This is a genomic window from Streptomyces sp. NPDC107517 (assembly GCF_055582645.1).
The window spans coordinates 115,344-173,014 of sequence record NZ_JBVJPM010000014.1; the positions used below are offsets into that span (position 1 = coordinate 115,344).

Annotated in this window: 45 protein-coding genes (2 of these 45 cut by a window edge); 27 read left to right on the forward strand and 18 right to left on the reverse strand. The window is 70.4% G+C overall.

The genetic code is table 11. The annotated features are described in order from the left end of the window. Positions 1 to 752: the 5' portion of an ABC transporter permease gene (locus tag ACZ67T_RS29005; protein WP_469987947.1), read on the reverse strand. It extends 235 nt beyond the left edge of the window; 752 of the gene's 987 nt are visible here — the first part of the coding sequence; it begins with the start codon at positions 750 to 752; its stop codon lies beyond the left edge, outside the window. A gap of 174 nt (positions 753 to 926) precedes the next feature. On the opposite strand from ACZ67T_RS29005, the gene ACZ67T_RS29010 reads away from it, so the two are divergent. From ACZ67T_RS29010 to ACZ67T_RS29030, 5 genes are all read left to right on the forward strand, one after another. Beyond that, entirely contained in the window at positions 927 to 1,925 is a 999-nt protein-coding gene (locus tag ACZ67T_RS29010; RefSeq protein ID WP_469988048.1) for an acetylxylan esterase, read from the forward strand. A 132-nt stretch (positions 1,926 to 2,057) separates the two neighbouring features. Beyond that, a complete protein-coding gene (locus ACZ67T_RS29015) occupies positions 2,058 to 3,116 on the forward strand; it encodes a LacI family DNA-binding transcriptional regulator (RefSeq protein ID WP_469987948.1) in 1,059 nt (352 codons plus the stop codon). 125 nt (positions 3,117 to 3,241) lie between these two features. Beyond that, positions 3,242 to 3,457: a hypothetical protein gene (locus ACZ67T_RS29020; RefSeq protein ID WP_469987949.1), complete on the forward strand. Its 216-nt coding sequence runs from the start codon at positions 3,242 to 3,244 to the stop codon at positions 3,455 to 3,457. A 517-nt stretch (positions 3,458 to 3,974) separates the two neighbouring features. Then, positions 3,975 to 4,469 (forward strand): fibronectin type III-like domain-contianing protein, encoded by a 495-nt coding sequence (locus tag ACZ67T_RS29025; protein WP_469987950.1) that lies wholly within the window; start codon positions 3,975 to 3,977, stop codon positions 4,467 to 4,469. 77 nt (positions 4,470 to 4,546) lie between these two features. Further along, positions 4,547 to 5,623: an endo-1,4-beta-xylanase gene (locus tag ACZ67T_RS29030; RefSeq protein ID WP_469987951.1), complete on the forward strand. Its 1,077-nt coding sequence runs from the start codon at positions 4,547 to 4,549 to the stop codon at positions 5,621 to 5,623. Between the two features lie 64 nt (positions 5,624 to 5,687). Here the strand turns inward: ACZ67T_RS29030 and ACZ67T_RS29035 are convergent, their stop codons facing one another. Next, positions 5,688 to 7,547, reverse strand: coding sequence for an alpha-L-fucosidase (locus ACZ67T_RS29035; RefSeq protein ID WP_469987952.1), 1,860 nt, complete (start codon positions 7,545 to 7,547; stop codon positions 5,688 to 5,690). An 89-nt stretch (positions 7,548 to 7,636) separates the two neighbouring features. Continuing rightward, positions 7,637 to 9,397 carry a glycoside hydrolase family 36 protein gene (locus tag ACZ67T_RS29040; RefSeq protein WP_469987953.1) on the reverse strand — a complete coding sequence of 587 codons (1,761 nt, stop codon included), beginning with the start codon at positions 9,395 to 9,397 and terminating at the stop codon, positions 7,637 to 7,639. Positions 9,398 to 9,671: 274 nt separating this feature from the next. Between ACZ67T_RS29040 and ACZ67T_RS29045 the strand changes: the two genes are divergently transcribed. Then, the gene (locus ACZ67T_RS29045; RefSeq protein WP_469987954.1) at positions 9,672 to 10,691 is read left to right on the forward strand and encodes a LacI family DNA-binding transcriptional regulator; all 1,020 of its coding nucleotides are present in this window, start codon (positions 9,672 to 9,674) and stop codon (positions 10,689 to 10,691) included. Positions 10,692 to 10,787: 96 nt separating this feature from the next. Here the strand turns inward: ACZ67T_RS29045 and ACZ67T_RS29050 are convergent, their stop codons facing one another. Further along, the gene (locus ACZ67T_RS29050) at positions 10,788 to 11,609 is read right to left on the reverse strand and encodes an IclR family transcriptional regulator (RefSeq protein WP_469987955.1); all 822 of its coding nucleotides are present in this window, start codon (positions 11,607 to 11,609) and stop codon (positions 10,788 to 10,790) included. A 143-nt stretch (positions 11,610 to 11,752) separates the two neighbouring features. On the opposite strand from ACZ67T_RS29050, the gene ACZ67T_RS29055 reads away from it, so the two are divergent. The 6 genes from ACZ67T_RS29055 to ACZ67T_RS29080 all read left to right on the forward strand — a co-directional run bounded on the left by ACZ67T_RS29055 (position 11,753) and on the right by ACZ67T_RS29080 (position 22,071). Continuing rightward, the gene (locus ACZ67T_RS29055) at positions 11,753 to 12,700 is read left to right on the forward strand and encodes a 5-dehydro-4-deoxyglucarate dehydratase (RefSeq protein WP_469987956.1); all 948 of its coding nucleotides are present in this window, start codon (positions 11,753 to 11,755) and stop codon (positions 12,698 to 12,700) included. Then, the gene (locus ACZ67T_RS29060) at positions 12,697 to 13,989 is read left to right on the forward strand and encodes a glucarate dehydratase family protein (RefSeq protein WP_469987957.1); all 1,293 of its coding nucleotides are present in this window, start codon (positions 12,697 to 12,699) and stop codon (positions 13,987 to 13,989) included. Before ACZ67T_RS29055 ends, ACZ67T_RS29060 begins: the two co-directional genes overlap by 4 nt. Positions 13,990 to 14,133: 144 nt before the next feature. Then, the gene (locus ACZ67T_RS29065) at positions 14,134 to 15,531 is read left to right on the forward strand and encodes an MFS transporter (protein WP_469987958.1); all 1,398 of its coding nucleotides are present in this window, start codon (positions 14,134 to 14,136) and stop codon (positions 15,529 to 15,531) included. 459 nt (positions 15,532 to 15,990) lie between these two features. Further along, on the forward strand, positions 15,991 to 18,831 hold the full coding sequence (locus ACZ67T_RS29070; protein ID WP_469987959.1) for a family 20 glycosylhydrolase: 2,841 nt from the start codon (positions 15,991 to 15,993) through the stop codon (positions 18,829 to 18,831). A gap of 17 nt (positions 18,832 to 18,848) precedes the next feature. Next, positions 18,849 to 21,113: a right-handed parallel beta-helix repeat-containing protein gene (locus tag ACZ67T_RS29075; RefSeq protein ID WP_469987960.1), complete on the forward strand. Its 2,265-nt coding sequence runs from the start codon at positions 18,849 to 18,851 to the stop codon at positions 21,111 to 21,113. An 82-nt stretch (positions 21,114 to 21,195) separates the two neighbouring features. After that, positions 21,196 to 22,071 carry a glycoside hydrolase family 16 protein gene (locus ACZ67T_RS29080; protein ID WP_469987961.1) on the forward strand — a complete coding sequence of 292 codons (876 nt, stop codon included), beginning with the start codon at positions 21,196 to 21,198 and terminating at the stop codon, positions 22,069 to 22,071. 128 nt (positions 22,072 to 22,199) lie between these two features. On the opposite strand, the gene ACZ67T_RS29085 is transcribed toward ACZ67T_RS29080, so the two are convergent. Continuing rightward, positions 22,200 to 24,467 carry a SpoIIE family protein phosphatase gene (locus tag ACZ67T_RS29085; protein WP_469987962.1) on the reverse strand — a complete coding sequence of 756 codons (2,268 nt, stop codon included), beginning with the start codon at positions 24,465 to 24,467 and terminating at the stop codon, positions 22,200 to 22,202. Positions 24,468 to 24,475: 8 nt separating this feature from the next. Beyond that, entirely contained in the window at positions 24,476 to 24,640 is a 165-nt protein-coding gene (locus ACZ67T_RS29090; protein WP_469987963.1) for a hypothetical protein, read from the reverse strand. Positions 24,641 to 24,979: 339 nt separating this feature from the next. Between ACZ67T_RS29090 and ACZ67T_RS29095 the strand changes: the two genes are divergently transcribed. Then, complete coding sequence (locus tag ACZ67T_RS29095; RefSeq protein ID WP_469987964.1) at positions 24,980 to 26,125, forward strand: LysR family transcriptional regulator; 1,146 nt, start codon at positions 24,980 to 24,982, stop codon at positions 26,123 to 26,125. A gap of 43 nt (positions 26,126 to 26,168) precedes the next feature. Here ACZ67T_RS29095 and ACZ67T_RS29100 read toward each other — a convergent pair whose 3' ends face one another. From ACZ67T_RS29100 to ACZ67T_RS29110, 3 genes are all read right to left on the reverse strand, one after another. Beyond that, positions 26,169 to 26,867 (reverse strand): hypothetical protein, encoded by a 699-nt coding sequence (locus ACZ67T_RS29100; protein WP_469987965.1) that lies wholly within the window; start codon positions 26,865 to 26,867, stop codon positions 26,169 to 26,171. Between the two features lie 444 nt (positions 26,868 to 27,311). Next, positions 27,312 to 28,949 (reverse strand): glycosyl hydrolase family protein, encoded by a 1,638-nt coding sequence (locus tag ACZ67T_RS29105; RefSeq protein WP_469987966.1) that lies wholly within the window; start codon positions 28,947 to 28,949, stop codon positions 27,312 to 27,314. A 143-nt stretch (positions 28,950 to 29,092) separates the two neighbouring features. Continuing rightward, positions 29,093 to 30,091 carry a LacI family DNA-binding transcriptional regulator gene (locus ACZ67T_RS29110; protein ID WP_469987967.1) on the reverse strand — a complete coding sequence of 333 codons (999 nt, stop codon included), beginning with the start codon at positions 30,089 to 30,091 and terminating at the stop codon, positions 29,093 to 29,095. Positions 30,092 to 30,217: 126 nt separating this feature from the next. Here ACZ67T_RS29110 and ACZ67T_RS29115 point away from each other — a divergent pair, with 126 nt between their 5' ends. From ACZ67T_RS29115 to ACZ67T_RS29135, 5 genes are all read left to right on the forward strand, one after another. Next, positions 30,218 to 31,147, forward strand: a complete 930-nt coding sequence (locus ACZ67T_RS29115) for a 5-dehydro-4-deoxyglucarate dehydratase (protein WP_469987968.1) — start codon at positions 30,218 to 30,220, stop codon at positions 31,145 to 31,147. Then, the gene (locus tag ACZ67T_RS29120; RefSeq protein ID WP_469987969.1) at positions 31,144 to 32,412 is read left to right on the forward strand and encodes a glucarate dehydratase family protein; all 1,269 of its coding nucleotides are present in this window, start codon (positions 31,144 to 31,146) and stop codon (positions 32,410 to 32,412) included. The genes ACZ67T_RS29115 and ACZ67T_RS29120 overlap by 4 nt, the downstream gene beginning before the upstream one ends. Positions 32,413 to 32,439: 27 nt before the next feature. Continuing rightward, positions 32,440 to 33,960, forward strand: coding sequence for a sodium:solute symporter family protein (locus tag ACZ67T_RS29125; protein WP_469987970.1), 1,521 nt, complete (start codon positions 32,440 to 32,442; stop codon positions 33,958 to 33,960). Between the two features lie 140 nt (positions 33,961 to 34,100). Continuing rightward, on the forward strand, positions 34,101 to 35,750 hold the full coding sequence (locus ACZ67T_RS29130) for a hypothetical protein (RefSeq protein ID WP_469987971.1): 1,650 nt from the start codon (positions 34,101 to 34,103) through the stop codon (positions 35,748 to 35,750). Positions 35,751 to 36,026: 276 nt separating this feature from the next. After that, positions 36,027 to 37,400 (forward strand): RNA-guided endonuclease InsQ/TnpB family protein, encoded by a 1,374-nt coding sequence (locus ACZ67T_RS29135; protein ID WP_469987972.1) that lies wholly within the window; start codon positions 36,027 to 36,029, stop codon positions 37,398 to 37,400. A 4-nt stretch (positions 37,401 to 37,404) separates the two neighbouring features. On the opposite strand, the gene ACZ67T_RS29140 is transcribed toward ACZ67T_RS29135, so the two are convergent. From ACZ67T_RS29140 to ACZ67T_RS29165, 6 genes are all read right to left on the reverse strand, one after another. After that, a complete protein-coding gene (locus ACZ67T_RS29140; protein WP_469987973.1) occupies positions 37,405 to 38,388 on the reverse strand; it encodes a LacI family DNA-binding transcriptional regulator in 984 nt (327 codons plus the stop codon). 147 nt (positions 38,389 to 38,535) lie between these two features. Continuing rightward, a complete protein-coding gene (locus ACZ67T_RS29145) occupies positions 38,536 to 39,468 on the reverse strand; it encodes an ROK family protein (protein ID WP_469987974.1) in 933 nt (310 codons plus the stop codon). Further along, on the reverse strand, positions 39,462 to 40,718 hold the full coding sequence (locus ACZ67T_RS29150; protein ID WP_469987975.1) for an AGE family epimerase/isomerase: 1,257 nt from the start codon (positions 40,716 to 40,718) through the stop codon (positions 39,462 to 39,464). The genes ACZ67T_RS29145 and ACZ67T_RS29150 overlap by 7 nt, the downstream gene beginning before the upstream one ends. Positions 40,719 to 40,761: 43 nt before the next feature. Continuing rightward, positions 40,762 to 42,162 carry a sugar porter family MFS transporter gene (locus ACZ67T_RS29155; protein ID WP_469987976.1) on the reverse strand — a complete coding sequence of 467 codons (1,401 nt, stop codon included), beginning with the start codon at positions 42,160 to 42,162 and terminating at the stop codon, positions 40,762 to 40,764. Between the two features lie 168 nt (positions 42,163 to 42,330). Continuing rightward, positions 42,331 to 44,049, reverse strand: a complete 1,719-nt coding sequence (locus ACZ67T_RS29160) for a class I mannose-6-phosphate isomerase (protein WP_469987977.1) — start codon at positions 44,047 to 44,049, stop codon at positions 42,331 to 42,333. 314 nt (positions 44,050 to 44,363) lie between these two features. Continuing rightward, positions 44,364 to 45,635 (reverse strand): MFS transporter, encoded by a 1,272-nt coding sequence (locus tag ACZ67T_RS29165; RefSeq protein WP_469987978.1) that lies wholly within the window; start codon positions 45,633 to 45,635, stop codon positions 44,364 to 44,366. A gap of 229 nt (positions 45,636 to 45,864) precedes the next feature. Here ACZ67T_RS29165 and ACZ67T_RS29170 point away from each other — a divergent pair, with 229 nt between their 5' ends. Continuing rightward, positions 45,865 to 46,623 (forward strand): FadR/GntR family transcriptional regulator, encoded by a 759-nt coding sequence (locus ACZ67T_RS29170; RefSeq protein WP_469987979.1) that lies wholly within the window; start codon positions 45,865 to 45,867, stop codon positions 46,621 to 46,623. 193 nt (positions 46,624 to 46,816) lie between these two features. On the opposite strand, the gene ACZ67T_RS29175 is transcribed toward ACZ67T_RS29170, so the two are convergent. Next, positions 46,817 to 47,599 (reverse strand): FadR/GntR family transcriptional regulator, encoded by a 783-nt coding sequence (locus ACZ67T_RS29175; protein WP_469987980.1) that lies wholly within the window; start codon positions 47,597 to 47,599, stop codon positions 46,817 to 46,819. A 221-nt stretch (positions 47,600 to 47,820) separates the two neighbouring features. Between ACZ67T_RS29175 and ACZ67T_RS29180 the strand changes: the two genes are divergently transcribed. From ACZ67T_RS29180 to ACZ67T_RS29195, 4 genes are all read left to right on the forward strand, one after another. After that, a complete protein-coding gene (locus tag ACZ67T_RS29180) occupies positions 47,821 to 48,168 on the forward strand; it encodes a hypothetical protein (RefSeq protein WP_469987981.1) in 348 nt (115 codons plus the stop codon). Beyond that, on the forward strand, positions 48,165 to 48,932 hold the full coding sequence (locus tag ACZ67T_RS29185) for an SDR family NAD(P)-dependent oxidoreductase (RefSeq protein ID WP_469987982.1): 768 nt from the start codon (positions 48,165 to 48,167) through the stop codon (positions 48,930 to 48,932). Before ACZ67T_RS29180 ends, ACZ67T_RS29185 begins: the two co-directional genes overlap by 4 nt. Positions 48,933 to 48,936: 4 nt before the next feature. Beyond that, entirely contained in the window at positions 48,937 to 50,151 is a 1,215-nt protein-coding gene (gene manD, locus ACZ67T_RS29190; protein WP_469987983.1) for a D-mannonate dehydratase ManD, read from the forward strand. Positions 50,152 to 50,488: 337 nt separating this feature from the next. Then, positions 50,489 to 50,797 (forward strand): WhiB family transcriptional regulator, encoded by a 309-nt coding sequence (locus tag ACZ67T_RS29195; protein ID WP_469987984.1) that lies wholly within the window; start codon positions 50,489 to 50,491, stop codon positions 50,795 to 50,797. Between the two features lie 54 nt (positions 50,798 to 50,851). On the opposite strand, the gene ACZ67T_RS29200 is transcribed toward ACZ67T_RS29195, so the two are convergent. Next, the gene (locus ACZ67T_RS29200; protein ID WP_469987985.1) at positions 50,852 to 51,280 is read right to left on the reverse strand and encodes an MmcQ/YjbR family DNA-binding protein; all 429 of its coding nucleotides are present in this window, start codon (positions 51,278 to 51,280) and stop codon (positions 50,852 to 50,854) included. Between the two features lie 250 nt (positions 51,281 to 51,530). Here ACZ67T_RS29200 and ACZ67T_RS29205 point away from each other — a divergent pair, with 250 nt between their 5' ends. Further along, a complete protein-coding gene (locus ACZ67T_RS29205) occupies positions 51,531 to 53,126 on the forward strand; it encodes an amino acid permease (RefSeq protein ID WP_469987986.1) in 1,596 nt (531 codons plus the stop codon). A 27-nt stretch (positions 53,127 to 53,153) separates the two neighbouring features. On the opposite strand, the gene ACZ67T_RS29210 is transcribed toward ACZ67T_RS29205, so the two are convergent. After that, positions 53,154 to 53,834 (reverse strand): TetR/AcrR family transcriptional regulator, encoded by a 681-nt coding sequence (locus tag ACZ67T_RS29210; protein ID WP_469987987.1) that lies wholly within the window; start codon positions 53,832 to 53,834, stop codon positions 53,154 to 53,156. A gap of 155 nt (positions 53,835 to 53,989) precedes the next feature. Here ACZ67T_RS29210 and ACZ67T_RS29215 point away from each other — a divergent pair, with 155 nt between their 5' ends. The 3 genes in view from ACZ67T_RS29215 to uca are tightly spaced (at most 6 nt apart) and all read left to right on the forward strand, a layout consistent with a single transcriptional unit that may run on beyond the window. Next, complete coding sequence (locus ACZ67T_RS29215; RefSeq protein ID WP_469987988.1) at positions 53,990 to 54,832, forward strand: urea amidolyase associated protein UAAP1; 843 nt, start codon at positions 53,990 to 53,992, stop codon at positions 54,830 to 54,832. Next, a complete protein-coding gene (locus tag ACZ67T_RS29220) occupies positions 54,829 to 55,473 on the forward strand; it encodes an urea amidolyase associated protein UAAP2 (RefSeq protein ID WP_469987989.1) in 645 nt (214 codons plus the stop codon). Before ACZ67T_RS29215 ends, ACZ67T_RS29220 begins: the two co-directional genes overlap by 4 nt. Positions 55,474 to 55,479: 6 nt before the next feature. Beyond that, positions 55,480 to 57,671 carry the 5' portion of an urea carboxylase gene (uca, locus tag ACZ67T_RS29225; protein WP_469987990.1) on the forward strand. Its footprint extends 1,396 nt past the window's final position, so 2,192 of the gene's 3,588 nt are visible here — the first part of the coding sequence; its start codon is at positions 55,480 to 55,482; the stop codon falls past the right edge of the window.

Genomic DNA, 57,671 nt, shown 5'->3' on the forward strand with positions numbered 1-57,671 from the left:
ATCAGCAGGGTGACCATGGTGGGGCGGATACCGGGCAGCGTCACGTGCCACGTCTGCTGCCAGCGGTTCGCACCGTCGATCCGTGCCGCCTCGTACAGATCCTCGTCGATGGTGCTGAGCGCGGCGAGATAGAGGATCGTGCCCCAGCCGGCCGTCTGCCAGACCTCGGAACCGACGTAGATCGTGCGGAACCAGCCGGGCTCCTGGATGAACCGGACCGGATCGTGGCCGAACGTCGCGAGGACATGGTTGATCGGGCCGTCCGACGCCAGCATCTGCACGGTGATGCCCGCGACGATGACGATGGACAGGAAGTGCGGCAGGTACGAGACCGACTGCACGAACCGTTTCAGTGCGGTGCGCCTGACCTCGTTGAGCAGCAGGGCCAGCACGATCGGCACGGGGAAGCAGAACAGGAGCGTCAGCAGGCCCATCCAGAGCGTGTTCCGGAAGACCTGCCAGAACGTCGGATCGCTCAGGAACATCTGCACGTAGCGCAGGCCCACCCACTCCTCGCCGAGGATCGAACCGCCGGGCTCGAAGCGGCGGAACGCGATCACGTTGCCGATCATCGGCAGGTAGCGGAAGACCAGGAAGAACAGGATCGGCAGCACCGCAAGGGAGTACAGCTGCCAGTCGCGGCGAAGCGATCGGCGCCAGGAGCGACGACCGGACGGAGGCTTCTGTACGGGTGGCGGGTCGGGCGGGCCGCCGGTGCGGGGCTGGCTGCCCGTCATGGTGGAGGAGCTCATGCAGGGCCTTTCGTCACACGGGCAGGCAGAGGTCATCACAAGGGCGGGGAAAGAGGTACCGAGAACTTTCAGGAATCTTCCGGTAACGTCGCCGCAACCTAAAGCCGCTCCCGACCCCTGTCAATGGGTGCTGCGTCAGAGGGAGTTGGCTCCGTGACCGGCTGTGAGGTGCCTGTGCCCGCCTTCGACCTGCCCCTGGACGAACTCCAGCGCCACCGACCCGAGCCCGATGAGCCGGCCGATTTCGACGCGTTCTGGCAGGCCACGCTGAAGTCCGCCGCCCACCCCGAACCCCTGATCCGCGTCCGCCCCGTCGAGAGCGGCCTGCGGCTCGTCGAGAGCTGGGACGTCACCTTCCGCGGTTTCGCGGGAGATCCCGTCCGCGCCTGGTACACCCGGCCCGCGGGCGACGGCGAACTCCTCCCCGCAGTCGTCGAGTTCGCGGGCTACGGCCGAGGCCGCGGCCTCCCGCACGAGCGTCTCACCTGGGCGAACGCCGGCTACGCCCATCTGCTCATGGACAACCGAGGCCAGGGTGACCAGTACGGCAACGGCGGCGCGACCCCCGACCGGCACGCGGCCGCGCCCGGCGGCCCGGGACCCGCGGTGCGTGGGCTGCTCGACCCGCACGACTACCACTACCGCCGTCTGATCACCGACGGGGTGTGTGCCGTCGCCGCGCTGCGAGCCCTGACCGGAGTCGACCGGGACCGGATCGCCGCGGTGGGCAACAGCCAGGGCGGCGGAGTGGCCCTCGCCGTCGCCGGACTCGTCCCCGATCTCGCCGCGGCCCTGGTCACGGCACCGCTGCTGTGCGGCGTCCGCCGCGCCCTCGACCTCACCGACACGGGGCCCTATGGGGAGATCGCCGCCTACCTCGCCGTGCACCGGGGCGCGGAGGACGCCGCGTTCCGCACACTCGCCTACGTCGAGGGCATCTCGTTCGCCCGCCGCGCTCACGCCCCGGCCCACTTCGGAGTCGGCCTGCGCGACCAGGTCTGCCCGCCCAGCGGTGCATACGCGGCGTACCACCGCTACGGCGAACTCACCGGGGCGGAGCCCGTCCGGGAGATCCACGCCTACCCGTTCAACGGCCACGAGCACGGCGACGCCGTGCAGGTACGTCGCCAAATGACCTGGCTGCGCGGGGTGCTGGGAGCGGGGGGCGCATAGATTCAAGGCCATGCGTTCGGCGGGTCGGACAAGACCCCGGCTTGACCGGCGCATGGTCGACGAGATGTCCTACGGTTTCCGGAACGCATCCGGAGAACTTTCAGGATGCAGAGCTCGATGGAGGTGGGGAACGTGGCCCGGGTTGGCGGGACAGGCAAGGCAGCCGCGCAGAGCCCGGACGGGCCGGCCAAGGTGACGATCACCGAGATCGCGCGGGAGGCGGGGGTGTCGGTGCCGACCGTCTCCAGGGTCGTCAACGGGCGCTCCGACGTTTCGCCCGCCACCCGGGCGCGGGTCGAGGGCCTGCTGCAGCGGCATGGGTACCAGCGGCGCCCGCCTGCGCCCGGGGACCGGGCGGCGCTGCTCGACCTGGTCTTCAACGACCTGGACAGCCCCTGGGCGGTGGAGATCATCCGGGGCGTCGAGGAGGTCGCGCACGAGGCGGGGGTGGGCACGGTGGTCTCCGCGATTCACGACCGGGCGGGCGCGGCCCGGCAGTGGATGACGAATCTGCGGGCCCGCGCGTCGGACGGGGTGATCCTCGTGACCTCGGTTCTCGAACCGGGGCTGCACGACGAACTGCGGCGCCTGGGCGTGCCGTTGGTGGTCGTCGACCCGGCCGGTTCGCCGGCCACCGAGGCGCCGACCGTCGGTGCCACGAACTGGGCGGGCGGGATGGCCGCGACGGAGCACCTGCTGGGGCTCGGTCACCGCAGGATCGGGTTCATCGAGGGCCCGCCCAGGCTGCTGTGCTCGCGTGCCCGGCTCGACGGGTACCGGGCCGCGCTGGACGTGGCCGGTGTGCCGGTGGACGACGCGCTGATCGTGCCCGGCGACTTCTACCACGAGTCCGGGTTCACCGGCTGCAACCAGCTGTTGGACCTGGCCGAGCCGCCCACCGCCATCTTCGCCTCCAGTGACCAGATGGCGCTCGGGGCGATCGAGGCGCTGCGCCGTCGCGGGCTGCGGGTGCCGGAGGACATGAGCGTCCTCGGCTTCGACGACCTCCCGGAGGTGCGCTGGTCGGCGCCGCCGCTCACGACGGTCCGCCAACCGTTGGCGGAGATGGGCAAGATGGCGGCGCGCTTCGTCCTCGATCTGGCCCGGTCCGTCGCACCGGCCTCGTCGCGGGTGGAGCTGGCGACGGAACTGGTGGTCAGGGCCAGTACGGGGGAGCCCCGGCAGGTCTGACGCGCCCGGCACCCATCGGGGGTGTCAACGGTCTTTTTTGTCAATGCCGTTGACACCCCCGTCGTGTGTCCGTAACTTCCGAGGCCATCCACCGATAGTTTCGGATCCCTTCCGGAAGGTGTGTCATGCCACCCCCCGTATCCCTGCTCGGCCGCCGTGCCCGGGACGCCGTCAGCATGGCCGGCCTCGGCACCGCGGTGCTGATGTCCCGCGGCGACTCGGCCTCCGGCTCGAAGGACGGCTCGGGCCGGTCCGTCGTCGAGTGGTGGCACATCCGGACCGACGAGCCCGTCGGCAGCCGCTTCGGCGGCGCCGCACACTGCACGCCCGACTGCCGGTGACCACCAGCATCCTGTGCCGCCTCTTCCGTGATCCCCGACGAACTGGAGGAGGTGCCCACCCTCGACCGCTGCTTTCCGTCCGGCTGCCGGTGGTGGACGCTGCCGCAGATGGTGCGGCCCGCGCTCGGCACAGTATCCGTGCGTGCGGCCGTCGGCAGGCGTCGGAACTTCCACCTGCCGAAGCACGTGTCCGGCGAACCCCCTTGGTGGACGAATCCCTGTCGGGGTCCAGCAGTTCCAGGGCCGGTACGTCCCCGGCCCGGTGGCGCGACCGCGCGTACTCGGACCTCGCCATGGTCCCTGCGCTCGCCTTCTGCGCGATGGCCGACCGGCGGTATCACCAAGGGCGCGACCTAGTGACCCTCGCCTGGATCGGGCTCGCGGGGCCTGATCCGGCCTGATCCGAACGAAAGGCCAGAGGGCTGACCGGTGTCACTGGCTCATCACCGGGCCCACCACAGGTGCGACAGCGACGTCGCCCGAACTTCACCTGTTCGTACCGCACTTGAGGAGTCCCATGGCTCAGCCCTGGCAGGACACCACCCTGTCCGCCCATGTCCGGGCCGCTCTCCACCCGTTCGGGTACGGCCTGTCGTACACCACGTTCGCCTGGGACGTCGAGCCGTGCGACGCCCCCGAACTGTCCACCGACGGTGAGACCACCCTGCGCCTCACCGTCCGCAACACCGGCGAGCGCCCCGGCACCGAGGTCGTCCAGCTCTACCTCCACGACCCGGTCCGCACGGTCGCGCGGCCGGAGATCCGGCTCGTCGGCTGCACCCGGGTCCCGCTCGACGCGGGGGCGTCCGCGGAGGTCCACGCAACGTTCCCGGCGGACCTCGCCGCGTACACCGGCGCCGACGGCCGCCGAGTCGTCGAACCAGGAGCCCTCGAACTGCGCGTCGCCGCGTCCAGCGCCCATGTCCACCACACCGTGCCGCTCACCCTCACGGGGCCGGTGCGCGAGGTCGGGCACGAGCGGCGGATGCGGTGCGAGCTGCGCGTGAAGTGACGCGCGCGGCACCGCGCGAAGCAAGGTCAACCACCTGCCCAACCACGCACCCCCGCCTTCAGTTGAGGAGCCGCCCCATGCGCACACCCGCACGCCGTACCCGAGCCGGAGCCGCTGCTTTCGCCGCTTCCACGGCCCTGCTGCTCGGTCTCGCCGCGGTCCCGGCCGCCCACGCGGACGGCGCCCGGCACCGCGCCGCCACGCTCGACGACCTGGCACAGCGGACCGGCCGCTACTTCGGCTCGGCCGTCGACAACCCCGAGCTGGACGACACCGCGTACGCCGACCTGCTCGGCAGCGAGTTCGGCGCCACCACCCCCGGCAACGGCATGAAGTGGTACGCCACCGAACCCCGGCGCGGCGTCTTCGACTTCACCGCCGGCGACGAGATCGTGGCGTACGCGAAGGCCCACCACCTGAAGGTGCGCGGCCACACCCTGCTGTGGCACAGCCAGCTGCCGAGCTGGCTGACGGACGGCACCTGGACCGCCGACGAACTGCGCTCGATCCTCAAGAACCACATCACGACCGAGGTGAAGCACTACAAGGGCAAGGTCTTCGCCTGGGACGTCGCCAACGAGATCATGAACGAGGACGGTACGTACCGGGAGAACATCTTCTACAAGACGCTCGGCCCCGGCTACATCGCCGACGCCCTGCGCTGGGCGCACGCCGCGGACCCCAAGGTCAAGCTGTACCTCAACGACTACAACGTCGAGGGACTCGGCGCGAAGTCGGACGCCTACTACACGCTGATCAAACAGCTCAAGGCGGATCGCGTCCCGATCGACGGCTTCGGCATGCAGGCACACCTCGCCCTGCAGTACGGCTTCCCGAGCGACATGAAGGGCAACATCCAGCGCTTCGCCGACCTGGGCCTCGACGTCGCGATCACCGAACTCGACATCCGGATGATCCTGCCCGCCGACGCTGCCAAGCTGACCCAGCAGGCCGACTGGTACGCCCAGGTCACCGACGCCTGCCTGGCTGTGCGGCGCTGTGTCGGCATCACGCTGTGGGGCTACTCCGACCGGCACTCGTGGATCCCGTCGGTCTTCGCCGGCCAGGGCGCAGCGCTGCCCTGGGACGAGAACCTCCAGCGCAAGCCCGCGTACGACGCGATCGCCGGCGCGCTCGCGGCCGCCGGACACTGACCGCCGGGTGACGACGGGACGCTCACCCCGAAGGCTCGACAGGCCCTCGGGGTGAGCGCGTCGGTCACCCGCGCCCGTGGCTCACGGGATACGAGTGGCCGACCGCGATCTCGTCGATCCTCAGCTGGTGGTAGAAGGGAACGACGGTCGCCGCAGACCAGGTGCTGTCCACCTCCAGCCTGATGTAGCGGGCCGTGGTGTCCAGGTCGACGTAGCGGGTGCTGCGGGCGCTCTCCATGACGCCGGTCTTCACCGGCTCGCCCCAGTGTTCGCCGTCGTCACTGACGAAGACCTTGTAGTCCTTGATCCGGGCCGAGTCCTCCTTCCTGCCGAACGACTCACGGTTGTACGTGGGAGACCATTCGGTCTGGTTCACGGCCAGGTACCGGGCCTTCTTGACGCCCCCGAGGTCCAGCGTGACGGAGACGGGCACCTGCGCGTTCGAGTCCCAGTACCGGGTGAGGTCGCCGTCGGTGAGGTTCGCCGCCGGGTGGCCGTCCTTCGTCGACGTGGCGGTGGCCCGCACCGTGTGGGACGGGTAAAGGCCCTGGCGGTGCCGTTCCGTCTCCACCTTGAACACCGTGTCGTACGGGTCCCAGGTGTTGATGCCTTTGAGCGTCACGCTTCCCTCGCGCTGGTCGAAGGCGATCCGCTCACCGGTGCGCAGATCGCTGATCCGCTTCACCTTGGTGCCGTTGTCGCGAAGGCTGAGGGTGTCGGCGCCGCTCGGACGCGTCGTGACGTGGATGTACTGGCGTGTCGGGTCCTCCTTGCTCACCGTGGTGTAGCCGTACGCCCCGTCGCTCCAGGCCCCCGGACGCAGCCCGCCGTACAGATAGCCGCCGCCGTCCACGCCGTGCAGCGACTCCCAGATCGGGTCGAGATACTTCGACATGTAGTCGGTGAACGCCTGCTGCTGGGGCGGGAACGTCCCGTTCACCTGGGCCTGGAGGTCCATCAGGGACTTGTACGACGTCCCCGCGTTGGCCACGTAGCGGCGGATGTTGAGCGCCGTGTCGACCGGACGGTCCTGGCCGTCGTACCACCAGGCGCCGCTCGACGGCACTTTGTAGCAGGACTCCGTCAGGCGCGGCATGGACGTCCAGTACGCCGCCGGCATGTCGTAGTCGGGCGTCATACCGGTCTTCTGCTCGTTGGACACGGTGTCCATGATCGGTGTGTCTTCGTTGTTGTTGCTCAGGAGCATGTCCGGGCGCTGCTCACGGATCTGCTCGTAGAGGTGGTGCTGTTCCCAGTACTCGTTGTCGTTGTCTATCCAGAAGCCGCTCAGGTCCGGGTAGTTGTGCATCACTTCGAAGAAGTTGTCGTAGCTGAACTCGCCGAAGCCGGGCCGGGTCGTCAGATCGACGTCCTTGCCCTTGTACGCGGAGTAGGCGGCGGAGTCGAAGGACTCGCGCCCCTGCTCGGCGTGCCACTGCGGGTCGTCCGTCATATAGAGGATGACCTTGATGCCCTTGGCCTTGGCCGCCTCGATGAGCTCACCCAGGATGTCGCGCTTCGTCGAGCAGCTGCCGGGGATCTTCGACGGCCAGGGGCGGGCGTAGCCCAGGCGGCTGTGGAAGGTGGCCAGGACGATGTAAGAGCCGTGGATCTTCTGCGTCTCTTTGACCCAGTAGTCCGGGTTCCAGCCGCTGTCGTTCACGGCCTTCTGCCAGGAGTCGCAGTCGTAGTGGGCGGGCTGTGTGTACATGCCCCAGTGCAGGAAGAGGCCCGCGGTGGAGTTGCGCAGCCAGGTCTGGCGCGGGTTGAACATGCCCGGCACCGGGTCCGCCTGCGCGGTGGCGGTCGTGCCGGTGGCCGCGGGGGCGGATGCGGGGGTGAGCAGGAGGGGGCTGAACAGGGCGAGCAGGGCCGCCCACAGGGCCCACAGGCGCCGTGGCCGGCGCGCTGGTCTGCTGGACATGAGGGGTTGTTCCTCCTTCGGGTGCAGCACCGCGCGGGCGCCGGGACAAGGAACGTGCTGTGCAGGCGAGTCGGTGGACCTCCTCGGGATCAGTCGGGTGGCCGGACGGTCAGCAGGCCGGAGGGCGGTACGTCGAGGCGGACCGCGCCCGGGCCGAGGGTGTGCGGGCCCGAGCGGGTGACCCGGCCGCGCGCGTCGTACGTGGTGAGCGTTGCCCGCACCGGGGCGTGCGGGACGACGCAGACCAGGCCGTCCGCGGCGGTGGCGTTCACCAGATCGGCCCGGGGGTGGCGCATCAGGTCCAGCGGGACGGGGCGTTCGGCGTGGGCGACGATGACCTGGGCGTCGCCGGCGTGCGCCCGGACGAGGGGGTACAGCTCGTCCGGACGACCCGGCTCCACCTCGCCGTCGAGCAGCACGGGGCGCAGCCGCTGCCACTGCCGCAGCCAGAACGTCACCACCTCGCGGTGTTCCGGGGTCAACTCGCCCAGAGCGCAGGACAGTTGTGGCACTGCGTGCAACACGGACTGGATCTGCCGGGCCGCCGCCTCGGCCGATGCGTCCGGGTCCCACATCAGCATGTCCGAGTGGACGGCGCCGCCGGTCGCGCAGAGCGCCGCGTCGATCGTGCGGATCCGGTTCGCGGTGGCGTCGGCCGGGCAGTCGGTGGCGCGCAGCAGATTCCCGTACGCACGCATGCCCGGGCCGAGATAGGGCTGGCGCAGTTCGACCAGCGGGCCGCGCGGGCACAGCGCGCCGAGGGTGGCGCGGAGGTCACCGAGAAGCAGGGCCATCGCGGGCCCGACCGGGTCGCCGCCGTCGTCCGCGTACACCGTGGCGTCGTCGAGGAAGTCCAGCTTCAGGCCGTCGAGGCCGTGGTCGGCGACGAGCCGGGTGCACACCTCCAGGACGTGCGTGCGCACCCGGGATTCCCTGGGGTCGAGGACGTGTGCGCCCGGCGCGGTCGGGCTGGGGATGCGAGCGTACGGGGAGAGCCGCTGCCATTCGGGGGAGTCCGGGCCAAGGAGCAGCGGGGCGATCCACGCCAGATACGCCATGCCGAGGCCCTGCACGTCGCGCACATGCCCGGCGAGGTCGGGGAACTTGGCCGTGTCGACCTGCCAGTCGCCCGCCCAGGCGTAGCCGCGCTCCCGGCCGCCGCGCTGCCAGCCGTCGTCGAGGATCAGCAGTCCGCAGCCGAGTGCGGCGGCGCGAGCGGCCTCCTGTGCCACGCCGTCGGCCGTGACCTCCTGCCCGAAGGCGTACCAGGTGGAGTAGGCGGGGGTGCGGCCCTCCTCCGGCAGCGCCAGTGGCGGCAGCTTCGCGGCGCCGACGAGCCGCCGGCGCAGCGGGCGCAACGCCGCAGCGGGGGAGGGGCCGCGGCCGGCGAACAACACGGTGAACGGCTCCCGCCCCGCGGTGAGTTCAAGATGTACCACGAACAGCTTGCGCTGCTCCGAGACGCCGAAGACCAGATGCACCTCGGCCGCCGAGTCCTGTGCGGCGAACGTGAGCAGCGTCTGCCCCGACGTCTCGTACAGGCAGCCGATCGCGCAGCCGTGCACCAGGCCGGCGTCCAGCCGCCCGGACCAGTCGGGCGGCAGGGACCGCTGCCAGCCGGCGTCCGGGTGCCAGTAGCCGACGGCGTCCCGCAGCGGTGTCTCCAGGCGGATCTCCACGGCCTCGCCCTCGAGGGCTGACACGTCCAAGGCCCGTACACCGTCCTGGAGTTCCCGCACGACGGGCTCCATGGGGGTTCCGTCGACGAGCACGGCGACGCGGACCCGGTCGATGAGCGCGCTGGTGGGCGCGGGCGGGCGTTCGGCCGTGGTGACCGCGATCGACGTCACGTACGTCCTCCGGGAGAGCGACTGCAGAGACGGGCTGCCCGTTCGTGAGCGTTCCCGTGAGCGCTCACGGAGTACCTTGAAGCCGCCGCATGTCCCCGTCAAGACCGGAGCCGGGGATTCCTGGATTCCGCCTTGATCGTTTCAATTGCCGTACGAATGAGGGCCGTTGACAGCAAGGGGCGAGCTGCTCATCATGTCCGTGAGCGCTCACGTGAACCATCCCGCAGCGACGGCGGACGACACTTGGGCAGGCAGAGAGAGGAGCCTTCCCGAGATGCCCACCCCCCGTACGTCACGGCGCGGGCGCCACGGCGTCACCATCGACGACGTGGCCCGCTCCTCGGGTGTCTCCCGGCAGACCGTCTCCCGCGCCATCAACGACAAGCCGGAGATCGACCCGGACACCCGGGCGCGGATCCTGGAGGTCGCCCAGAAGCTCGGCTACCGGCCCAACCGGCATGCGCGCGGCATGGCCGGCCCGGCGACGACCATGCTCGGCCTGGTCGTCGCCGATGTGCTCAACCCGTTCTTTCCCGAGGTCGTGGCCGGGGTGATGGAGGCGGCTGACGAGCGCGGGTGGCAGGTTGCCGTGTACAGCACCGGGTCGGCCCTCGAACGCGAGCAGACGGTGGCGGCCACTGTCGCCGACCACGTCGACGCGTGCGTCGGCTACTTCTTCGCCGAGAGTGCCATCGAACGGGTGCGGGGGACCGGAATCCCGCTGGTGCTCCTGGACCACGACACCCGGCCGCCGGCCGCCGGCGGTGTCCGTATCGACTTCGAGTCCGGGATGCGGCAGGCCCTCGGGCACCTCACGGCCGCCGGACACCGGCGCGTGGTCATGCTCGATGACAAGGCCCGCGCAGACGCGGCGGACCCGCACTCCCGGCGCGCCCTGTTCCTCGCCCTGGCCGCCGAACACGGCCTCGACGGCGAGGGGACTCCGGTCGTGTCCGTGGCCAACTCGGTGCAGGGCGGCGCCGACGGCATGGACCGCGTGCTCGCCGAGCACCCCGGCACCACCGCGGTGCTCGGCTACAACGACCTGATCGCGGTCGGCGCCATGCGCCGCGCGCTGCGCCGCGGCCTGGCCGTACCCGGCGACTGCGCCTTCGTCGGGTGCGACGGCCTGATGCTCGGCGAGCTCATGGACCCGCCGCTCACCACGCTGCACGTCGACAAGCGCCAGGTGGGCCGGGCGGCCGTCGAGCAGGTCGCGGCGCTCGTGCAGGGCCGCGGCCCGCTCGCCGAGCGGGTGATCGTGCCGCGTCTGGTCGTGCGCGAGTCGGCCTGAGCGACGGCCGTCGATCACGGTGACGGCATTGACCCGGGATAGTCATTGCCCTGGGCAGTCCACGAACCTCCGAAGCGCTCGTCGAGACCGGCGGGCTCAGCGCCAGTCGACTCCGCCCGGGCCCGTGCCCTGAGCCAGTCTTGCCTCGATCTCCTCGCGCACCTTCTGCATCACGGTCACGATCCGCCGTTCGCGCTCCTCGGTGAGCCGTGCCACCGGCACCGAGCAGCTGATCGCGTCCCGCGCCGGCGCTTCGTCGCTCACGCGCAGCGCGAAGCCGAATCCGACGATGCCGGTGACGCCCTCCTCGCGGTCGATCGAGTAGCCGCGGGCCCGGACCTGTGCGAGGTCGGCGACGAGCGCGGCCAGGGTGGTGTGGGTGCGTGGGGTCAGTGCCTCGTACGGTGCGTCGGGCAGTGCCGCGTCCGGGTGTTCGGCCAGTAGTGCCTTGCCGAGTGCGCCCGCGTGGGCGGGAAGCCAGCGACCCACTCGGCTGATGGTGCGCAGATATTCGTGCGACTCGCGGGTCGCGAGGTAGGCGATGTCCATGCCGTCGAGGCGGGCCAGATGGATGGTCTCACCCAGTTGCTCCGACGCGTCGTCCAGGTACGGGCGCACCACGCGGACCACAGGGTCGGTGTCCAGATAGGTGGTGCCGGTGAGGAGTGTGCGCAGGCCGATTCCGTAGAGCGAGCCGGTGGCGTCGGTACGCACCCAGCCGCGTGCGATCAGGGTCTGCAGCAGCGCGTACATGGAGCTGCGAGGGACGCCCAGCTCGGCGGCGAGTTCCTGCAGCCGGGCGGGCCGGTCGCCGCGGTCGGCGAGGAGTTCGAGCAGTTCGACCGTGCGTGCGGCCGACTTGACCTCGCGCACGCCGGACTCGGGCGGCCGGACCACGGGCTCAACAGATTCGGACATGGGTCGATCGTACGTACCGTCCCGACCTGCGTGTCCATGCCTGCACTTGATGCCGAATCGCTTGCTCGAACCCATTGACGGGGTGGGTTCCCGAGCCTACTGTCCATCCCCATGTGCGAACGTCATCTACATACGGAGACAGCATGGTGACTCGGACCCCCCTCGCCGGCACTGCGGCCCGGCTGCGCGACGGCATGGCCCAGGGCGTGCTGTCTTTCCCGCTCACCAGCTTCCACGCCGACGGATCGCTCGACCTCGACGGCTTTCGCGGCTATCTCGCCGGGCAACTGGAGACGAACCCCGGCGCGCTCTTCCCGGCCTGCGGCACGGGCGAGTTCAGCGCGCTCGACGAGGACGAGTACGGCCAGGTCGTCGCGACCGCGGTGGAGGTGACGGCGGGCCGCGTCCCGGTCGTGGCCGGGACCGGATACGGCTACGCCCAGGCGCTGCGCTTCGCCCGTATCGCCGAAGACGCCGGAGCCGACGCGCTCCTCGTCCTGCCGCACTACCTCAACAAGGCCCCGCAGGACGGGTTGGTCGAGCAACTCCGCCGGATCGCCGACCGCACCCGGCTGCCACTCATCGCCTACCAGCGCGACCACGTGACGTACGACGCGGAGACCGTGCGCCGGATCGCCGCGATCCCCGGCGTCATCGGCCTCAAGGACGGCCACAGCGACCTCGACCGGCTCCAGCGCAGCACCCTCGCCGCCCCCGACGGCTTCCTCTTCTTCAACGGCGCCCCGACCGCAGAGCTCCAGGCCCGCGCCTATGCGACGGTCGGCATCCCCGCCTACTCCTCAGCCGTCCACGCCTTCGCCCCGGAGATCGCCGACGCCTTCTTCCAGGCCCTGTCGGCAGGCGACAACAGCCGCGTCGACAAGCTGCTCGCCGACTTCTACGTGCCCTTCGTGGAGCTGCGAGACCGGCGGCCCGGGTATGCGGTGTCCCTGGTCAAGGCGGCGGCCCGACTGCGCGGCCGCCCCGTCGGACCGGTCCGTGCGCCCCTCACCGACCCGACCCCCTCGGACCTCGCCGACCTCGAAACACTGCTCACCACCGGCCTGAACCTCGTTGGAGCCGCCCGATGAACGACCTGACGATCACCGACGTCCGGCTGACCCCGATCCTCGTCGCCGACCCGCCGCTGCTCAACGCCCAGGGCGTGCACCAGCCGTACACCCCCCGCCTGATCATCGAAATCACCACCGCGGACGGGATCACCGGCCTCGGCGAGACCTACGGCGACACCAAGTACCTGGAGCTGGCCCGCCCCTACGCCGAGAAGCTGGTCGGCCGGTCCGTCGCGGACCTCAACGGCCTGTTCACCCTCGCGGACGAGGTCGCGGTGGCCGAGGAGCGGGTGACGAACCAGGTGGACGTGGGTGGCCTGCGAGGCGTCCAGACCGCGGACAAGCTGCGGTTGTCCGTCGTCTGCGGCTTCGAGGTCGCCTGCCTGGACGCGCTCGGCAAGGCACAGGGCCTGCCGGTTCACGCCCTGCTCGGCGGCAAGGTGCGCGACGCCGTCGAGTACAGCGGCTACCTCTTCTACAAGTGGGGCGAGCACCCGAAGGGCGTCGAATCCGAGGCGGACGACTGGGGCGAGGCCGTCGACCCGGCCGGCATCGTCGACCAGGCACGCAAGTTCACCGAGCGCTACGGCTTCCGCTCCTTCAAGCTCAAGGGCGGCGTGTTCGCGCCCGAGCAGGAGATCGCGGCGATACGCGCCCTCGCCGAGGCGTTCCCCTCGAGCCCGCTGCGACTCGATCCCAACGGTGCCTGGTCCGTCGAGACCTCCGTCAAGGTCATCGAGGAGCTGCAGGACGTCCTGGAGTACATGGAGGACCCCACTCTCGGTACGCCCAACATGGCCGCCGTCGCCGCCCGCACCGACGTGCCACTCGCCACCAACATGTGTGTGACGACCTTCGACGAGGTCAAGGAGGCGTTCACGCGCGACGCCGTCCAGGTCGTCCTGTCCGATCACCACTACTGGGGCGGCCTGCGCAACACCCGCGAACTCGCCGCCATATGCCGCACCTTCGGCGTCGGGGTGTCGATGCACTCCAACACCCACCTGGGCATCTCGCTCGCCGCGATGACACACGTGGCGTCCACCGTGCCGAACCTGCACCACGCCTGCGACTCGCACTACCCCTGGCAGTCCGAGGACGTGCTGAACGAACGGATCACCTTCACGGACGGCAAGGTGACCGTCTCCGACGCCCCGGGCCTCGGCGTCACCCTCGACCGCGACAGGCTCGCCGTCCTGCACCAGCGCTGGCTCGACGACGACGGCACGATGCGCGAACGCGACGACGCGGCCGCGATGCGCGTCGCCGCCCCGGCCTGGGAAGCCCCGCCCTTCCCCCGCTGGTGACACCAACTGCCTGACGGGAGACGGGAGTTCGTCCATCCCGGTTCCCGGCTCTGGTTGCGGGAGTTCTCCGCCGGGGAGTCCCCCTTTCCGGTCTCCGGCGACTCCCGCCCCCTGCCGTACCCCGCATCACGATCGGAGCCGCTCGTGTCCGCAGCACCCCAGAGCGTCGTCAACGGCGCCGTGCAGCACCCCCCGGCCGTCGAGTCCGCCATCAAGAAGATCTTCAAGCGCGTCATCCCGCTGTTCTTCATCATGTTCGTCGTGAACTACATGGACCGGGTCAACATCGGCTTCGCCAAAGACGAACTGAGCGCCGACACCGGTCTGTCGGCAGCCGCGTTCGGTGTCGGCGCGGGCATCTTCTTCATCGCATACGCGATCTTCGAAGTGCCCTCCAACATCCTCATGGAGCGATTCGGCGCACGGATCTGGCTCACCCGGATCATGATCAGCTGGGGGGTCGTGGCCACCGCCATGGCCTTCGTGAACAGCGCCGAGATGTTCTACGTGCTGCGCTTCCTCCTCGGCGTCGCGGAAGCGGGCTTCTTCCCCGCAGTCATCTACTACTTCTCCCGCTGGCTCCCCGACTCCCACCGCGGCCGCGCCACCTCCGTCTTCCTCATGGGCTCCGGCACGGCGACCGTCATCGTCGGCCCGATCTCCGGCGCGCTCATGGAGATGCACGGCCTCCTCGGTCACGCCGGCTGGCAGTGGATGTTCTTCATCGAGGGCCTCTTCTCGGTCGTCCTCGGCTTTGTCGTCCACCGCTTCCTGGACAACAGCATCGAGAGCGCCGACTGGCTCACCGACGAGGAGAAGCAGGGCCTCGTAGCCACGATCGACGCCGAACAGGCCGCCCGCGAAAGCAAGCGCGGCACCGCGAAGGTCTCCCGCTGGAAGCTGCTGGCCGACCCCCAGGTGCTGCTTTTCCTCTGGATCTACTTCGCGATCAACGTCGCCCTGTACGCGGTGACGTTCTGGCTCCCCTCGATCGTCGACGACATCGGCGGCCTCTCCGAGTTCCAGGTCGGCCTGCTCACCTCCGTCCCCTGGCTGTTCGCGATCGCCGCCGTCTGGGTCTCCGGCCGGGTCTCCGACCGCACGGGCAAGCGCCGCCCCCTGCTGATCACGCTGCTGCTCATCGGCAGCCTCGGCACGCTCCTCGCCGTCTACGTCTCGCCGTGGCTCGGCCTCGGCGCCCTCTGCATAGCCGCGGTCGGCTTCAAGCCGGCATCCCCCATCTTCTGGACCATTCCGCAGAACTACCTGGACGCCCGCGCCGCAGCCCCGGGCATCGCGCTCATCAACTCCATCGGCAACCTGGGCGGCTTCGTCGCCCCGACCGCCTTCGGCATCCTGGAGACCACGACGGGTTCCACCAAGGGCGGCCTGGTCGGCCTGACAGTGGTCGGAATTCTGGCCGCACTCAGCGTCCTTCTCGTACGAGGAGGCGGCAGGAACGACAGCGTGGGAGGCGGGGCGGTGGACTCGGCGGCCGACGCCTCGGCGGCATGTCCCCGCGATCACTCCGAGCCCGTTTAGTTCTCAGTCGCGGATGTCCTGGAGAAAGAGGTCCTGAGGGGTCTCGTGGCCCAACCCCCTTTCGAGGGCGGGCTCGAGGTGGGGTGCATCGCGAACAGCGGAATGGGCGGACCGGGGCGGCGAGTTGCGGCGGCAACTCGCACCCGACGTCTGAAGGGGTGCCGCCGGCTACTGCGAGGCCTGGTCGTCGGATCCTCGGGCGGGCGGTCACGTACTGCGCTCACGATCGGTCGGGTTCGCGATGGCGGGAGTCTCCGTGAGCTCGTGTCGCTGCCCGGTCAACTCCTGTCTCCGTCCGGCCTGTCCGATTGATCGGAGGTCTTGAGGAGGTTTCTCTGCCGTCGCTCTGGCGCTGCCGGGGCTGACTCAGTAACCTCCCCTCCAGTTCACGTGGTCTACACCACGAGCCTCGGAGGTGGCCAAGTGCCGCGCAGGGCAGGTCGGTTGATAAACGCGGCTGTGGCCGCACTCGCGGTCCTCGGGGCCCTGGCGGCCCCCGGTGGCGCCTCCGCGGCGGCTCCCGCGGAGGTCACCACCGCCCCCTCCGTGGTGCCGCCTCTGCAGAACTGGTCAGGCGGAAGCGGCCAGTTCACGCTCACTCGGCGGTCGCGGATCGTCGTTGACGGTGCGCCCGGTTCCCGGCTGGTCGCCGACGCGCGCACGTTCGCCGTGGACCTGGCCGCGCTGGGCGTCCGGCGACTGCCGGTCGTCGCCGGAGGCGCGGCGCGCAAGGGTGACGTCGAGGTCACCGCGCGGGACGGCGACGGTGAAGGGTTCGGGATCGAGGTGACCCGGGACTCGGTCCGCCTCTCCGGTGACGGCAATGCCGGTGCCTTCTATGCGGAGCAGTCGGTCGAGCAAATACTGAAGACCTCCGATGACCACGCCTCTCTCCCGGTTGGCGCCACCCGCGACATGCCTGCGCAGCGGACCCGGGGGCTCATGATCGACACCGCGCGCACGTACTGGTCGGTGGAGTCCATTCAGCAGACGATCCGCCAGCTGGCGTGGACGAAGTTCAATACCCTGCACTGGCACCTGACCGACTCGGAGTTCTTCCGGCTCGACCTGCCCGGCTACGAGGGGCTCGCGGCAGCGCAGTCGTACACCCCCGCCGATGTCCGCTCCGTGCAGGACTACGCGGCCCGCTACCACGTCACCGTGCTCCCGGAGTTCGACATCCCGGGGCACGCCACCGCGATGTCGAAGTACCGGCCGAGCCTGCGCTGGGACTGCGCCTCCATGAACGCGATCATCGACACCGCCCGGGTCGATCCCGGGTTCACCGTCGACATCACCAAGCCGCAGAACGTGGCCTGGCTCGACGGGATCGCCGAGAAGATCGTGGACCTCTTCGACTCACCGGTGATCCACCTCGGTGGTGACGAGACACCACGCGCCGCCACGCAGGACAAGTGTCCCGAACTCGCCGCGTACGCAAAGGCGCAGGGCTATTCCAAGACCCAGGACGTCTTCCTCGCGTACGAGAACCACCTCAACGCGCTCCTCGCCCGGCACGGCAAGAAGATGCAGATCTGGGGGTGGTGGCCGCAGGCCGGGGGAGCGGGCTCGGTCACCGTCGACAAGGACATCCGCGTCCAGGCGTGGCTGGGCGACGAGCAGACCTTCATCGACCAGGGCTACGACGTCGTGGTGAGCAACGAGTTCTCGCGCCTGTACGTCGTCCCCAAGGCCATGCCGGGCACGGCCAACGGCCAGTACATCCCGGACGACGACGCGCTCTACCGCACGTACGCGGTGAGTACCTCGGACCGGGTGCAGGGCCTTGAGATGGCGCAGTGGGGCGACCGCCAGTACACGGCGCCCGAGGCGTACTCCCTGTCCTATCTGCGGCGTCCGCTCCAGATCCTCGCCTCCACCGCGTGGGGCAGTCCGCGCAGGGAGAGCTACCTCGACTACGAGGAGATGGCGGACACCATCGGGACCGCTCCCGGTGTCGCCGAGCATGCGGACCCCGACGCGCGGCCGGTGGGCGCCACGGCGTACGGACCCGAAGGCGCTGCGAACGCCGCCGACGGCGACCCGGCGACCGCCTTCGCCGCGGACACCGAGGGGGCGGCCGTCGGCCTCGATCTCGGGGAACACGGCGCGGTGCGCCCGGCCGCCGCGCGGCTGCTGCCCCGGAGTGCATCGACGGCCGACCTGTCCTCGCTGGTCGGAGCCAGGATCGAGGGCTGCTCCGCCGGACCCGACAGCGGGTGCACGACGCTGACGAGCGTGGAGTGGACGCCGACCCGCGACTGGCAGACGCTGCCCGTGGACACCTCGCACACCTACCGGTGGGTGCGCCTCGTCGGCGCCGCGAAGGCCAAACCGGTCCTGGCCGAACTGGAGGTGCTCGCCGCCCCGCAGGACGTACACGTCACCGTGAGCGCGCCGAGCGACCTGTCGCAGGGCCACCGCAGCCTCGTCGAGGCAGAGGTGACGAACACGACCGGCCGGGCCCTGCCCCGCGTCGAGGTGCGCCTGACCGTGCGGCACGCCCGCGACAACACCGCCCTGGCGCGTGCGATTCCTGCGCAGCACGTGACCGTCCCGCCGCATCAGCGCCGCACCGTGCGGTTCACCGTCAGTCCCGACGAGGCCGCGCACGCGGGCCCCTACCGGTTCACGGCGACGGCCGACTTCGCCGTCAGTGAGGGAAGCCGAAGGGTGCGCGGCTCGGCACGGTCGGCCGTGCCGCCGCGGGACCTGACCGAGGCCTACGACAACATCGGCATCACGCGGGACGGCAACCCGCAGCCCGGTGACATCGACGGCGCGCAGTCGAGCCTGTCCGCCGTGGCCCTCGCGGCAGCGGGCGTCGAGCGGGGCCGCACGGTCTCGACGGACGGATTCACCTTCGCCCTGCCGTCGCCCACCGCCACCGACCGGGACAACGCCGTGGCCGACGGTCAGCGCATCCCCCTCGCCGGCCACGCGGCCCGCGTCGGGCTCCTGGTCACCGGGACGTACGGGACATCCGCCGGCATCACCGGCAAGGTCACGCTCGCCTACGCCGATGGCACCAGTTCCACCAGCGAGATCACCGTGCCCGACTGGGGCGCCACGACGATTCCGTCCACCACAGTGATCGCCGCCGACGCGGGAAAGGTCAACGGCAGCGGCCGCGCCCAGACCAGTCGTCCGGCGCGGTTGTACGCCGTCCACGTCGACGCCGACCACGCCAAGCGACTTGTCTCCGTCACCCTGCCCACCGCGTCGGGCCCGCTCGGCGCCAAGGCCCCGCTGATCCACGTGTTCGCCCTCGCCACCGACGACCGACAGGGGACCTCCTGATGTCGCACCGCTGCCTCATGTCAAGTCTGAGACGTACCAAGGCCGTTGCGCCCCTGGCCATCGCCGCGGCCTTCGCGGGCGTCCTGCTTCCCGCCGGCGCCGCCACAGCCGGTGAACCGCCCGCCGCCGTGCTGCACGCCGCCCCCGACGGCCGCGGCACCGCATGCTCGTCCGGGCACCCGTGTTCGGTGGAGGGCGCCAAGGAGCGGGTGCGGCATCTGCTTCCGTCGGGGCGGGCACGCGACGTCGTGGTGGAACTGGCCGACGGCACGTACCGCCTCGACAAGCCACTGGAGTTCGGGCCCGAGGACTCCGGCCGCGGTGCCCACCGGGTCACGTGGACGGCCGCCCACGGTGCGCGGCCGGTGCTCAGCGGGGCGCTCAAGGTCACACAGTGGACGCTGCGCGACAAGGACAAGAACATCTGGGAGGCCCCGCTGCCCAAGGGCCTCGACACCCGTCAGGTGTACGTCGACGGCACACGCGCGCCCATCTCCCAGGCGACCCCGGCCGAACTGAACCTGTCCTTCGCCGCGGCGAACGGTGGCTACACGACCGCACCAGCCACCTGGGGACAGGACCTGCTCGCCACCGTCGGCGCGGACGCACTGCGCAGGGTCGAGTTCGTCTACACCGGCGGCAACGGCCCCTGGACCCAGTCCCGCTGCCGCATCGAGTCGACACAGGCCTCAACTCTGCTGATGCAGCAGCCATGTTGGGGCAACGTCACGAAACGGCCGACGTTCACCCAGGCATCGGGCTCCCTGCCCTCGATGAAGGCGGGGACCCCGCCGACCCGCGTCGAGAACGCCTACCCCTTCCTGCATCCCGGACAGTGGTACGTGGACCAGGAGCGCGGCGTCCTCGACTACATCCCCGCCGCCGGTGCCGACGTCCACTCCCTCGACGTGGAAGTACCCCGCCTGAGCACGCTCGTGAAGGGCGCCGGCAGGCTCGACTCACCGGTGCGCAACCTCACCTTCTCCGGCCTCGACTTCGCGTACGCCACCTGGCTGGAGCCGAGCAGCCCCGCCGGATTCGCCGACGTACAGGACAACCTGCGACTCACCGGGGACGACCCCGCCCGGCCGCAGGGCACCTGCACCTTCGGTACGCCACCGGGCACCTGCCCGTTCGGGGCGCTCACCCGGGAACCCGGCAACGTGCACTTCACCGCCGCGCACGACATCGTCCTGCGCGGCAACACCTTCACCCACCTCGGCGCGGCCGGACTCGTCCTCGAACACGGCAGCCGCGACAACACCGTCGAAGGCAACACCTTCGCCGACATCTCCGGGAACGGCATCATCCTCGGCAGCACCACCGATCCGAACCCCTCCGACGCCGGCGCCGACGACCGTGAGATCAACTCGGGCAACACCCTGACGAACAACCTCATCCACCACGCCGGCGCCGACTACCCCAGTGCGGCCGGCATCACGCTCTTCTTCACCCAGCACACCCTCGTCACCCACAACGAACTGCGCGACCTGCCGTACACGGGCATCTCCGCAGGAGTCATCCAGGGCCACGTCGACAATGCCGCACACCCCGAGAACACCACCAACATCAACAGCGACAACACCATCAGCCACAACCTGATCCACCGCTACATGCAGGTCCTCAAGGACGGTGGCGCGGTGTACGTCGAAGGGCATCAGGGCCAGACCGTCAAGGCCGCCGACGGTTCGGTGGACCGGGCCGCGAGCATCGCGCACGGCCTGACCGTGTCGGGGAACGTCGCCTACGACCAGGGCAACGTCAACTTCACCTGGTACGACGACGCCGGCGCGCAGTGGCTGAACTGGACCGGAAATCTGGAGTGGGGCGCCAAGCAGGCGCAGGGCGGCTGCCAGACGACCGGCCACCTCGACTACGTCGGCAACGTCCAGTCCGGCCTGACCGGCGAGTTCCACTGCTCACCGCCCGTACCGGTGGACACCCGCATCGAAGGAAACCGGGCCATCCCCAGTGCGCCGGACGCCGCCGACCTGCCCGCCGACACCGTCGCACAGGCCGGGCTGACCGGCCGGTGGCAGCGCCTGACGACATCGACGGTGCCCGGCGTCGGCTACGCCCACAAGGCGACGGACGGCGGTGATGTCCTGGTGGCGGGCCATGGCTTCGGCCCCGGCACCCGGGTCGACTTCGACGGCGTGCCCGCCGCCGGGATCACTGTCCTGTCCAACGGTGTGCTGCACGCGGTACCCCCGTCAGGCACCGACCCGGTGCGGGTGACGGTGACCACGCACGCCGGCAGGGCCACCGCCGTGCTGTCGTGAGTGCCTCGCCGGCGTCGACTTCACGCAGAGACACCCCACACCGGGTGTGCACAGGGTCCAGAGCCGAAACTCAGGAGGACAGATGCACGACAACGGGATGTCACGCCGCAGCCTCTTGCGCACCGTGGGCGCTGCCGGGGCCGTCGCCGCAGTGCCGGGAACCCTTGCCTACGCCGCCGGACCTGCCGTCGCGAGCGCACGGCCGGCGCTGGTCGACCCGGCGACCCCGCTCGACGCGCAACCGCATGTCGGGCCCTCGGTGACACGGGCCGCGTCCACACTCGTCTTCAGCGACGAGTTCACCGGCAGCAGCGTGGACACCGGCAAGTGGAACGTCCTCGACGTCGACCGCGGCGACTACTGGTACAAGGCCTCCAACGTCCGGGTGACGAACAGTGCGCTCGCCATCGACATCAGCAACGTCGGCGACGGCACCTACGGCGGCGGCCGCATCGACAGCCAGGGCCGGTTCGACTTCACCTTCGGCACCATCGAGTACAGCATCCATGTCCCCCCGACACAGGGGCACTTGGCTGCCGCGTGGCTGCAGGCCAGCAACGGGGTGACCCCCGGTGGCGTGGTGGACGGCACGGCACGGGACGGCGCCGAGATCGACATCATGGAGACCTTCAGCACCTCCAGCCAGTACGGCGTCACCGTCCACTGGGACGGATACGGCGCCGACCACCAGCAGTCCGGCACCACCGTGAGCGCCCCGGGCCTGCACGACACCACCTGGTACCACACCGTCACACTCGACTGGACCTCCACCCGGATGACGTTCAGTTACGACGGCACCGTGGTCCGCACCATCACCGACCCGAACCTCATCAGCCAGGTCCGAGAGTTCCCCATCGCGTCCCACGAGGTCATCCCGTACGCCCAGGGCAACATCGAGGACGCACCGCTCGACTACACGTCCACCATGTACGTGGACTACATCCGCGTCTGGCAGTAGTCCCCACCGGCGAGAACGGACGGCAACCGGCAGCAAAGTGCCGCCGGATCCACGCGCAAGCCGGCACGGGCGGCCGCCTCCAGAGCCTGCTGGAGGCGGCCGCCCGTGCCGGCTGGTGGACAGCTGGTTCATCCGGCATCCGGCTCGGTGGACTGCGCGTCAAGGATGGCCCAGACGGTCTTGCCGTCGTCGCGGAAACGAACTCCCCAGCTCTTGGCGAGTGTTGCGCAGATGTGCAGTCCGCGTCCGCCTTCGTCCGTTGCCTTGGCGTGGCGGGGATAGGGGGCGGTGAGCGAGGCGTCGTCGATTTCGCACGTCAGTGTTTTCTCCCCTCTGATCAGGCGCAGGGCGATCGGGGGAGTGCCGTAGCGGATGGCGTTGGTGACCAGTTCACTGACGACCAGTTCGGCGGTGAACAGGTCGACGTCGAGGCCCCATTCCCGCAGTCGTGTCTGTGTCTGCTCCCGGGCCGGTCGGGCCGCCTGGAGTTCCGGCGGCACATCCCACTGGGCCACTTCGTCAGGGGCCAGGTGCCGGGTGCGTGCGACGAGCAGGACACGGTCAGGCGCCAGAAGGCGTTGGACGTCGTCGGCCATCTGCTGTGGTCCGTGATCCGGATGTGAGAGGGCGGCGGCCAGGCTGCGGCGCGTGGGGCCTTGCTCGCGGGTGGCCGCCGGGGAAGCGAGGCAGACCGTGCTTCCCTCAGGCAGGACGAGGCTGGTGGAGGCGAACGGGGGGCCTTCCTCTCCCAGGAGTGGGCCTTCCTGCAGGGGGGCGGTGTCCACGGTGCCGTCCGGGCGCACGACCGTGAACATCGAGCGGCCGGCCCGTGCGGCGTCGAGCCGTCCGCTGACGGGGTCGTAGACGGCGATGGTGCAGTGCACGGTGGGCTTGTCGATGCTGCCCTGCGCGCTCTTCTGCTCGCGGGCGAGCCGCAGGACGGTGGAGTGCAGCCGGGCCAGGAGTTCGTGCGGGTCCAGGTCCAGCGTGGTCAGGGCCTGGACAGCGGTCCGGAGCCGGCTCATGGTGGCGACCGCGCTCAGACCCGGGTGCTCGACCTGCCCCACCACCAGCGCGACGCGGGCGCCGGGCAGGGGCAGAGCGTCGAACCACGATCCGGCGCCGCTGCCGCCCGCGCGGTGGCGCTGGGCGATCTCGGCGGCCCGCTGGGTCTGCCGTTCCTGCCCGATGGGCCAGCTCTGCAGCGCGGTCATGACGATGTGCTCGCGGGTGAAGCGCAGCGCGTTCTCCAGACTGCTCGCGGCGCGCGTGGCGATGCCCTTCGCCAGGTCCACGTCCCCGGCAGTGAACTGCTCCCTGCCGCGCTCGCGCTCGAAGACGACAGCCCCGAAGATCTGGCCCCGAGCCGACAGCGGCGCCACAAGCGGCGGGCCGTACGGAGTGCTGTCCGGGCCGGCGCCCTCCGATTCGCGTTCCGGCAGGATGGCCACCGACGACGGCAGCGTCGGGCCGAACAGTGCGGGCAGCAGAGCCGAACCCGTCGCCGGTGGCGGGTGGTCGGCCCGGGTACTGCCCGCCGCGGCGCAGCGCAGCAGCAACTCGCCGTTGTGAGCCGAGAGTTCCGGTGCTTTGCCCTGTAGCACGGCGTCGGTGAGTGCCACCACTGCACTGTCGGCGAAGTCCGGCACCGTGACGTCCACCAGCTCGCGGGCCGTGCGCTCCACGTCGAGAGTGCGCCCGATCTGTTCGCGGGCCCGGTGCAGCAGGCGCAGACGGGACTGGGCGCGCTCTCGCGCGGTCACGTCCGTCGCCGTCGCCACGAGTCCCATGGTGCGGCCCGCCCGGTTGCGCACGCGGTGGACCGAGACCGAGAAGACGTGCTCATGCCTCGGGTCGGCGGGTGGCCGGCTCCGCATCAGAACGTCACGTGCGGGACGTCCCGTGTCGAGGACCTGACGGAGCATGTTCTCGTCGATCTGCACACCCATGGAGGCGTATGCCTCCGTGGCGGGGAGACCGATGACGCTTTCCATGGGGACGCCGCGCATCCCGATGGCAGCAGGGTTGACCCGAAGGACCCGCAGCTGTGGGTCGACGAAGTGCAGACCGATATCCGCCTCGGTGAACACGGCGTCCAGAATCGCCTCACCCAGCTCGGGCAGGTCCTCGCCCCCGACGCTGCCTTCCCCTCCTTCTCCGCCGTCGTCCTGGTCCCGGTCCTGCCACACCCCCCAGGTCCGTTCGGGTGACTCCGGCGCCAGCGGCACGATGCGCCAGGACCGTTCCCGGGCCGTCGTGGCACTGACGACGTCGAACACACTGCGGCCCAGGACGTGAGCCGCCGGACGGCCGAAGAGGTGTTCCGCCGCGACGCTCCACTCCACGATCTGGCCATGAGCATCCACAGTGAGGAGAGGCTCATCGTGAGCGGGCATCGGCATCCTCACCTGTTCGGGCTCCCGCCCATGCGGAGCTGGTACAGATCGTCGACCGCCTTGTAGTGGCCATCGAGCTCGATGACCTGCGACTGCCGCCACAGCGCCTGACGGGACACCGTGGCCCTATTGATCTCGACCGTGACCTCGGCCGCCGGATTCACCTGCTCCAATTCTTGGGGTAGCGGATGCAGCGGATGTGCCTGCGGCCAGGAACGGATGCGGCCGGATGGTTCATGTCATTAATGCACTGTCGGGCAGATCGCGCCTGTCGGGAGGGCAGCCGGCGGCGGCCGCGTCGACGCCGCGGGCAGCGTGGACACCGCGGTGCGGATCGCTGGGCCCGCACCGCGCGTGTCTCCTGTACGGCGTACGCGCTCAGGTCGCGCGGGCCGGGGCGGGGAGGCGACTCGTACGACGCGACGAGTGCCCAGGCGACCGGGCTGACCAGCTCACATGCCGATCCCCCGGGCAGCGGGCCCAGGTGAGCCAGGGCGGCGTAGGTATCGGGGATGGATGTGCGTCAATTGGAGTATTTCCTCGCTGTTGTCGACAACGGCGGGGTGAACCGGGCCGCCGCCGCGCTGCGCGTGGCCCAGCCGTCGCTCTCGCAGGCCGTCAGGAAACTGGAGAAGGACCTGCGCACCGAGTTGTTCCACCGCGTGGGCAGGGGCCTGGTGCTGGCTCCTGCAGGCGAGGCGCTGGTCGGTCCGGCCCGGCAGATCCTGCGGGACATGGACTCCGCGCGTCAGGCGGTGCGCGAAGTGCGGGATGTGGAGCGAGGCCGGATCGACATCGCGGCGCTGTCGGACATCTCGACCGATCCGCTGTCGGTGTGGGTGGCCAACTTCCGGGTGAAGAACCCGAACGTCAGCCTGCGTGTGGACGAGCGCGACCACATCTCCGACGTCCTCGAACTGGTCAGGTCCGGGGCTTGCGAGCTGGGCGTGACGATGCTGCCGGTGCCGCGCGACGGGCTCGCGGACGAGTTCCTGGTCTCGCAGAAGTTCGTACTGCTCCTCCCGCCCGGGACGGAGACCGAACTGCCCGAGGTCGTCCCGCTCGGGTCGATGGCGGGCATCCCGCTCGTGATGGGGGAACTGCGGCCGAAATCTCGACAAGATGGGACTCAAGGCGCAGGACACGGCGGAGCTGTACTTCGACGACGTCCGTGTGCCGGCCGCGAACGTGCTCGGCGCCGAGGGCCACACCTTCGCCATGCTCACCGCGAACCTGCCGCAGGAACGACTGACGATCGCGATCAGCGCGCAGGCGACCGCGACGGCGGCGCTGCGCATGGCCATCGACTACGTCAACGAGCGCAAGGCCTCGGCGGCGACGGCATCGTCAGCGACAACCCGGTCCCGCGGATGTGGCGCGATGTGCGGCCCTGCGCATCTACGAGGGCACGTCGCAGATCCACGAACGAAACCTGGCCCGCGCCCTGCCCGCACTGCTCGGGCGCGAACTCTCGGTGGCCGGAGGGAACTGAAGTGCGCGCGACCCGGCGTGATCGGGGCGGCCCGGGGCGGCGCCGGGCGGCGGGAGCGTGTCAGAAGCCTTCTGGTCGCCGTCCCTTGGCCCTGCAGCGCGGCTGCATTCCGCAGGTTGCCGGGCCGGGCCGTGTTTCGCGGCCCGGCCCGACCACCAGGCGGTAGCAACCCCGCAGACGCCCTGCGGAGTTGACCGCCTTGGGAGGTGTCAGTCGTTGTCGTTGAAGAAGGTGATGCCGCGCCAGTCGGTGACGCACGAGCTGCTCAGGAAGATCCATCCGATCGCGCTGTCGCGGACGACGATCGCCGGGTTCGGTCCGTTCGTCGTGAAGCGGTACATCACCGTGGAGCCGGGGTGGCCCGCCGCATCGCGCAGTGAACCGTCGCTGTAGGCGCTCGTCGTGTAGTAGTTGTAGTAGGCCGTGCACGCAGGGTCGACCGTGATCGCGGTGCCGTCCGTGGCCGCGTGCGCGGCCGCATTGAAGTTGTAGCCGACCGTCCGGCGGTGCGAGATGTCGTCCTTGGTCGCGTCGCTGCACGACTCCGAGACCGACGCGGTCGGGCTGGAGCCGAGGGCACCGGGCGGGATCCAGCCGCAGATGTTGTTGCCGCCCCAGCTGCGCCCGTAGTGGTAATTGCTGGCGTTCGTCTGGTGGACGTCGAAGGACGAGCCGGCTATGGCGGTGCCGACCCAGTAGCCGCACGGCTTGTTCTGCAGCCAGGTGCCGGCGGGGACGGTGCCGGAGTTGTTGCACGCCGCCGGCTTGGGGGAGTTCGGCTGGACCGTGTACCTGTTCACGTTCGCCTGCGAGGTCGCGGGCAGCAGCCCGACGACCGCGGCCGTCACGGCGAACACGGTGGCGGCGCGGAGGTGCCGCCGCAGGGGTGTGGCTGTCTTGGTCGTCACTGCGTCTCCTTCGTGGGGATGGGCGGTGTGGCGAGGTGGCGCGATCGGGGGGATGTTCAGCGGTACGGCAGCGGCTGCGGGTCCGGGACGGGGTGCCCCGCCGGTACCGCTCGGCGGCCGTCGTCCGCGGTGCCATCGGCCCCGCTTGGGCCCCGGATCAGCAGGAGGCCCAGCACGTCTCGGCGCAGATGGCGAAGTACGTCGGTCACATCGAGGCGGGCGCCGCCGAGGGCGGGGGGTACGGACGACTGACTCGCCGGAAAGAGTTTGTGCAGACATCGGTGGGGTGGACGAGTACCCCTCCGGGCACCGATGACGGGTTGCCGGGCGACGGCGCCGCCGCGACCGCAGGAGACCCGGTTCCGCGCGACGAGGTGTTGCTCCGCCACGCCGCGCGGTCGGCCGGCCACGCGGTCGGTCAGGGATGCTGTGCAGCCTGACCGGTCAGCGGGAGACGCTGATGATCTGCGCGCTGCCCGGGGCCACGGTGACGGTCGATGTGCCCGCGCCGACCCGCACCGGTGTGCTGTGCGGTGTCCGGTCCGCGGTTCCCGCGGGGGTCATCCTGGCGCCGCCGAGGGTGATGGCGCCGGCGTCCAGGGAGGTGAGGCCGCCGGAGGCGGAGCTGACGAGGGTCGTGGCGCGGGCGGTGCGCATGCCGCGGGGGAGTTTGACCGTGACCGTGTCGTCGGTGGCGTCCGCCGCGGCCGGGTCCTGGACGTTGATGAGGACGAGGTGCAGCTTGCCGTGCTCGTTCTCGATCCCGTAGGCACGCAGTTCGCCCAGGGCGTCGTCGGGCAGTCCGAGGTCGACGAAGTGGCCCTTCGGGAGCTGACGGAAGGCCCACAGGCCGTAGTAGAGAGGCGAGGCGGAGAGCTGGTGGGCGTCGAGCTGTGCCTGGTCGGCGGCGCAGAAGGCCCCGTAGTAGCGGTACGAAATGGGGTAGTCGGTCGAGTCCCGGGCCTTGAAGTCACCGCAGATTGCTGCGGTGTTGGTGTGGAAGAGGAGACGGCTGACGTCGTTCTGGGATGTTTCGAGGAGGTGGTCCAGCGCCCAGAGCGAGGACCCGTAGGCGTCGCTCACGCCGGGCTGGCCGCTGCAGGAGGCGCTGTTGGACTCGTTGAGCGTCATCGGCACGGTGTGGTGCAGGCGGTCACCTACGGCCTTGATGCCCTGGAGCTTGGTGCGGGCCTTGAGGTAGGTGTCGGGCGACATGAGCTGGGCCATCGTGGCGGTCGAGGTGCCGCAGTGACTGCCTGCGTACAGATGCGAGGCCATCTCGGCCAGGGTCCGCCGCGGGGCGTCGGCGCCGTCGGCGAGCGCGGCGTCGGCGAATCCCTCGATGACGGAGTTGGTGAGGGCCGTATTGGCCGACGGGCCGGTCATCTTCAGGTGCGCGTGCGGCAGTGCGGCGTCGATCTCGGCCTGGTAGTGCTTGACGGTCGACCACATCTCTGCCGGGGTGAGGGTGGTGACGTTGTCGTACTCGTTGCCCACCTCGACGGAGAGCAGGTCGTCGCCGAGGGTGGCGTGGGCGGCCTTCACCTCACCCACCACCTGGTCCATCGTGACCTGCGGAGCCGGGTCCTTCGCGGGGTTCTTCAGCTTTGCCGGGTCGATCAGGGACTTCAGCGGCACGCCCAGCGTGACCTTCCAGCCGGTCGAGTCCAACAGCTTCTTGAGGCCGTCGAGGTCCGACTGGTCGACGGTGCCGCCGATGGCCTGCGCCGGGGCGGGATCGTCGGCGGCAGCGCCGAACGCGGGCCACACGAGGTCCATGGAGTAGCCGCCGAGGCGCAGTACGCCGTGCGGGCCAAGGGTCTTGAGCCGCTCCGCGAGCAGGTCCTCGGTGAGGTAACCGTGAGCGAAGTCCGCGGACTCGACGGAGAAGCCCTGCATGCCGCTGTCGAACCTGGCCCCTGAGGGCGACCCGGTGGCGTCCAGGGCGAAGGATGCCGCTGTCAGGGCCGAGTTGTCGGGTGCCGGGGCCGCGACGGCCTGTCCCGTACAAGCGAGCAGGGCGACGGCCGATGCAAGGACCGCCGTGCGGGCGAGCGTTGAAGGCGCTGGGCGAAGACGCATGGCTGGGGCTCCTTGGACGGGGCGGACGCCTCGACGAACAAGATCCATCGAGTAAACGTTTTCTCGTCGTCGGCGGACCCTCCCGCGCCGCCGCGTCCCGTGTCAACGCCTGCGACAGAATTGGCGATTGCGAAAGACGCGGCTCAGGCCCCGGTGGCCGCGCCCGTGGACGCCCGCACCACGAGCTCGGTCGGCAGCCGCACCGTGCCGTGCCGGCCGGCCCGTTCCAGCTGGTCGCGCAGCAGAGCCCAGGCATGCCGGCCGACCTCCTCGGTCGGCAGTCGTACGGTCGTCAGCGGCGGCGCGAGGAATTCGGCGACCGGAATGTCGTCGAACCCGGCCAGCGATATGTCCCCCGGCACATCGAGGCCCAGTTCGCGCAGCCGGGCCAGCGCGCCGATCGCCACCAGGTCGTTGAAGGCGATGACGCCGCTCACCCCCGCCGCCAGCAACTCGGGCAAGGTGCGATGGCCGTCGTCGCTGGTGGAGCCGGCCTGCACCACGCTCCGGGGGAGCCGCAGGGAGGCGGTGGTGTCCTCGAAGGCGCGCTGGCGCTCGGCGTTCGACCAGGACGTCGACGGGCCGGCGAGGTAGCCGAGGTGCCGGTGCCCGAGCTCGGCGAGGTGGCGCACGACCGCGGCCATGCCGGCGTACGAGTCCACGCCGGCCGAGCTCATCGACAGGTCGCCGACCTCGCGATTGGTGCACACCATCGGGGTCGCCACGAGCTGCGCCAGGTCCTCGAGCGGCAGCCGCGGCGAGCAGAGCACCAAGCCGTCGCAGTGCAGGGCGAGTTCCTGGATCAGCGCCCGCTCCTCGTCCTGGCTCTCCTTGGCGTCGGCGACCAGCAGCCGGTGATCCTGGGCGCCGGTGGCGTCGGCCAGCCCTCGCAGGAGTTCGGAGAACGAGGGATTGCCCAGGTCGGGCACCACGACGCCGATGAGCCGGGTGACGCCGGCCTTGAGGCTGCGCGCGGTGCCGCTGGGCCGGTAGTTGAGCTCGGCAGCCGCGAGCCGTACCCGGTGCACGAGTTCGGGATCCGCCACACGCCTGCCGTTGAGAACGCGCGAAACGGTCGCCGTCGACACCTGTGCCACACGGGCGACGTCCACGACAGTCGGCTTGCGTATCACCTGGGCCATGCGAGGACCTTAGACGATGCAAAGGGGTTGACCCGCTGTCGGCCGGATCCCTACAGTCCACGCCGGGCGTTTGCAAGCATGGTTTTCGTTCACATATAAATCCTCAGCTCTGCGAGGGGTTTCCTGGTGCCGAATCTCGACGGCGTGCTGTTCTTTCCCGTCACCCCCTTCGATGCCTCCGGCGCGGTCGACACCTCCGTCCTGGCGAAGCACGTCCGCGCCGGTGTGGAGGCAGGACCTGGAGGCGTGTTCGTGGCCTGCGGCACCGGCGAGTTCCACGCCCTGGAGCCCCAGGAGTACGCCGAGGTCGTACGCGTCGCCGTCGCGGTCACAGCCGGGCGGGTGCCGGTGTACGCCGGTACGGGCGGGCCGCTGCCGCTCGCCAGGCAGTTCGCCCGGGCGGCTCGCGACGCCGGCGCGGACGGCCTGCTCCTGCTGCCGCCCTACCTGGTCAAGTCGCCCGCCGCGGGCCTGGTCGCGTACGTCGCGTCCGTCGCGGCCGCCACAGAGCTGCCGCTGGTGGTCTACCAGCGCGACAACGCCCGCTTCGATTCCGCCTCGGCGGTGGACGTCGCCCGGTTGCCTCACGTCGCGGGGTTCAAGGACGGCGTCGGCGACCTGGGTCACCTCTCGCGGATCCTCTCCGCGGTCCGCGGCGAACTGCGCGGCGCCGACAAGCCGTTCCAGTTCTTCAACGGCCTGCCCACGGCGGAGGCAACCGTCGCCGCCTACCGAGGCCTCGGCGTGGAGCTGTACTCCTCAGCGGTCTTCTGCTTCGCCCCGGAGATCTCGCTCGCCTTCCACCACGCGGTGCGCGAAGCCGACCCTGAGCTGGTCGACGCTTTGCTGACGTCGTTCTTCCACCCGCTCGTCAGCCTGCGGGAGAAAGTTCCGGGCTATGCGGTATCGCTGGTGAAGGCGGGCGTACGACAGCGCGGGCTCGACGTCGGCGGTGTCAGGCCGCCGCTCGTCGACCCGGCTCCCGAGCATCTCGACGAACTGCGCCGGATCACCGAGGCCGGGCTGGCCGCGTGCGCCGGGGCGGGTGTGCGATGACCGGCCGACTGCCGATCACCGGCATCACCGTCACTCCGGTCGCCTTCCGCGACCCGCCGCTGCTCAATGCCGTGGGCGTCCACGAGCCGTACGCGCTGCGGGCGATCGTCGAGATCACCACCGATCAGGGGCTCACCGGCCTGGGCGAGACCTACGCGGACGAGGGCCATCTGCGCCGCCTCGACCGGGCGGCCCGCGCACTCACGGGCATGGACGTGTACGCGCTCGGCGCCATGTACCAGCGGATCGCGGCCGGACTCGCCGGCGACACCGCGGCGGACGGCAGTGGCCTCACCGGACTGATCACCTCCAGCTCGACGGTCGACCGGGTCTTCTCGCCCTTCGAGGTCGCCTGCCTGGACATCCAGGGCAAGGCCGTCGGCAGGCCCGTATCCGACCTGCTGGGCGGCGCGGTCCGGGACGAAGTGCCGTTCAGCGCCTACCTCTTCTACAAGTGGGCGGCCCATCCCGGGGCCGAAACCGACGCGTGGGGCGAGGCGCTCGACGCCGACGGCATCGTCGCCCAGGCCCGGCGCATGATCGACGCATACGGGTTCACGGCCATCAAGCTCAAGGGCGGCGTCCTGCCGCCCGAGGCGGAGATCGAGGCCGTACGCGCCCTGCGGGCGGAGTTCCCGGGCCATCCGCTGCGCCTGGACCCCAACGCCGCCTGGTCCGTGCCCACATCGCTGAAGGTCGCTGCCGAGCTCGACGGCGTCCTGGAGTACCTGGAGGACCCGACGCCCGGTCAGAAGGGCATGGCAGAGGTGGCTCGCCAGTCACCCATGCCGCTGGCCACCAACATGTGCGTCGTCGCCTTCGACGAACTGGCGCCCGGCGTCGCCCAGGACGCGGTGCAGGTGGTGCTCTCCGACCACCACTACTGGGGCGGGCTGCACCGTTCCAAGCTGCTGTCCGGCATCTGCGAGACGTTCGGTCTCGGCCTGTCCATGCACTCCAACTCGCACCTCGGCATCAGCCTTGCGGCGATGACCCACCTGGCCGCGGCGACGCCCCATCTCAGCTATGCCTGCGACACGCACTGGCCATGGAAGGACGAGGACGTCATCCAGCCGGGCGTCTTCGCCTTCCACGACGGTGCGGTACGGGTGCCGCGCACCCCCGGCCTCGGGATCGAGCTCGACCGCGACGCGCTCGCCCGCCTGCACGAGCAGTACCTGGCCTGCGGACTGCGCAACAGGGACGACACCGGCTACATGCAACGGCTTCACCCCGGATACCGGATCCGCTCGCCGCGCTGGTAGGCGACGGCCTCCTCATAAGGAGTTCTCATGGCATGGCTCGACTGGGCAGCCCTCGCCGGCTACTTCCTGGTGATGCTGCTGATAGGTCTCTGGTCGCACCGCCGCATCAGCGGCGTCGGTGACTACTTCACCGGCGGCGGCAAGATGCCGTGGTGGCTGTCCGGCATCTCCCACCACATGTCCGGCTACAGCGCGGCCGTGTTCGTCGCGTACGCGGCCGTCGCCTACAGCTACGGCATCACCGTCTACGTCTGGGCGTTCGTGCCGCTGGCGCTGGCCACCGGCGCCGGCGCGTTCGTGTTCGCGCCGCGCTGGAACCGGCTGCGGTCCCGTTTCCACGTGGTCTCCCCGCTGGAATACCTGGCGAAGCGCTACAACATCCCCACCCAGCAGGCGCTCGCCTGGAGCGGCGCGTTGCTGAAGGTCTTCGACGTCGCCGCCAAGTGGGCCTCGGTGGCGATCCTGCTCAACGTCTTCACCGGCATGCCGATGGCCACCGGCATCCTCATCACCGGAGTCGTCACCCTGCTGTACTGCACGGTCGGCGGCCTGTGGGCGGACGCCCTCACCGACTTCGGACAGTTCGTCATCCAGGGTGTCGCGGCGCTGGCCATGCTCATCGCTGTGATCGTCAAGCTCGGCGGGTTCTCCGGCCTCGGTTCGATGTGGGACAAGCTGCCCGACGGGCACACGCACCCCCTGGTCGGGCAGTGGACGGCCGGCTTCCTGACCGCGTACATCGTCATCAAGCTCTTCGAGTACAACGGCGGCATGTGGAACCTGGCCCAGCGCTACATGGCCACCGACTCCGCCCGCTCCGCCCGCCGTTCGGCCGGTCTGTCCGCCGTCCTCTACCTGATCTGGCCGGCTGTACTGCTGTTCCCGTCCGTCGCAGCCGCGGTGCTGATGCCGCACGTCGCCGACGCGCAGCAGGTGTACGCGCTGATGGCGAAGGCGTATCTGCCGGCGGGGCTCGTCGGCCTCACGCTCGCGGGGATGTTCTCGCACACCATGGCGATGGCCTCGTCCGACGCCAACGCCATCTCGGCGGTCATCACCCGTGACATCCTGCCGGTCGTCTCCCGACGGGCCCGCACGATGAGCACCCAGGCAGGACTGCTCGCCGCCCGCGTGTGCACCGTCGTCTTCGTGTCGATCAGCATGATCGTGGCGATCGAGGCCGACCACTTCGGCGGCGTCCTCGGCATCATCGTGGCCCTGGTCGCGGCCGTCATGGGGCCGATCTCCATCCCCATGCTCCTCGGCCTGCTGCCGGCGTTCCGCCGTTGCGGCCCGATCGCGGCGATCAGCTCGTGGGCGCTCGGTCTGGGAGCGTACTTCCTGCTCAAGTACGGCATCGAACCGTCCAGTCAGACATGGCTCGTGGCCACACCGCTGGTCACCTCACTCGTCGTGTACGTGGGGCTCGGTCTGCTGAAGCCCGAGCCGAACGACGAGGCCGACGCGATAGTCGCCGCGGTGTCCTCCGACGGTCCCGACGGGGCAGCAGTTCAGGCGCCCACGCCCACCGCAGCGACCGCCGACTGACCCTGGGAGCGGGTGATGCCCGTCGGCCGGGTGCCTCAGATGCGGAACCCAGTCGACGGGATCGGCTCCCACCCACCACCTATTGCTTCACACAGGCACGGCCCACGCCGGTGAGCGTGGCCTGCGAGCGAAGGAGCGGCATGGAACGGCACCGCACACGTCGCGGGCGTACGGCACGAGCGCTTGCCTGTGCCCTCGCCCTGGCCGCCGCGGCAGCCACACCGGGTACGGCGGCACAGGCAGCCGCCCCTGTGCCGGCACCTGCCCCGGCCCACGGTGGCCGGATCCCCGACCACTTCGTGGGACTCAGCATCGAATGGTCCCTGGTCGAGCGGTACATGAATCCCTCCGCCCGGCCGGCCTTCGTCAACCTGCTGTGCAACCTGCAGACCGGAATCCTCCGCATCGGTGGTTCCTCACAGGACCAGATGCCCTTCGACGCGAAGGCCGTCAACACCGACCGGGTGATCACGCCGGAGGATCTGGCGTATGTACGGTCCACGCTGGACGCCGCCGGCAAGGTGCCTCACGACAGCCACGGCACGCCTCGCTGGGGCGCCGTCCTCGGCACCGCCATGTCCCCGCCGACCGACGCCAAGCCGTGGGCCGGCCCGGAGCACGCGAGGACGTTCCTCACCCAGGGGGTCGAGCCGGTCTTCCCCGGCGCAGCCGCGAAGGAGATAGCCGGCATCGAGCTCGGGAACGAGCCGGATCTGTCCTACGGCGCCGATCTCGACCGCTACCTCGGCGACCTGGCCACGTACGCGGACCCGTCCGTCTCCGGACCCTTCCCCGTCATTGCCCCCAACACCAGCGAGGACATCCTCCCCTGGACGACCCTCGCCGACCCGACCGCCGCCACCCGCTACTTCCACGACTGGCCGCGGATCCTGGACACCGGGGCGCCGCTCATGTCACCGCGGGCCGGCGCCTTCGGCGCGTGGGCCTCCGACCACTTCTATCCGCTGGCCCGCACCTGTACCAACAAGCCCTACCGCTGCGCCAGTACCACCGCTCTGCTCTCCGACGAGCACCTTGCGAGCCTCGACTACGAGGTCTACGCCCACGCCAACGAGGCAGCGGCACACGGTCTCGGCTACCGGCTCGAGGAGACCAGCACGGCGGCCAACCGCGGTGCGGCCGGCGTCAGCGACGTCGCGGCCTCCGCCACGTACGCCCTGTCGCTGATGTTCCACACCGCCTGCCCACGCCCTCCGGACCAGCCGGAGGCGAACGCGAGCTGCACCACCGCCGTCAAGGGCGTCAACTTCCACAATGCCGAGGTTCGCGCCTTCTTCCATCCCGAGGAAGGCAACGCCTACTACAACGCGATCGACTACGACCCCACGGAGACGATGGGAGCGCCCGGCGCCGCGCCCCTCTACTACGCGATGCTGTTGTTCGCCCGCTTCGCGCAGGGCACTTGGGGCCTGCGCCCGGCAACGGTCACCACCGCCAGCGCGCAGGACCGGACGCCCGAGACCTGGGAGCTGACCACCGCTTCCGGCGAACACCGCCTCTTCGTCATCAACAAGACCGACCACCCGGTGAGTGTCACCGTGCCCCTGAAGGGCGCGCGAGCCGAGATCGACCGCATGACGCCGTACGATCCCGACGGCAGCGGCCGAACGCTCGACGCTCCACAAGTGCGCATCGACGGACGGCAAGTGGCTGCCGACGGTACCTGGCCGGGCTTCCACCCGGCCGTGGTGCGGGCCACCGGAAAACGGACGGCCCTGACCCTGGCGGCGGGCGAGGCCGCGGTCGTCACCTCGCCGAGCCGGCCATGACGCAGGCAGCCGCATTCCGCGCCGCCCTGTCACCGTTCCGGGTCTGAACGTCCGGGGCACATCATGATGCCCGGGTCACGCGAGGTCCCGCTTGCGTATCGCGCAGTGCACACCTTTGACCTGATTCTTGGGCGCTAACCCGGTCCTTTAGGGCCGGGTTAGCCCATCCTGGGAGTGGCGGCGCGGAGCGCCGCAGTATCAGGGCTCGAAAGCTGTTCTGACCTGCATTGATGATGTTAGTGTTGATCAACTTCGTTGTTTTGAGGGGGTGTTGTCATGCTGTCCGGTCGTCGTTATCGTCTCGCGCTCGATCCCTCGCAGGAGGAGATGTGCGAGGAGTTCGGGAACATTTGCCGGGCCGTGTGGAACACCGGTCTCGACCAGCGTCGCCAGTACCGGCGCCGCGGTGGGTGGATGAACTATGCGCCACAGTGCAAGCAGCTGGCCGACGCCAAGCGCGAGCACGAGTGGCTCAAGACCGCGCCGTCGCACATCCTCCAGCAGACCCTCAAAGACCTGGATCGGGCCTGTAAAGACCACGGAACGTTCAAAGTCCGCTGGCGGTCGAAGGCGCGCTGGACTGCCTCGTTCCGCTTTCCCGACGCCAAGCAGATCACCGTCGAGCGGCTGGGCCGCAAGTGGGGCCGGGCGAAGCTGCCCAAGCTGGGATGGGTCCGCTTCCGCTGGTCCCGTCCCCTCGGGGGTGAGATCCGATCCGCCACCGTCAGCCGTAAGGGCGCCCACTGGTTTGTGTCGTTCCTCGTGGACGACCAGGCCGCCACGCCCGAACGGCACGCCATGGCGAACACGTCGGTGGGTATCGACCGGGGCGTCACGTTCGCGGCCGTCACCTCCGACGGCGACTTCCACGACCGCCCGTTCATCACCGCCGGCGAGACCACCCGGTACCGCAGGCTCCAGCAGCGCCTCGCCCGGACGAAGAAAGGCAGCACGAACCGGCGCAAGACCATCGTGGCCATGAACCGCATCATGGGCCGGGCCACCGACCGGCGTAGCGACTTCTGCGCCCAGGTCGCCAACGAGGTCACCGCGAAGAACGCCCTCGTCGTCCTCGAAGACCTCAAGACCCGCAACATGACGGCCTCCGCATCCGGCACCCTCGCCGAGCCCGGCACCAAGGTGGCGCAGAAGCGCGGCCTCAACAAGGCCATCCTCGACAAGGGATGGCACCGACTCGAACTAGCCCTCACCAACGAGGCCCGATACACGGGCACCAAGCTGGTGAAGGTCAATCCCGCGTACACGTCGCAGCGGTGTTCCGCCTGCGGCTCCATCACCGAAGGAAATCGCGAGAGCCAAGCGATCTTCCGGTGTAAAGCCGCAGATTGCGGGCACGCAGAGAACGCCGACGTGAACGCGGCGAAGAACATCCGACACGCGGGCGGGCAGCCCGTGTCAGCCTGTGGAGACCTCGGCGCTGGCCGGTCTGTGAAGCAGGAACCCGTAAGCCGGGCGACCGGCCGAACCCTCACGGCAGCGCGGGGCGCTGCCCCAGGAATCCCGGCCCCTTATGGCCGGGAGGACGTCAACACATCGACGACCTGTGAGACCGAGAAGTCGCCCGCCGCGCTGAGAGCGTCCCCCGGGAGCGGCGCAAGTTCGCCTCCTGATGAGGCGTGGGGTGTGTGAGCGGTCAGGTGCCGGGATGGTGCACGATCTGCGTGGGGACGACCGTCCTGCGGGGCGGCTGGTGTGGGGAGGCCAGGCTCTCGCCGATACGGTCGAGCAGCAGACGGGCCGCGCGACGGCCCACCTCGTCGGCGTCGTAGGCAACGACGGTGACCGGCACATCCAGCAGGTCCGCCATTTCGAAGTCGTCGAACGCGGCGAGCGCCGTGCCGCTGCGCAGGCCCCGCACGGCGCGGTAGGCGCCCAGAGTGATGCGGTTGTTCGTGCAGAACAGGGCCGTCGGCGCGTCCGTGCGGTCGAGGAGCCGGCGCGCCGCGGCCTCGGCCCCCGGGATGTCGTAGGCGCCCCTGCTGATCCATTCCTCACGGGGCGTCAACCCGGCTTCCTCGTGGGCTGCCCAGTACCCCCGGAAGCGCTCCGCGCCGGTGAACAAGGCGGGTGGATTGCCGACGAAGCCGATGGAGCGGTGGCCGTCGGCGATCAACCGGGAAGCGGCCGCGTGAGCGCCGCCGAAGTCGTCGACGAGCACGGTGTCGGCCTCGATGCCGGCTGGCGGGCGGCCCGCGAGGACGACCGGGGTGGGGCCGAGGACCTCCGGGGCGAGGTGGCGTTGAGAGGCGCCGGCCGGGACGACGATCATGCCGTCCACTCGCCGCGACACCAGGTCCTCGACCAACTCCCGCTCCCGCTGGACCTGTTCGGCGGTGTTGCCTAGGACGAGGCGCAGGCCGTGCTCCTCCGCGACCTGCTCGGCGCCCAGGGCGAGCCGGGAGTAGAAGGGGTTCGCGAGATTGGTGACGACCAGTCCGATCATGCCGCTGGGTTTGCCGAGGCGGAGGTTGCGGGCCACCTCGTTGCGCCGGTAGCCGAGCTCCTCCACCGCCGTGAGCACCTTGGCCCGTGTGGCGGCGCTGACGCGCTCGTCGTCCTTGAGGACCCGGGAGACCGTCATGGCGCTCACCTGGGCCCGCGCGGCGACGTCCCGCATCGTGGGGGGCGTGGCCCCTGGACGGGCCGGACTGCCGGACTGGGGCACTGCGCTTCGCACTCTCTTCACGTCTCCGGGGCGCGGACACGCCCGCCGATCGAGGCGGGCGGCGGCCCGCGCCCTCATCCTAGATCCGGTCGGAGCCGGTCATGGACTGCCGACCTCACGAATGGTCGGCGTCACGGATGGCCGCCGCGCCCACCAAGCGGCACCCAGGAGTGGCGCATCCTCGGGACGCAGCGCCGTACGCACCGTCAATCGCCGCGCCCCGGGCACGTCGGGCCCCTCGGCGAGGCCGATGCGCAGCGGCACCTCGATCAGGTCCCAGGACGCGGCGATCGAGCCCCCCACCACGAGCACTGTCGCCTCGAAGCTGCTGATCCACGGGGCGAGCGTCTCGCCGAGTGCGCGGAAGGCGTGATCGAGGACCACGCGCGCGTACGGGTCGCCGCTGCGCGCCAGGTCCGCGATGCTCCGCACGTCGGGTACGACGTCCGGGTCGTCGAGCGCGGCGCGGGCGTAGGCGGCGCGGATGCCCCGGCGTGAGACGGTGTCCTCCAGCGGGCGGCCTCCGTAGGTGAGCAGGTGGGCGCTGCCGTCCTGAGGGACGAGAGGTCCCTCGTTGACGGGCTCGCCGTGGTCGGTGAAGGCGGAACCGATGCCGCTGCCCAGGGTGATGCACAGCGCGCGCCCGTGCCCGGCCGCGGCGCCGGCGGCGTACTCACCGATACCGAACGCGTCCGCGTCGTTGAGGAACCGCAGCGCGCAAGGCGCGGGGGACAGACGTCGTTGCAGCTCGGCGCCCAGATCGACGCCGTACAGGGAGTCGAACTTGCCGACGCCCTGGAACAGGCCGATCCCTGCCTCGTAGTCGAAGGGGCCCGGCACGGCCACGCCCCATGGCGCTCCGGCCGGGGCGGCCAGGCGGGTGGCCGTCGCGGCAACCGCGCCGAGGATCTCGTCGACGCTGCCCTGCGCGGGCAGCGGCGCCCTGAACCGCTCGTGGACGGTGCCCCTTTCGAGATCGACGAGCGCCGCGGTGACGTGCGTGCCACCGACCTCCAGTACGGGGGTCAGCATGCGATCGCCCCCTGGCGGGCCGCCTCGCCTAGGCCGAGGTGCTGCGGGGCGCGTGCGTAGAGCGTGGCCTGCAGCGCGTGGTACAGGTCGGGCTTGCCGTCCCAGGTCGTGGTGGCGGGTCGGCCCCGTTCGTCGAGCTCGTGCCACCAGCTGCCGCCCGTGCGGTCCAGGACGTCGCGCGCCGCGTAGTCCCAGAACGTGCGGTACCAACTCTCGTACGTCGAGTCGCCGGTCGCCCGGTACAGGAAGACGGCCGCGCCGACGGCCTCGGCGATCGTCCAGTGCATGCGCTGCCGGTTCACCGGCTTCCCGGCGAAGTCGACGCTGTAGACGAAGCCTCCGCACCCGGCCTCCCAGCCTTCGGCCACGGCGCGCGCGAACAGCTGCTGCGCCGCCTCCAGCGTCCACGCCGCCCGCTTGCCCGGCACTTGGGTGCGCACCATGACGAGCAGCCGTGCCCACTCCAGCCAGTGGCCCACGAGGGAGCCGAACGGCCGGAACGGGTCCTCGGGGTGGGCGCGGTTGTACGTAAGGTCGGGGCGCCAGCCGGTGTCGAAGTGCTCGGGGACGCGCCATTCGTGCGCCGCCCCGTGCTTCCGGATGATCAACTCGCTGATCTGCAGGGCGCGTTCGGTGAAGCGCGCCTCGCCGGTGGCCTCGGCCGCGGCCAGGTACGCCTCCGTGAGGTGCATGTTGCTGTTCTGGCCGCGATAGTCCTCGGGGGCGGCCCACGTGCGGTCGTAGGAGTCGAGCGCCGCCCCTTCGTGCTCGCGCCAGAAGTGGCGGTCGATCGTTGCGGCCGCCTCGTCCAGCAGGGCGCGACCTCCCGGCAGTCCGGCCTGCGCGGCGGTTGCCCCGGCCAGCAGTACGAAGGCGTGCGCGTAGCCGGCCTTGGTGGTGTCGGCCGGGGTGGCGCCCGGGTGCAACGCGGCGAACCAGCCGCCGTGCTCGTCGTCGTGGAAGGCCCCGGCCAGCGCGGCCAGTCCGTGCAGTGCCAGGTCACGGGCGCCCGGGCGGCCCATCAGGTGGGCGAGCGCGAAGCAGTGCACGAGGCGGGCACAGGCGTACAGGTCCTGGGGGCGGTCCCGGTCGGGGGTGCCGTCGGCCCGGAGCCAGGAGAAGCCGCCGCGCTCGTCGGCGACCGTGCCTTCGAAGAAGGCGAGGAGTCGTTCGGACTCGGCGGTCAGCCAGCGGTGGTGCAGCGGCGACCCGGTCCAGGCGGGGCCCGCCGCACGAGGGGTGTGGTTCATGGCAGTCGATTCCTTCTACGTACAGGATCCAGGTCCGGGCCGGTCAGCGCATCGCGCGGAAGGTGCCCGAGCGCAGGGCGCCCTCGATCTCCTCCAGGCTGCGTCCTCGGGTCTCGGGCACGTAGCGGAAGGTGAACAGGAACGCGAGCAGGTTCATGACGGTGAACAGCCAGAACGTGCCCGAGACGCCGAGAGCACTGGTGAGCGACAGGGTGGTCAGCGACACGATCAGGTCCACGAACCACACGGTGAACGTGGAGACGCCGACCGCGACGGCACGCACCTTCCACGGGAACATCTCGGGTCCCGCGAGCCAGACCACCACCGAGAGGCTGCCGCCGTTGCACGCGATGTAACCGAGGATGCAGACGACCACGAGCCAGCGTGCGCCGCCCGTCGGGGCATGGCCGCCCATGAACACGGCGGCCATCACGGCGAGGCAGACGACCGCGCCCGGGAGCAGCACGAGCAGGAGCTTGCGGCGGCCGATCCGGTCGACGAGCCAGATACCGAGCCCCACCATCAGGAAGTTCACCACGCCGACGCCGACCGTCGTGAGCATGGCCGAGGAGCGGCCGAAACCGGAGTCGCCGAGGATGGTCGGGGCGTAGTAGATGATCGCGTTGATGCCGGTGATCTGCGAGGCCACGGCGAGCCCGATGCCCGCGATCAGAGCCGGGCGCAGCCAGCGGGCACGTAGGGCGCGCAGCCCACGCTCGCCCTTCTCGTGCGAGGCCAGTTCGAGTTCGCTGAGCTCGGCGTCCACGGCTGCGGAGTCCGTGCGCACGCGGTCCAGGACGGCGCGGGCCGCCTCGGGACCGCGGTGTGTGAAGAGCCAGCGCGGGCTCTCCGGGAGCGCGGCCATGCCCAGGAGGAGGACGAGGGCGGGCAACAGGCCGAGGCCGAACATCCAGCGCCAGCTCTCGTCGAGGGCGTAGCCCGCGAGGTAGGCGGCCAGGATGCCGAGCGTGACGGCGAGCTGGAAGGCAACGACGAGTCCGCCGCGCTTGGCGGGCGGCGCGATCTCGGCGACGTACAGCGGGACGGCCTGCGAGGCGAGGCCGACGGCCAGGCCCAGTACCAGCCGCGCCGCGCACAGCGTCCACGTCTCCGGTGCGACGGCGGCGGCCGCGGCGCCGACGCCGAAGATGCCGGCGGCCCACAGCACGGCCTTGCGGCGGCCGAGGCGTTCGGCGATCCGGCCGGACAGGAGGGCGCCGACGATCGCCCCGACGATGATGGCGCTGGTGACGATCTGCTGGCCGCCGTCGCCGAGAGAGAAATCGTCGGCGATGGTCGGCAGGGCACCGGAGATGATGCCGGTGTCGTAGCCGAACAGGAGCCCGCCCAGGGCGCTGACGACGGCGATGGTGACCACGGAACGGCCCGCGGTCCGGGAGGGATCCGCGGCCCGTGGCCGGGTGGGGATGGTGGTGCGGCTCATGGCACTGCCTCTTTCCACGCCTCGACGGTGAGGCGCTGTCCTGGGCAAGGGGGGAGGGTGGGGATCACGTGCGGACCGGTCGAGCGGAGGTCCGTGATGGTTATCGTTAACATGAAGGGCGGGGCAATCGGCAGAACACTGGCCCCGCCCAACGGGGTCGGGCGTGGGTCAGCTGACGAGCGACTTGACCACGTGTACGGTGCGGTCGCCGAGTGGCCGGATCCGGTAGGCGCCGACGGCCGCGGGCACGGTCAGTGTCTCGGCGAAGGCCAGGTCGTGCGTGCGCCCGTCGGCCGTCTCGATGACGACGCCCGCGCCTGCCGACACGTTGAGAATGTGGAACCTGCCGTCGGTGTCGTCGTCCGGGCCGTCGGAGCCGGGCTCGATGACCAGGCGCCTGACCTCGTAGAACATCTCGTCGAGCTGCCCGATGACCTCCTCGCGCCAGCCGGTGCCCTCGCGCAGGGTGCGCGGGTCCTGGATGAGCTCGCGGGTCACGTCCGCGCCCTGCCGACGGCTGTCGAGGTTGGCGAAGCCGTGCTCGTACGGCAGCGGGCGGGAGTTGCCGGCGGCATCCTTGCGGAGCCAGTCGTAAAAGCGCAGGGAGTACAGGTACGGCGTGGCGCTGATCTCCAGGACGACGTTGCCCGTGCCGGACGCGTGCGGCGTGCCCGCCGGGATCATGTAGAGGCGGCCGTCCTCGGAGGGGTGCGACTGCACGAAGCGCTCGACGTCCATCTCCTCGCCGCGCTCGATGGCGGCCTCGACCTGCTTGTGCATCAGCGCGAGGTCGGCATCTTGCTGGAGGCCGAGGTGGACGCGGGCGTCGTCGCCGTCGTGGGCGGTGACGTAGTACGTTTCGTGCTGGGTGTACGGCCAGCCGAAGCGGCCGCGCATGTACTCCTCGCGCGGGTGCAGGTGGAGCGACAGGTTGCCGCCCTCGACCGTGTCCAGGTAGTCGTAGCGGATGGGGAACGAGGTGCCGAATTTATCGTGCACCTCCCGGCCGAGGAACTCCTCCGGGTGCAGGACGCACAGGAGTTGGAAGGGCAGCTCGACCTGCGCGTCGGCGTCGTCGCCGACGAGCACGCCGGCTTCGGGTGCGATCAGCTCGTAACCGAGTGCGGTGTTGCCGCCCTCGGGCTCGAAGCCCAGTTCGCGCACGGCCCACTGGCCGCCCCAGGGGGTGGAGTTGAAGTACGGGCGGGTGCGGACCGGACCGTGGGCCAGCTCGGCGAGGGTGGACCGCAGAACCGTGCCGTCGATCGAGGCGGGGGCCGAGGGGTCCTGGAGGTCGAGCCAGCGGTCGACGCGGGGCGCGAGCGCGTCGCGGTGGGCGTCGGTCATCGGCCAGTCCGCGTAGAACAGGCGGCGCAGGTCGCCGGATTCGCGGTGACGGCCGAGGTTCACGCCGACCGGCAGTTCGCCCGCGGCGATCGCCGCTTCCGCGTACCGTTTGGGCAGGTCGGCGTACCAGAGCACGTCGTGCCCGACGAGTGCGGCGCCGGGGCCGTAAACGATCAGCGCGCCGTCGACCGGACGCTCGGCCTGCGGCAGCTCGCGGTAGAGGTCGCTGAGCGGGGACTGGGACAGCGGCAGGTAGTAGCGGTCGGTGTGGGGGGCGCCGGGGGCGTCGCCGGTGCGCTCCAGAACCGTGTCCCAGTCCGCCTCGTGGGCGCGCAGGTCGAGGAGATGTACGGCGCGGCCCTGCGCGGTCAGTGCCGCGCCCAGGTCGCGGGCCGCCACGGCCCAGTCCAGGGCGGCCGGCCCGTCGAGGGCGAGGACGAGCGGACCGGCGGGCAGCGCGGCGGCCGGAGCGGACCAGCCACGCGACACAGTCCCGTCGACTGCGCGGTAGCGGGGGTTGCGGTCGTAGGGGCGGGGCATGGTGGCTCTCCAGAGAGGTTGACGCGGCAGCGCGGGTCGGGGGCTCCGGGACGGAGTGTGCCCCTGGAAGTGTGTTAACGATAACAACCATCGAAGGGTGAGACCAGCGTCGTGTGCAGAGGAACCCGGTGAGGAGGGCCACACCCGTGTGCAGCCATCGTCCCGTGGACGCACCAGGCCGCCACGACATCCGCTCTGGGGTGGGGGCTGCTGCCCGTCCGGCCCGACCGCGGTGTGGGTCTGCTGCTCCTGGGTCCCGGCCCGGCGGCGCCGCCGGGCAGGAAAGTGCCGCCGCCCATGCCGTGCCATGCCACTCAGCCGGGCAGGCGCTCCACCTTGTCCACGAGAGTCAGGAAGGACAGCGCGCCTCCGACGGTGATGGCGGCTATGAGAATCAGCGCGGGGGCGAAGGAGCCGGAGTCGCCGACCAGGTATCCGATGGCGATCGGGACGACGATGCCGGCGAGATTCCCGAAAACGTTGAAGGCCCCGCCGGCGACACCGAGGATGCGCCTCGGCGCGATCTCGCTGATCAGTACCCATGAGAAGGAGGCCAGGCCGTTCGCGAAGAACGCCAGGGACATGATGGCGATGACGGCGCCCATGGAGTTCACGTAGTTGGCCGTGACGATGACGCTCGCGAGCAGAAGGCCGATCACGATGGGCGTCTTGCGGGCGGTCGACGGTGAGACCCCGCGCCGAACCATCCAGTCCGACCAGCTGCCGCCGACCAGCACGCCGATCATCGCCGCCAGGTAGGGGAGTGTGCCGAGGAAGCCCGACTTGGTGAGGCTGATGCCACGGGTGTCGGACAAGTAGGAAGGGAACCAGGTCAGGAAGAAGTAGATCGTCGCGGAGACTGCGAACTGGCCGAGGAACACGCCCCATACGCGGCGGTTGCCGAGCAGCATCCGCAGATCCTTCCGGACCTGCCCCGAGGGCTTCGTCTCCGCGGCCTGCGTCCCGTTCTCGGCCGGCGCCGGGGCGGACGGGGCGGCGGGTTCGTCACTGCCCTGGATGTGCGCGTTCTCCGCCTCACCGACGTGGGGGTGATCGGCGGGCGTGTCCCGTACGAACTTCAGCCACACCAGGGCCCAGAGGGCGCCGACGCACCCGACGATCCAGAACACATGGCGCCACCCCATCGTCTCGGTGAGCCATCCGATGGCCGGGGTGGCGACGACGAGGCCGATGTACTGGCCCGACGTGTAGACGCCGATCGCAAGACCACGTTCCCGGCGCGGGAACCACGAGGTGGCGACGCGGCTGTTGGACGGGAATGCGGGCGCCTCGAAGAGTCCGAGACCGAGCCGCGTGACGAGCAGGAAGCCGGCGCCCTTCGCGAGCGCGGCCAGCGCTGTCATCACGGACCAGCCGATCAGTGCCGCTCCGTACGTCACCCGTGGCCCGATCCGGTCGATCAGCCGGCCGCCGGGGATCTGCGCGAGGAGGTAGGTCCATCCGAAGGCCGAGAAGATCCACCCCATGGCCTGCGGGTTGATGTGCAGATCGTCCGCGATGTCGGGGGCGACCAGAGCGAGGACGCTGCGGTCGAGGTAATTGACGGCAGTGCAGACGAAGAGCATCGCAAGGATCGCAAAGCGGACTCTGCCCACTCTGACGGTACGCGCGGCGACCTGTGGCCGATCGGGTGGCGTGGGGAGCGTGGTGGCTGTGGCCTGCTTGTCGGGCATGGGTTCCCTCGGTGCATGGCGGGCGTGACAGCCATAGTGAAACGAATACGTAGTACTTATTCAAGAGTCTCGGTAGAGGAGTACGACTTAAATCTTCGGTTGGGGGTCGTAAGCTGACGCCATGACGGCGGGAGAGGTGGGGCGCACGGTGTTGGCCGGGCAGGTGGGCGGGGCGGCGGGGTCGGAACTCGCCCGCGGTCCGCACGAGCGGGTTCTGGAGGCGCTGGGCAGCGAGATCGCGGCAGGAGAGCATGCGCCGGGCGACGTGTTGCGGACCGACCGGCTGGAGGAGCGCTTCGAGGTGTCACGGACGGTCGTCCGCGAAGCCGTGCACGTGCTGCGTTCGAAGGGACTCGTGGAGTCCCGTCGTCGGCTGGGCTGCACGGTATGTCCGCCGGAGGTGTGGAACGTCTTCGATCCGGACGTCATCCGGTGGCGGCTCGCAGGCCCTGAGCGCTCCCGCCAGTTGCGTTCCCTCTCGCGACTCCGCCACGTGGTCGAGCCGGACGCTGCCGGGCTCGCCGCGCGACTGGCCACACCGGCTCAGTGCGCGTCACTCACGGAGTCGGCGTACGGCATGGTCTCCACCTCGCGGGACGACGACCTGGACGCGTATCTGATGCACGATGTCGCCTTCCACCGGCTGCTGTTGCGGGCATCCGGCAACGAGATGTTCGCCCGGCTGGGCGACATGGTGGCCGGAGTGCTCAGCGGGCGGACGGAACACCGGGTGATGTTCGACCGGCCTGACCCCGCCACGGTGACTCTGCATCTGGACGTCGCCGAGGCGGTCCGGGCAGGGGACTCCGCCCGTGCGGAGGCGCAGATGCGCGCGGTCACGGCAGCCGCCCTCGCCGAACTGGACCTGCTGGCACCCTGATTGGGTCCGCGCCGGGCGCGGGGCGGTGGGTCCATGCGATGGCCGCAGGCGCAGGGCAGTGAGCCCAAGTGATGGTCGGCAGGCGTAGCACGGTGAGCCCGAGCGGCGTGGATCCGGATCTTGAACGGTCCGCGGCATGCAGCGCCGGGAACGCGCTCCGGGGGCGCGGCCGGCCGATGCGCGGGCGGAGTGGTCAGCTCGAGGCGAGCTCGTCGTCCAGGCGGGAGATGTCGATACCGCGCCGGGCCAGCACGTCGTCGAGCGGAAGGTCGAGGTCGGATCCGTAGTAGTCGAGTGCGAGTCGCAGATGCTCGGCCATGGCGGCCCGGGCCTCCTCCGGTGCGCGGCGGGCGATGCCCTCGTAGATGGCCGCGTGCAAAGGGTCACCCACCCGCAGGACCTCGCGGTCGCTCATGCTGCGCAGCATCAGGCCGTAGATGAGCGTGCGGATGGAGCCGAACATCACGGTGATCACGGGATTGCCCGTGGCGTGCGCGATCGCCTCGTGGAAGGTGAGGTCGGAACGGGCCATCGCGCGCAGCGACCGTGCCGTCCGATGTGCGTCGAGTGCCGTACGGATCCGGTCGATCTGCGCGTCCGTGCCCTGCTCGGCGGCGATCGCGGCGGCCTCGCATTCCAGCATGGTGCGCGCGGTGACCAGGTGGCGCGGTGTGACGCCGGCGCGCTGGGCCATCCGCGCCAGGGGACGGGCGAGGTCACTGCTCGCGGCGGCCCGGACGTAGGAGCCGCGGCCGGGGTGGATCTCGATGTAGCCGCGCTCCTGCAGGCCCCGCAGGACCTCGCGGATCACGGCGCGACTGACGTTGAACTCGGTACACAGCGTGCGCTCGCCGGGCAGTCGGTCCCCGACGGCGAGAATGCCGCTGAGGATGCGGCGTTCCAGTTCGGCGAGGACGGCGTCCTGGTTGGGGTAGAGCGGCTTGGTGCTGTTCGGCGCCGTGAGCTCGGTTGCCATGTCGTCCAGTCCTCCCGGGTCTTCAACGGTTTCGAGGATAGACCGGTCTGACCGGGCCCGGGGGTCGCGGGTTCCGGGCTCTCGATCGATGACGGGGCGGCTGCCGGGGTTCGGGTGTGGACGTTTGGACAGCACGCACCCGTTCCCGCTCTTTGACGTGACGCGGCATCGTGGGAGAGTCTGGTCAGACCGGTTCGACCGCACGCATAGGACCCCTCCGCATGTCTTCGCCCTCCACCCCGCCGACACCGACCAGTTCTCACTGGTTCGCCGATCTCCGCCTGGTGCCCGCACTGCTCGAGGAAGGCGCGTCGACCAGGGTCGACACGCCACCGACCCGCTTCGGTGCCGTCGATCTGACCGCTGACGTGCACGAAGGGGTGTTCCGCGCTGAAATGGTCAGGCGATCTCCCGCGGTCCTGACACCGGCACGCTGCACCCTCACCCTGCTCGAGCCCCACCGGGGCCGCGTCCTTGTGGACGGTCGCCCGGCGCGCCGCGCCGCCGACGGCACGCCCGACCTCCCCCTCACGAAAAACCACACCCTCACCATCGAGGCCCACGCATGAACATCCCCGAAGGGCTCGGCGTCGCCGTCACCGGCGGAGCCGGCGACATCGGTCAGGCCATCGCCCGCACCCTCCTCACGTACGACGCGCGCGTCACGCTCCTCGACGTCGTCCCTGTCGACGAGGTCGCGCCTCTCCTCGAGGAGTTGCGCTCCCACGGCCAGGTCGACTACCGACAGCTCGACGTGCGGGACGCCGCCCGCGTCCACGAGGCGCTCGCCGCCATCGACCCGCTCGACATCGTCATCGGCAATGCGGGCATCGTCGACTCGGCCCCTTTCCTCGACATCACGCCCGAGCAGTGGCAGCGCCACCTCGACGTGAACCTGACCGGTTGCTTCAACCTCGGCCAGGCCGCCGCCCGTCTCATGGTCTCCAGAGGCAGACCGGGCCGCATCGTGTTCACATCATCATGGATCCAGGAAATGCCCTGGCCCGAAGTGGCGGCCTACTCCGTCAGCAAGGCCGGTATCCGCATGCTGACCCGCACCATGGCCGCCGAACTTGCCGAGCACGGCATCCTCGTCAACGCCGTCGCCCCGGGCATCGTCAAGGCGGGAATGGCCAAACACCAATTGGAGACCGAACCCCAGTACGCCGCACGCGTCGCCACCTCCGTGCCTCTGGGTCACCTCCAGACCGCCGAACAAGTGGCGCGCAGCATCACTGTGCTGTGCTCCGACGCAGGTGACTACATGACCGGCAGTGTGCTGCTCGCCGACGGCGGCTGCTCCCTTCGCGTACCGCAGTCCCAGGAGGCCTGACACCATGAGCAACCGCATCGCACGGGCCGACGTCTTCGTCTCCAGCCCCGGCCGCAACTTCGTCACGCTCAAGCTGACCACCGACGACGGCATCGTCGGCTGGGGCGACGCCACCCTCAACGGCCGTGAGCTCGCTGTCGCCGCCTACCTGCGCGACCACGTGGCGCCGCTGCTCATCGGCCGCGACGCCCAGCGCATCGAGGACACATGGCAGTACCTCTACCGTGGTGCGTACTGGCGGCGCGGGCCCGTCACCATGGCCTCGATCGGGGCCATCGACATGGCCCTGTGGGACATCAAGGGCAAGCAAGCAGGCCTGCCCGTCTACCAGTTGCTCGGCGGAGCCGTGCGTGACAAGGTCCTCACCTACACCCACGCCACCGGCGCCGACACCGCCGCGCTGCTCGACTCCGTGGCCGAGAAGGCCTCGCTCGGCTATCGCGCGATCCGGGTGCAGACCGGGGTGCCGGGCATCGGCAAGGTGTACGGCGTCGCGGCAGGCGGTGCCTACGAGCCCGCCGGACGCGGCAGCCGCCCCGACGAGGAGCCCTGGGACACCGACAAGTACATGCGCCACATCCCCGGTGTCCTAGCCGCCGTGCGTGACAAGGTCGGCCCCGACCTCAAGCTTCTGCACGACGTGCACCACCGTCTCACCCCGACCGAAGCGGGCCGTCTGGGCCGGCAGCTGGAAGACATCGGCCTGTACTGGCTGGAAGACGTCACCCCGGCCGAGAACCAGGCGCTGCTCCGGCAGGTGCGCGCCCACACCACAGTGCCCCTGGCCATCGGCGAAGTCTTCAACACGATCTGGGACTGCCAGCAGCTCATCTCGGAGCGGCTGATCGACTACATCCGAACCTGCGTGGTGCACGCCGGCGGTATCTCCCACGTCCGGAAGATCTTCAGCCTTGCGGAGACCTACCAGGTGAAGGCCGCGCCCCACGGCCCGTCCGACGTATCGCCGATCAACCTTGCCGCCTCACTTCATGTCGGCCTCGCCACCCACAACTTCGCGATCCAGGAATACATGGGATACCCGAAGAAGACAGAGGAGGCGTTCCAGCACGCGTACACCTATGCCGACGGCTACCTGCACCCGGGGGACGCTCCGGGGCTGGGCGTGGAACTGGATGAGGCATTTGCTGCCCGGCACCCTTATGAGCAGGCCTACTTGCCTGTGTCGCGGCTGAGCGACGGCACACTCGGCGACTGGTGACCAGGACGAGGAACGGCAAAGCGGGCCACTGAAGGGGCTGCAGGCCACGGGCCTGCAGCCCCTTCAGGCATGCCCGCGTCCGGGGCGGTTGGATTCACCTGGTGACGGACCGCAACGGCCTCACTCTGTCGTCGTCTGTGATGAAGCACTGCCGCCGGAAGGGAACGTGGACGGACGCACGCTCGTTGGCTGACTGGTGACCAGGTACTCCTGCTGGTGGGGCGTGGGTTCGTAACTCGCTGTTCAACCACTGGTGATGGGGTGTGCGCCGTCGGTGTGTGCCGTACAGTCACCCGCCAACTGCGAAGAGAATCCCAGTAATCGAGGGGGCGGGGTAGTGGCAGGCAGTCAGGAGACGTGGTGGGACCGTGCGGCATGCCGGGCGACGGATCCGGAGGAGCTGTTCGCCGAGGGGGCGGCGCAGTCCGGCGCCAAGCGGGTCTGCACCACGTGCCCAGTGAAGACCGAGTGTCTGGCTCACGCCTTGGACCAGCGCATCGAGCACGGTGTCTGGGGAGGAATGACGGAGCGTGAGCGCCGTGCGCTGCTGCGCCGGCGCCCGACCGTCAGCTCCTGGCGCCGGCTCCTGGAGACCGCACGGTCCGAGCACGGACAGGTACACCGCAGGCGCGATCAGGCTTCCTGAGCGCGCTACGGCTCGGCAGCCGTCCGGAACGATGCCGTTCAGCGGGGCAAGTGCTCAGGTCAGCGGCAGCCCGTGGGCGGTGAGCCATGCCGTTCGCCTGCGGTTCGAGGCCTGCGCCAGCCAGGCGTCCTGGACTGTTTCCGTCAGCTGCTGTCGGGTGAGTTCACCGATACGGCTGGCGCGCAACAGCACGGACGGGTGGCCGTCGAAGTGGGGAGTGGTGAAGAACGGCAGCGAAGGGTCTTGAAGCAGTGCTTGTTTGTCGACCTCGGACGGCACCCAGAACATGATCACGTCCGCATAGGGCTCGCCGGTCGCAGGATCGACCGCGTCCGGCCGGGGCGTGCGGAAGAAGACGAACGACTTGCCGCCGACCTGGTACACCTTGTTGCCCAGCGGCCCGTGTTGGAGCGTGACGTGAGGCATGCCCGCAGCAAGGGTGTGCACATCCTCCACCGTCGCGTGGTGCGCTTTCGCCGACATGTCACCAGCGTATGCCCATAGCTGTGTGCGATCGCGCGTGACCGGCGGAAGGCGCGGCCACCCTCTCCGCCTCGTCGTCGAAGTGCTCGCCGGGATCCGAGCCAGGCTCCGGAAGAGCGCCGCCGGGGCGTCGCGGTGAGGACTTCGGCGCCTGGGTGACATGGCCGGGATACGGAGCGGAAACAGAGTGCCCCTCTAATTCCTGTCGATCGACAGGAATCAGAGACCCGCTTCGCGACAGGGGATCGCCATGCCCGTGAGCACTGACATGACTCCACCCGCGCCCGCCCCGCCCGGTGACGTGAGCGACGGCGGTTCGCTCGCCGCCTTCGGATATCCCCAGGAGCTGCGGCGGCAGATGGGGCGGTACGCGTCCTTCGCCGCCGGGTTCTCCTTCATCTCCGTCCTGACGACGGTCTTCCAGTTCTTCGCCCTGGGCTTCTCCTTCGGCGGCCCCCTCTTCTTCTGGGCCTGGCCGGCCGTACTCGCGGGACAGCTGCTCGTCGCCGCCTGCTTCGCCGAACTTGCCGCGCGCTACCCGATCTCCGGGGCCGTCTACCAGTGGTCGACCCGGCTGAGCAGCCCGGCGTTCGGCTGGTTCACGGGCTGGATCATGGTGATCGGGCAGATGGTCGTGGTCGCCGCCGCGGCGCTCGCGCTGCAGGTCGTCATGCCTGCGATCTGGTCCGGCTTCCAGGTCGTGGGCGGCGATCCCTCACCCACCACCGCGACGGGGGCGGCCAGCGCCGCCGTCCTGGCCCTCGTCCTGCTGGTCCTGACCACGGTCGTGAACGTCCTCGACAACCGCGTCATGTCGGCCGTCAACCGGGTCGGAGTCACCGCCGAGATCATCGGCGCGGTCCTCATCGTGGTGCTGCTGTTCACCCACGTCGAGCGCGGCGCGGGCGTCACGCTCGAGACCGGCGGCCGCGGCGGCCCGATCGCCGCGCTCCTGGTGGGCTCGTTCACGGCGGCGTACGTCCTCATCGGCTTCGACAGCGCGGGCGAGATGAGCGAGGAGACACACCATCCGCGCCGGACCGCGCCGCGCACCATCATCAGTGCCCTTGCCGCGGCCGGCGTCCTGGGCGGCCTGCTGGTGCTCGGCGGCGTGCTCGCCGCACCGAGCCTCTCGGACGGCCGGCTCGCCACCGAGGGACTGAGCTACGTCCTCACCAGCAGCCTGGGCGACGGGGTCGGCAAGGCGCTCCTGGCGGATGTGGCCGTGGCCATCGCCGTCGCCACGCTCGCCATCCAGACCGCCGGGACGCGGATGCTGTTCTCGATGGCGCGTGACGGTGTTCTTCCCTGCTCGTCATGGCTGGCGAAGGTCTCGCCCCGTACGGGGATGCCTTTCGGTCCGGCCCTGGTGGTCGGCGTCGCGGCGGCGGCACTCGCGCTGCTCAATTTCGCCTCCCCGGAAGCCTTCCTGGCCGTCGGGACGACGTGCATCGCGATGCTGTATCTCGCGTACGCAGGGGTCACCGGTCCGATGCTGGTGCGGCGGCTGCGCGGCGACTGGGACCGGCGGAGGCCGGGCGGGACCGACGAAACCGGCCGCCCGCTGTTCTCGCTCGGCCGGTGGGGCCTGCCGGTCAACGTCCTCGCGCTCGCGTACGGCCTGTTCATGACCGTCAATCTGGCGTGGCCGCGTGCCGACGTGTACGACCCCGCGGGCGGTCACTGGTACTTCCAGTGGTTCACCGTCCTGTTCGTCGGCGCCACCGTCGCCGTGGGCGTGGCCTACCGCTGGTCCCGTCGTCGCAGGGGCGCTGTCTCCGAGACGGCGGGCCGGGGTGGGGAGGAGGCCCGTCCCGGGGCTGAAGCCGAGGTCGTTCAGGCCTGACGCCGCTCGCCCGCGATGCGACGGTGCTTACGCCGCGAGGAGCTGCTGCCCCTCGCGGCGCAGTCGTGCCAGGGAGCGCTGCGGCACGCCGGCGACTCGCAGCGCCGCGTCGGCCGTCGCCTCCGCCAGGGCTTGAGGGGTGCGTTCCGGGTCCGCGCGCCGGATGAGGATCACGCTCTCGGTGAGGCCGAAGACGAGGTCCGTACGCAGCGACAGCTCCTGCGCGCCGAGGGGTGAACCCGCCTCTGTGGCGGACAGCAACTCGCCGTAGGACGACCTGAGTTCCGTCCGGAGCGTGTGGAAGACGCCGAAGTGCTCGGTCCGCACCTCGGGCAGCAGGTAGAGGGCGCCGAGGTTGTGCGGACCGCTGCACAGGAGCGTCACGTCGGAGCGGCACAGGGCCCACAGCCGTGCCTCCGGCGGAGCCTCGGTGCGGGCGACCAGCTCGCGCGCGATCTCCAGGGAGGGGCGGACCGTCCCTTCCAGGAGTGTCGCGAGGATCGCTTCCTTCCCGTCGAAGTAGTGGTAGAGGGAGGCCTGGCGCAGACCGGCCCGCTCGGCGACGGCCCGCGTGGAGGTCGCGGTGTAGCCGCGGGTGGTGAACAGCTCGGCGGCAGCGGAGAGCACCTCCTCGCGCGGCTCCAGCCCGCTGGTGGGACGCACCTGGGCGCGCGGGCGGCCGACTCGGCGGCTGGTGGGCGGGCTCATCCCGCGATCTTCGCACAGGCCCGGAAAGCTCCTGTGGGCCCGGCCGCGAGTGAGTTTGCGGTTACCGCCCCGAAACGCACGGGCAATGGATCCGACTCTCCCGAACCCTAATTTCTGTCGTACGACAGAAATGACGTCGAGCCGGAGGTTCAGCCGTGGCGACAGATTCAGCGACAGCGTCGGCCTATGGCGCCCGCGACCATGCGCGCGCCCAGGAGGGCACGAAGGTCGACACCATGCCCGTACTCCCCGCGAGCAGTTGGCCGACGCCCCCCGACGCGGTCGCAGCCGCGGACCTCGTGTGGGCCGAGACCGTGGCGGGCGGCAACTACACCCACAAGGTCCTCGGCCGTGGCCACGAACTGCGGCTCACCGACCTCACCGGAGACGCCTGCGCACACCTCCTGCTGTACAGCGCGGGCCGCCCCTGGGAGCGGCTGAACGTGGCTGACACCGTCAAGGTCCTCTGGAACGCCTACCTCGGTGAGGGGCATCTGCTCCTGTCCGACCAGGGCCGCGTTCTCGCCTCGGTCACCGAGGACACCTCCGGGCGGCACGACGCCCTCACCGGCACCTCCACCCTCGCGCAGAACACCGCGCGCTACGGCGACGGAACCCCTCAGTCGGACTCCCCGGCAGGGCGGGAGCTGTTCAAGCTCGCGGCCCTCAAGAACGGCCTCGCGGCGCGCGACATCCCGCCGTCCGTCTCCTTCTTCCAGGGCGTACGGATCGCTGAGGACGGCAGCACCGAGTTCACCGGCTCCGCCGGCCCCGGCACGTCCGTCACGCTGCGCGCCGAACAGGACGTCACGGTTCTCCTCGCCAACGTCGCGCACCCCCTCGATCCACGTCCCGCCTACACCTGCGGGCCCCTCGAAGTCCTCGCGTACCGGGCGCGGCCCACCGCCCCCGCCGACGCGCTCTGGAACGCCACCCCCGAGGGCAGCCGCGCCTTTCGCAACACCGCCGACCACCTCACCGCCCGGGGGATCGCATGACCGCCACCGGCAGCCCGTACGTCCCGGGCCGCGTCATCCACGACGAGACCGTCCCCGCCCGCGCCGCCTGGTCCGCCGTCGTGCCCAAGGGCCGGCTGCTGACCATCACCGACCTGCACGGCAACCAGGCCGCGGACTTCCTCCTCTACGACGCGCACGACACCTCGGTGCGCTACAGCGCCCCCGACACCATCCAGGCCCAGGGCAACATCTTCCTGACCACCGGGTCCGTGCTGATGTCGAACGAGCACACCCCGCTGATGACCGTCGTCGAGGACACCTGCGGTCGGCACGACACCGTGGGCGGCGCCTGCTCCAAGGAGTCCAACACCCTCCGCTACGGACACCACACCTGGTCCCAGCACGCCTGCGTGGAGAACTTCCTCGTCGAGGGCAGCAAGCACGGCCTCGGCAAGCGGGACCTGGTGTCCAACATCAACTGGTACATGAACGTCCCGGTCGAGAAGGACGGCACCCTCGGCATCGTCGACGGCATGTCCGCCCCGGGCCTGAAGGTCGTGCTGCGCGCGGAGACCGACGTCATCGTGCTGCTGTCCAACTGCCCCCAGATCAACAACCCTTGCAACGGCTTCACCCCGACCGCCCTGCAGATGACGATCACCGAGCCGGACGAGGGCTGAGCCACCATGACGTTCGACACCCTGCTGGTCGCCAACCGCGGCGAGATCGCGGCGCGCATCATCCGCACCGCCCGCACACTCGGCCTGCGCACCGTCGCGGTCTACTCCGACCCCGACCGCGGCGCCGCACACGTCCGCCTCGCCGACGAGGCCGTTCGCCTCGGCCCCGCCCCCGCCAAGGAGTCCTACCTCGACGCCGACCTGATCCTGAAGGCGGCCAAGGACACCGGCGCCGGCGCCGTCCACCCCGGCTACGGATTCCTGTCCGAGGACGCCGACTTCGCCCGCCGCTGCGCGGACGCGGGGATCGTCTTCGTCGGCCCCACCCCCGAACAACTGGAGCTGTTCGGCGCCAAGCACACCGCGCGCGCCGCCGCCCGCACGGCGGGCGTGCCGCTCGCCCCCGGCACCGGACTGCTGCCCGACGCGGAAGCGGCCGTGGCGGCGGCGCAGGATATCGGCTTCCCCGTGATGCTGAAGGCGACCGGAGGAGGCGGCGGCATCGGCATGCAGGCCTGCCGCGACGCCGACGACCTCGCCGACGCGTGGGAGCGGGTGCAGCGCGTCGCCGCGGCCTCCTTCTCCTCCGCGGGCGTCTTCCTGGAACGTCTCGTCGAGCGCGCCCGCCACGTCGAGGTGCAGGTCTTCGGCGACGGCGAGGGCCGCGTCGTCACCTTCGGCGACCGCGACTGCTCACTCCAGCGCCGCAACCAGAAGGTCCTGGAGGAGGCCCCGGCCCCAGGCCTCCCGGCCCACGTCCGTCGCCAACTGGACACTGCAGCACGGGACTTGTGCGCCTCGGTGAACTACCGCTCCGCAGGCACGGTCGAGTTCGTGTACGACGCCGCCCGCGAAGAGGCGTACTTCCTCGAGGTCAACACCCGCCTCCAGGTCGAGCACCCGGTCACCGAGGAGATCTACGGCGTCGACCTCGTCGCCTGGATGCTGCGCCTCGCGCAAGGCGACACCGTGGTCGTCACCGAGCCCCCTGCCCCGCAGGGCCACGCCGTCGAGGCACGCATCTACGCCGAGGACCCGTCCCGCGAACACCGCCCGAGCGCAGGCCTGCTGACGCGCGTCGCCTTCCCAGAAGGCGTCCGCGTGGACACCTGGGTCGAGACCGGCACCGAGGTCACCACCTCCTACGACCCGATGCTCGCCAAAGTCGTCGCGCACGGCGCCGACCGCGCGGAGGCGCTCGACAAGCTGGACGCCGCGCTCGCCGCCACCCGCGTCGACGGCATCGAGACCAACCTCGGCCTGGTGCGCGCCGCGCTCGCGGACGCCGACGTGCGCGCCACGGTCCACTCCACCGCCTCGCTCGCCGCCGTCAGCGACCCGACACCCCGCATCGAGGTGGTCGCACCCGGCACCTTGACCACCGTGCAGGACTGGCCCGGCCGTACAGGCCACTGGCAGGTCGGCGTCCCCCCGTGCGGACCGATGGACGACCTCTCCTTCCGGCTCGGCAACACCGCGCTCGGCAACACCGAGGGCGCACCCGGCCTCGAATGCACCCTCCAGGGCCCCTCCCTCCGGTTCACCCACCCCACGACGATCTGCGTCACCGGCGCCCCCGCACCGGTGACCCTCGACGGCACCGCCGTACCCCAGTGGGAGCCGGTCACCGTCGAGGGCGGCCAGACCCTCGCCGTCGCACCGCCCCACGAGCACGGCCTGCGCACCTACGTCCTGTTCGCCGGAGGCCTGGACGTACCCGACTTCCTGGGCAGCGCCGCCACCTTCACCCTCGGCCGGTTCGGCGGACACGGCGGCCGCGCCCTGCGTGCCGGGGACGTCCTGCACGGCGGGGAGCAGCGCCACGAGACGTCCGTCGTCCCGCTCGACCGCCGTCCCGTCTTCGACAGCGAGTGGAGGGTGGGCGCGGTCGAAGGACCGCACGCCGCCCCCGAGTTCTTCACAGAGGACGACATCCGCGACTTCTACGCCGCCGACTGGAAGGTCCACTTCAACTCGGCGCGCACCGGTGTCCGGCTGGTCGGCCCCAAACCGCGCTGGGCCCGTACGGACGGCGGGGAGGCGGGCCTGCACCCGTCCAACATCCACGACACGCCGTACTCCGTCGGCGCCGTCGACTACACCGGCGACATGCCCGTCCTCCTCGGCCCCGACGGGCCCTCCCTCGGCGGCTTCGTCTGCCCCGCGACGATCGCCACCGGACAGCGCTGGAAGCTCGG

Bases quoted from the DNA above. Each gene is read 5' to 3' on its own strand.
- ACZ67T_RS29050 (WP_469987955.1), bottom strand. From the start codon at position 11,609: ATGTCCGAATCTGTTGAGCCCGTGGTCCGGCCGCCCGAGTCCGGCGTG.
- ACZ67T_RS29075 (WP_469987960.1), top strand. From the start codon at position 18,849: ATGTCAAGTCTGAGACGTACCAAGGCCGTTGCGCCCCTGGCCATCGCC.
- ACZ67T_RS29150 (WP_469987975.1), bottom strand. From the start codon at position 40,718: ATGAACCACACCCCTCGTGCGGCGGGCCCCGCCTGGACCGGGTCGCCG.
- ACZ67T_RS29200 (WP_469987985.1), bottom strand. From the start codon at position 51,280: ATGTCGGCGAAAGCGCACCACGCGACGGTGGAGGATGTGCACACCCTT.
- ACZ67T_RS29120 (WP_469987969.1), top strand. From the start codon at position 31,144: ATGACCGGCCGACTGCCGATCACCGGCATCACCGTCACTCCGGTCGCC.
- ACZ67T_RS29145 (WP_469987974.1), bottom strand. From the start codon at position 39,468: ATGCTGACCCCCGTACTGGAGGTCGGTGGCACGCACGTCACCGCGGCG.
- ACZ67T_RS29205 (WP_469987986.1), top strand. From the start codon at position 51,531: ATGCCCGTGAGCACTGACATGACTCCACCCGCGCCCGCCCCGCCCGGT.
- ACZ67T_RS29160 (WP_469987977.1), bottom strand. From the start codon at position 44,049: ATGCCCCGCCCCTACGACCGCAACCCCCGCTACCGCGCAGTCGACGGG.
- ACZ67T_RS29170 (WP_469987979.1), top strand. From the start codon at position 45,865: ATGACGGCGGGAGAGGTGGGGCGCACGGTGTTGGCCGGGCAGGTGGGC.
- ACZ67T_RS29055 (WP_469987956.1), top strand. From the start codon at position 11,753: ATGGTGACTCGGACCCCCCTCGCCGGCACTGCGGCCCGGCTGCGCGAC.
- ACZ67T_RS29110 (WP_469987967.1), bottom strand. From the start codon at position 30,091: ATGGCCCAGGTGATACGCAAGCCGACTGTCGTGGACGTCGCCCGTGTG.
- ACZ67T_RS29220 (WP_469987989.1), top strand. From the start codon at position 54,829: ATGACCGCCACCGGCAGCCCGTACGTCCCGGGCCGCGTCATCCACGAC.
- ACZ67T_RS29185 (WP_469987982.1), top strand. From the start codon at position 48,165: ATGAACATCCCCGAAGGGCTCGGCGTCGCCGTCACCGGCGGAGCCGGC.
- ACZ67T_RS29140 (WP_469987973.1), bottom strand. From the start codon at position 38,388: ATGCGGGACGTCGCCGCGCGGGCCCAGGTGAGCGCCATGACGGTCTCC.
- ACZ67T_RS29105 (WP_469987966.1), bottom strand. From the start codon at position 28,949: ATGCGTCTTCGCCCAGCGCCTTCAACGCTCGCCCGCACGGCGGTCCTT.
- manD (WP_469987983.1), top strand. From the start codon at position 48,937: ATGAGCAACCGCATCGCACGGGCCGACGTCTTCGTCTCCAGCCCCGGC.
- ACZ67T_RS29125 (WP_469987970.1), top strand. From the start codon at position 32,440: ATGGCATGGCTCGACTGGGCAGCCCTCGCCGGCTACTTCCTGGTGATG.
- ACZ67T_RS29130 (WP_469987971.1), top strand. From the start codon at position 34,101: ATGGAACGGCACCGCACACGTCGCGGGCGTACGGCACGAGCGCTTGCC.
- ACZ67T_RS29025 (WP_469987950.1), top strand. From the start codon at position 3,975: ATGGCTCAGCCCTGGCAGGACACCACCCTGTCCGCCCATGTCCGGGCC.
- ACZ67T_RS29095 (WP_469987964.1), top strand. From the start codon at position 24,980: ATGGATGTGCGTCAATTGGAGTATTTCCTCGCTGTTGTCGACAACGGC.
- ACZ67T_RS29135 (WP_469987972.1), top strand. From the start codon at position 36,027: ATGCTGTCCGGTCGTCGTTATCGTCTCGCGCTCGATCCCTCGCAGGAG.
- ACZ67T_RS29030 (WP_469987951.1), top strand. From the start codon at position 4,547: ATGCGCACACCCGCACGCCGTACCCGAGCCGGAGCCGCTGCTTTCGCC.
- ACZ67T_RS29180 (WP_469987981.1), top strand. From the start codon at position 47,821: ATGTCTTCGCCCTCCACCCCGCCGACACCGACCAGTTCTCACTGGTTC.
- ACZ67T_RS29020 (WP_469987949.1), top strand. From the start codon at position 3,242: ATGCCACCCCCCGTATCCCTGCTCGGCCGCCGTGCCCGGGACGCCGTC.
- ACZ67T_RS29165 (WP_469987978.1), bottom strand. From the start codon at position 45,635: ATGCTCTTCGTCTGCACTGCCGTCAATTACCTCGACCGCAGCGTCCTC.
- ACZ67T_RS29175 (WP_469987980.1), bottom strand. From the start codon at position 47,599: ATGGCAACCGAGCTCACGGCGCCGAACAGCACCAAGCCGCTCTACCCC.
- ACZ67T_RS29045 (WP_469987954.1), top strand. From the start codon at position 9,672: ATGCCCACCCCCCGTACGTCACGGCGCGGGCGCCACGGCGTCACCATC.
- ACZ67T_RS29080 (WP_469987961.1), top strand. From the start codon at position 21,196: ATGCACGACAACGGGATGTCACGCCGCAGCCTCTTGCGCACCGTGGGC.
- ACZ67T_RS29085 (WP_469987962.1), bottom strand. From the start codon at position 24,467: ATGCCCGCTCACGATGAGCCTCTCCTCACTGTGGATGCTCATGGCCAG.
- ACZ67T_RS29060 (WP_469987957.1), top strand. From the start codon at position 12,697: ATGAACGACCTGACGATCACCGACGTCCGGCTGACCCCGATCCTCGTC.
- ACZ67T_RS29035 (WP_469987952.1), bottom strand. From the start codon at position 7,547: ATGTCCAGCAGACCAGCGCGCCGGCCACGGCGCCTGTGGGCCCTGTGG.
- ACZ67T_RS29210 (WP_469987987.1), bottom strand. From the start codon at position 53,834: ATGAGCCCGCCCACCAGCCGCCGAGTCGGCCGCCCGCGCGCCCAGGTG.
- ACZ67T_RS29155 (WP_469987976.1), bottom strand. From the start codon at position 42,162: ATGAGCCGCACCACCATCCCCACCCGGCCACGGGCCGCGGATCCCTCC.